The following is a 56,652-nucleotide window of genomic DNA, read 5'->3' as shown; positions in this document are numbered from 1 at the left end:
TATTTCGAGGCGCCCGGCTATGACCCGTCTATCCTGCGTAACCGGCTGATCGAACAGGGCAAGGAACTGGGCGCAGAATTCACCCAGGCGATGCGCGAAAAAGGCGTTTCAGGCGAGGTGGCGGTCGCCGAGGCCACGGCAGTCGACGATGTCGCCACCGTGGTGCTGAAGGCCGCCGCCGCGTTCAATGCCGATCTGCTCGTCATGGGCACGCACGGGCGCCGGGGCGTCCAGCGGCTGTTCCTCGGCAGCGTTGCCGAACGCTGCGTGCGTCAGGCTGCGCTACCCGTGCTGCTGGTGCCTTCGGCGGCAGGACAGGAGCACGACGCCGCATCGGCTTGACGCGTCATTTTGCCGCGAAACGGTGGATAACCACGGTGGGACAATGGATTAATTCCCTTACAAACGGTCGTACACCATGCTTACGCCCACCGCCGTAGTTCGGCCTCCAGCCGGTCGCCGCCGCCCCTCCACCAGCCTGCCGGTACCCCGCAGCATCGCGCGCTGCTCGAACTGCGCGATGCGGCCGCTCTGCATGCCGCAAGGGCTCTCCCCGGATGAACTGCCGAAGCTCGAAGCGCTCATCTGCAGCGCGCGCCCGGTCCAGCGCGGCGAGACGCTATACCGCTCCGGCGACGCGTTCGGCAATCTGTATGCGGTGCGCTCCGGCTCGCTGAAAACCACCCTGGCTTACCGCGACGGCCGCGAGCAGGTCACGGGCTTGCGCCTTGCCGGCGAGGCACTCGGCTTCGACGGCATCAGCGAAGACCGGCACGCCTGCAGCGCAACCGCGCTGGAAGACAGCACCGTCTGCATCATTCCGTACGTCAAGCTCAAGCGTCTGTGCCGCGACATCGGCTCCATGCAGGAGCGTCTGCACAAGCTGATGGGCGAGCAGATCGTCCGCGAGGCCGCGCAAATGATGGTGCTCGGCTCGCTGTCCGCCGACGAACGGGTTGCCGCGTTCCTGCTCGATGTATCGGAACGCAACGCAAAACGCGGATATTCGTCCGCGGAATTCAACCTGCGCATGACGCGCGAGGACATGGGCAGCTATCTCGGCACCACGCTGGAAACCGTGAGCCGCACCCTGTCAAGATTTCAAAAGCGCGGTCTGATCGACACGCAAGGCAAGTTCATCCGTATCGTCGATCTGGACGGACTGCGGCACGTGTAAGCCGTGAGGCGGCACACCGCGCGGCCCCGCGCGCCGCGCCTGTCCCCGGACGCTTCAGTTCCGCCACCATCCGCCTCCCCTGTGGCTCCGCCTTGGCACGTCTCCTGCGACTGCGGTACAGTCTTCAAACTGTCCCCCATCCAGGAGACCCGGCGACATGAATCGTGACCCCACCCCGCATCATCCGCTAGTCCAGCGCCTGATCGACGCGCGTCAGATCACAGACGCCCTCTTCTCCATCGTCAAACCCGAGTACCTGTACGAACGGCCGATCCGCGAGCGTCACCGGGTCGTGTTCTACATCGGCCATCTCGAGGCGTTCGACCGGAATCTGTTCGATCAGCGTCTGTGCACGTTGCCCGCTTTCAATGCTTCGCTCGACCAGTTGTTTGCCTTCGGCATCGACCCGGTCGACGGCGGCCTGCCGACCGACGTGCCCGACGACTGGCCGTCGCTGGAGGCCGTGCGCGGCTACGGCCAGCAGGCACGCGAACAGATCGACCGTGAACTGGCGGCCTTGAACATCGACGGCGACCCCGAGGCGGATGACGCCCAGGATGCCACGGCCGCGCAGTTGCTGAACGTGGCCATCGAGCACCGTCTGATGCATGCCGAGACGCTCGCCTACATGCTGCATCAGTTGCCGCTTGCGTGGAAGGTAGGCGCACCTGGCCGTGAAGACGGCCAGGCGGCGACGAGTTCCGAGCGTCGCACCTTCGGGCCGGAGGAAGCGGCCATGGTCCAGGTGCCGGCTGGTTCGACGCTGCTAGGCATGCCGCGCGACAGCGGCCGCTTCGGCTGGGACAACGAGTTCGGCGAACTGCGCGTCGACGTGCCCACCTTCGAGATTGACCGCTACATGGTGACGAACGGCGCCTTCCGCGAGTTCCTGCTTGCCGGTGGATACCACCAGCGGGCCTGGTGGAAAGACAAGGACTGGGTCTGGAAGGAAAGCGAGGGCATCAGCCACCCCGCCGGCTGGTCGCAACGCGACGGTGACGGCGAGTGGATGCTGCGCACCATGTTCGAAGAGATCCCCTTGCCGCTCGACTGGCCGGTCTACGTCAGCCACGCGGAAGCCAGTGCGTACGCCCGCTGGGCCGGCAAAGCATTGCCAACCGAAGCGCAGTGGCAGCGCGCCGCGCACGGCGCCCCGCACGCAGCGTCAGGCAACTTCGATTTTCGTAGCTGGGATCCGCAGGCCGTGGATGCGCATCCCGACAACATCAGCGCATTCGGCGTGGAAGGTCAGTTCGGCAACGGCTGGGAATGGACCTCGACGTTGTTCGATGCGTTGCCGGGGTTTGAACCGTTTCCGTTCTACCTGGGATACTCAGCGAATTTCTTCGATGGGCAGCATTACGTGTTGAAGGGTGGTTCACCACGCACCGCGCAATGCATGTTGAGACCCGCGTTTCGCAACTGGTTTCAAGCGCATTATCAGTATGTGTATGCGGGGTTTCGGTGTGTGCGCGCGTGACAAACAAAGCGTAAGTTGATCGTCAAAACAGCCTTATGCTTTATTGCAAATACTGGCCGACTTATGCTTTATTTTCCCCACCCAAAGCGAATATGGAGGCGAGCAGAAAACGTGCGGGGTGTCTCGGGACGAGTATGAGCTGCCCCCAACTAAAGCTTACCTCGTATTACCAGTTTCAGTATGCGACTGCTTTCCGTGCCGGGCCAGAACCCTGCCCCTGTCTCCGAGCGAGCAACGCACTCTGTAAGCCGGCCGCCCGTCGCCTCAACTTCTCTCTTGATCTCATGCAGCCTTTGCACGAGCCGTTGCCTACGCGCGCGACGCCTCTTGGCCCTTTCAATTTCGTCCTTTCTTCTTATGGTGGCTACTAGTTCCGGGAGTATTACTTCCATCCTCCTTGGAGCGACGCGCACCGATTGCGCGAGTTCATGTAACGACATTCCAGGCATCTCACCAGCCGCCTGTTGAAACGCTAGAGCGAGCTCAGCATCGCGGATCGTCCTGCGGCGCGCCCGGGGGATAGCATCGGACGGCTGGTAAGCCCGCTCGATTTTCCCGTCAAGCAGACGTACGAGATTCGCGCCAGTTGTCAAGCATATCGTCATCAGCAAATCGATGGGGACCCTTGATCGGCCGCCAAGCGTATACAAGTGACCCACATCCATTCTAAAAAATCGGGATGCCTCCATTACGCTGCCGAACTCATCAACGAGGTGGCACAAGACCGCCTCAGCAGCGACGCCACGATCAAACTCCTTGCCATCCGATATCGCCGCAATCAGATCGGCCATCTGCGAGGCGATTATAAGTTTGTTCCCGGTTGCCCGTCTTGCAGGGTGTTCGGAACAGCCATACGACACCGATCCACAGCATGGACATACACCAAATAGATTCGGTGCCTTTGCGGACCCGTACTGCATCGGGATGAGACACGAGCAAGACATTAAGTCGATCTCATGGAATGGACATGCGTCCACTATGGAAATGTCCCACAGCACCCGGCCCCACGCATCTGGAAATGGAGATTCCTCAACACACACAGGGCAATAACGCCCGGCGCCATCTATCCCTCCGATCATTAAAGCGAAGTTATTTCGAAATGGTAGTAGTGCGCATTTATGAAGACCGTCGCAGCCCGTCGCTAAAGTGAGCGATTCTGCCTCTTTGCCCGGACTGTTATATCGATTGCGCAATCCGCGACGACTCGGATAAATTTCGGAAAGGTACGATTTTAATTTCACATAAGGTACGCAGTGCTGGAACGCGAGGCGACGCATGAAGCTTCCGACGCTTTCGCAGTCCCACAAACCGAGACCAATAGGCTTCAACGGATAAAGGATGGTTCCCGTCGTTTGCACATCTACCTGATTTACCACGGTACGTACCTTTATCAACTACTGCAACTAACCATTACGTATCGAAGACTCGACAATTCAAGAAATCTAGCCTACGCGCGCTAGAAGCAGATCGGCGAGCACGCTGTTTGGAGTTGGTGATCGAAAAACCTCGGGCAATGTGAACGACTAACCTGTCATCTCCTCGTTGGTGCAATCGCTGCACTTCGGCATCGCCCTACTCGCGCTGTACTAATGCAGCGGCTGACGAGACTAGTCGTTCTGCGCATCCTGCTCACGCCTGAAAGGCTCTTCAAAGCGTGAGCCTCGACTTACACAAATGCCCGATTCGAGCCACACATTGCGTAGCGTAACGGATTTACCTGCGTTCTTCAGATTCTGGGCAACGGATTCAATCGATGCTTGTGCCTCAAGTATGCGCGCGGCCGTATTAATGCTTCTTGCCGAGCGCCAACGCGCTGTGAGCATCGCCGCCTCCTCCGGCAGACGTTTCGAAATGGTTGAACGGTCGCAACCTATATAAGCCGCAACAGCCGCCACGGAGGGATCTTGCAGGACAGCAAGCGCAGCATCTATCTTTTCGCTCAACTCATCAAGAGAAGTGATCCGAGTTCGGCGCGCGTGAGGCTTATAGCGAAAGTCCGCCCCTTCGGAGCATTGCGCCGGGCCTCGCAACACATCAACGACATTTATACCGCATGCCGCGCAGAGCGCGAGCAGAGGGGCGTACTTGATAAGCCTGACTCCGTGAATCCAATCGTATAGCCTGGCTTTGTTGAACCCGCATACTGCAGCTGCGCGAAATGGGAAGCCATCGCCTATCTGGGTCGCGAGCCCGCGGATACGCTCAGGCGCCAACGGTGCGTCAAAATTCTCGCCATCCGAGACCGCAGCAATGAGCATCGCTGACTGACGCGCCACCCACTGCTCTGCGAGCGACGCGCCTACGTGGGAAACCGCCCGGCAAGCGTAGGCGATCGAGCCACACTCGGTACAGACCCCTGGCATGTGAACTCTATGCCACCTCGGACGGCGTTGGGGTGTCTCCCGTCCGCATTCAGAATCGACCAGTCGCACCGCGTGAACCGGACAGCAACTGACTGCCTTCAGATCCCAAAGAAGCGGACGGTGCAGTTGGGCAAACTCTGCGGCTCCGTAGCACAGCGGACAGTGGCGAAGACGGAGAGAGGACATGCCCGCCAAATCTATGACGCCATCAAGAGAAGCTAGCGAAAGCCGACCGACCGCCTGAATTCCGGTCGCTCCGACGAGGGCGTCCCGGAGTGCCAGCGTGCGTTGCTTCGCAAAGACATCCACAGCGCGGTCTTTCATCCACGTCGAGAAATGACGCCAGATTTTGAAATCGTTTGCGGAATACCGCGCCAGTCCCATGTTGACCAGATCATCGACGCTAACGCAATGCGCCAAAGCCAACCTGCAAAGGTAACTCACCAGACCTTCGCAATCTCCCGTCCCTATCCCCATTGGCAGAAGCCCATAAAACAACGGAACAGGTTCTCGCGCCAGCGGTAGACCGGAACGCAAGTCTTCGGACATGGCGGACTGCATCGTATCTGCGTTCACTTCACCTTCCCGCCACGAGCTTTTCCATCTCCGCAACGCGATCCAGATCAATGGTTGACTCATCGAAATTTTCTCTTATCAACATGGCTTCACCGGCCTCGACTGCTTTCCGGATCTTTTCGATAGAGTGCTTCTTCTTGAGCGCAACGGGTATGAAGCCTTCCTTCCACCTTCCCGAGTTCTCTATCTGGCAAATCAGACATCGCGTCAAAAATTCCTTCAGCAATCCGACGATACCTAACGTCGCCGTCAACAAGTCGCTTGCTACCAGTTCAAATCGCGGCACCAGCTCCAGTGGCCAGCGTTCCATCAGTTTTCTTATAATATTTTTGTACTCATCCACATCGCTTTTGTTCCGAACTTTATCCGGTCGATCATTCCTGTACCGGCCGAGATAAACCATTTCGCCTCGCCGCACCACCTGGTCATAGTTTGTCACCATGCCGAACAGATCATAAGGCCCGATCAACAGAATCTGGGTTGAAACGGCGTCCGACAGGTCTTTCACCGAGTCCAAGGCTTTATCGTGATCACCATATCGCAGGATATGGAGAATTTCGTCAACGACGAGTAGCCGTGTGTCACGGTTTTTCAGCATCTGGCATACCGCATTTTGCAAAGCCGGGAGATCAGCCCGACTACTCGAGCCGATCAGACGATTGTCCCGCACGCCCCATGAGCGCTTCGCGTCAATCATCGGTTCCTGACCTGCCTCCAGGATTTTTCTGAAAAAACCACCCCAGGATACTTTTGCGGCTCCAAAAGCGGGCGCTCTCACATAAATATATGGCCGATGACCGGCTTCAGTCGAGTTCATCCGGGAACCAACTGTCTCGGCCAGCGCTGTCTTGCCCCCTCCGGTTGGCCCGAAAAGTGTAATTATTCCTGTATCGGTGCACGGCCCCAACAGATCCGTTAGCTTAGCTTCCGCACCGTCACGAAGAAGATGCTTTACTCTCAGCGAATAAAAGTAGCGAACTTTCTGCGCATCGGGAAGCGCGAGGACCTGCTCACGAGTCAGCCTGCTATACATCAGCCTCTCTTCGTACGTAATCCTGTGTATTGTCTTAGAGAAGTCCAGCTTCATCTGGCTCGCTCCATGCGGAAGAGGTCGGATCAGACAGCGCGGCAAGTTCGGCAGCCGCTTCTCCACCAGCTCGCGCGATCGCCGCATCGGGCGCCATGTCCACCTCCGAGGAATCGGGCCCAGAGGCTGAACTGCAAGCTGGTTCCTGACGAGGTACCATGCCAAGATCAATGGCTCTTGCAGTTCCCATTCCAAGCGCCTTATAAAGCTCCAATTCGCTCTTCTGTTTCTTTGCAGTGGTCTCGTCAAAACTTATAGGCGTTCTTACCTGCCCAAGACGCACGGCCCGCGATGTCGTATGGCGGTCACGTTCTGCAGCAAGGCGGTTGAAATTTCGCTCCATCCGCTTGGCGTACTCCACTTCGTAGCGCGTTCGACCCCAGTAGGGCTCGAGGTCACGCGCGAGGGCCGTCACCCAGCAATGACCAACATAGACATAGATGACGTTCGCCAGCCACGGCTCGTATCGGACCGGACACGGCTTCCCGCCGACCTTTGCAAATTCCGCATGCCAATAAAACATGCCGCTCTCCCACACACCCCGTTGCGCGTGAACCTTGTGTTCGCTGCGTGGTGGCGAAGGCGCCGTGAGCAGAAGCAGATTCTCGTCAAATTCGACCCGTATATGGTCCCGCCGGCCTGTCTGTTCGAGCCTGGCCTGCTCGTAGTCACACTGCGTCATACCCAGCCCCGGATGAACGTGCCGACGGTATCTGAAGTCGAAAAGAAAGGATTCCATCGCGCGGTAAAGCTGAGGGAACGTCCAGACAGCGCGGCGCGTAGGATCGACTGACTTGGTTACGGTGCGAGCCTCCTTCAACTGGATCGAACAGCCTTCCAGACCGGATAGCAGTTCTTCCTCGGTCAGACCGAATAGCCGCTCAACGTCTTTGCCGCCACGCGGTCGACCGCCTGCCCGATATCGCACATCAATGTTATGGATCTTGCAGAACTGTTCAACCGCGTGCGAGCGCATGTCGGCGCCACCGTCAAAGACCACAATCCGCGGCAGGCGCCTCCACCGACGCACATAGTCCCGGAGTGTCATGAGCACCGACAGCGCGGATGGTGGACGATATGAGAGATAAAATGCGCGTGCACAGGTTACGTTACCGTCCACTGCCGCAGAGAGCCAGAGCTTTCCCCAGTCCTGTCCCTCAGGACCCTTCGTGAAGAGATTAGGCTCGGTGTGGTCGATGTAGCAGACTTCGTGGGGCGCTACGCCATCCACCGGCTCGCGCGCGTCCAGGATCAGAGGAATCTGCCCGTCCCGGTAGGCAACACGTTTGCCGAACCGGGCATTCGGGTCCTCGTATGCCTTGACCCGTTGGCACAATGTTGGATAAGACATGGGCACGACACCCTGTTTAATGCATTCCTCGCAGTAGGTGTCGTAAGTCTTCTTTGCATTGCCGGCCGATGCCGCGTTATGAACGGTCTCAATCGTCGTCTTCGCAAGCAACTCGACCAGTGGTGGAAGCCGGGGTAACCGGTTACCTTTTTCTGCGTGATGCGGTGCGAGCTCGAGCAGGACATCCTGTACGAAGGTGCAGTCGCGTATTGCCTGCCTGGACCTGCCCAGAGTCGCATCGGAATACTGGTCTGCCCCGTCGTCCAAGATTACTGCCTTATATTTCTTTATTCCATCCTTGAGCTCCGTCCTGCTTAAGGAAGCGATGGCGCGCCGTTTCTCGCTGTTAAGCAAAGCAACGCGCTCTTCATCGGTTGCGCGCTCGGCCAGCAATTGCCTTGCTGTCTCGGTGGGGAGGCTCATTCTCCCTCCCGCGCCTGAAGTAAGAAGCACCTCCGCGTCCGGTCCTGTCGAACCCAAGATAACAGTCCACGCCTCTCCTCCATATTGCAGTCGGGTGCCGATTGGGCACGCTGCAAGGCCGGGAAGGGGCAACGGCTCGCACATGAAGTCGCCCCGGCGAATGAGCCGATCGGCCTCGGCAAGGTCAGCATCGCGGTGCATCAGCAGATCGGCGGGATTACCAATACTGTCGGTATTCAGATCAACGAACAGCACACCCTGGACGATCGCCGACAGCAGAACATCCGCTTGGAATCCCTCACGCTTCATCATGTCATCGTAACTGACCGGACCGTTCTGTACGCATTGCCTTAGCCGCTCTGCCGTATCCGAGGAGAGAACCGGTGTCCTTGGATCGTAAAAATCCCGCAGATATCGAATATTCTCGAGAAACCGTCGTGGAATCTCTCGGTTCGTCCGCAGTTGATGCGCAATTCCAAGCGACCCGCAATATTGCTCGCATGCGCGGTCATGCCAGCGATCGCATTCATCACGCCAGAAGCGGCCCACCTTTTTCCATCGATCGTCTTCTTTCTTTTGCATCTGGAATAGGACCGTCTCCTCTTTCCAGTCCTCGAAGCGGGGCGCACCGTCCCCAAGTATCAGAAAATCGAACCAGTGCTGCGACTTGTTTGCGACGCTCCCATCTTCCCGTTGAGTAATTGCAGTGAATGAATGCACATTTGCATAGTATTCCTGAATTTTTTCGTCAAATTCATACCACATGGCCGCACTGGCGTGTAGCGTCCGGCTCTGTACGGTGACGCCCTGCTGCATTTTTGCGGAACGAATCGTCACGACCGTTCGTGTACCCTGATGATTGAACGGATTGAAGTCTGACTGATTGCGCCGGATCTTCTCCACCAGTTCGCGCGTGGTAGCCGGCATCGGATGGCTTGCGAGATACTCAGCTAGTTCCAGTTGACCGAACATTCTGGCACCTGTAATCCATGCATCATGATTGCAACACACTTCTGATTGACGGCGGCGGGATACGGTGGATCCTGACCAACGCTTTTGCGTTCGCCATCAGTTACACACCTGACACGTCCTGAAATAGCAGCTCATGCGCCATATTCCAACGATCGGAAGCCGGAGCACCCCAATCGCGCGCCCACTGTCAGGGACAAGCATAGCTTGCCTGCCCGGGAATCGAGGCATGACCTGCGGTGTGGGCACGTGGTGGGCGGCTGTTTCCAGGCCGTGCACGGCTGGCTGGATAACACGGGCACGTAAGAGCTTTTTCGGCACAAAATCGGGTTTTTATGGGAAAGCCGAAATGTCGATATATGTCCTACAACGGTTTTCAGAGCAGTCTGACGGAATACTGTTTGTATCGGAAACATCGTCTGTGGTATTTTGTTTCAATTGCTGATACGCGCAACCGCCATGTTCGATTGCGAATATCCGTCTTTCCCCATACCGGTTGCCGTTGTTATTTAGTTAACGGCACAAATAAATACACCGCAAAAAAATGGACGTTGGCGCGTCATGCCGGGACGGTGAGCGCAATAATGCCACTCTGTTTCGCGTGATAATTAAAGTTATCATTTCTCCAGCGCTCTATCCCGGACATTTATCCCAATCAGTACGTCCTGTATGTATTGGAATAACCGCGAATCACATTAAAATCCGTTTTCGGGCCATAATCAGTTTTATGAGCCGCGCTCCGTCCAATTCCCCCGAAGCCGTTCGTGCGACCGTAATCGCTTTGCTGGCCGAAGCTGGTCAACCCGCGCCTGCGTCAACGGAAGAGTTCCGCCGTCACGTCTCGGTCCGACGAGTCAGGGCGAGGCTCGGGGGCGGTGACACCACAGCGTTAGGGCGGACGATAAACGAGATTGAAGTTGAACTCGTCGCAGCGGGCCGGGCGCACCTGCGCGTGCCGGACATTCCGCCACACGTCTCTGACCTGATGCGAGGGTTATGGACTGCGGCACTGGATGCGCAGACCCACGAGATACTTAAAATCCAGCAGGCGGCGGCCGAATCCGTGGAGAACGCCGAGACCGAGCGCGACAATGCCCGCGCGAGGGTGGATCTGCTGAAGGTGGAACTGGATGATCTGCGTCAGGATCTTTCCACCCGTGACGAAACGGTTGGCGAACTGCGTGCCCGACTCGCGGAAACCGAGACGCAGCTGGAAGCAGCAAATCGCAATGCACGGACTATGGCGGATCGGCTCGATGAGATGAAGTCCCAGCGCGATGAGGCACACCGCGCTTACCAGGAGCGCGTTGATGCACTCCGACTGCAATTTGACGGCCTCGGCAGGCAACTCAGGCTTGAGACCGACACGCTGCGGCAGGGGATGGTGTCTGAAAAGGCAGCCCTCGAAGGAGGGTTGACGAGAGCATCGCAAGTGATTGAAAGCCAGAAGCAAATCATTGAGGAACTCCAGGCCGACCGGCAAAAACTCAGGAGCGAACTCGCGGGCCAGCGCGATGCGGATTCCCCGGTCCGGTAGTCAGGCCGCCCGTTCACTGTTTGAAAGGTTGCATCATGATGCCTTCCGCGTGGATCGACGCGATGGTCGCACCGCCGCGGCGACTGCCAGACCGAATCGACGACGCGATCGAGTATGTGTCCGCGGCGCTGGGTGTCCCTGTCTATGAACGATGGACACCGGCAACGCTGGCACGTCGTTATCCGTCGATGACCGCCGCGAAGAGTGCCCAGCCGGCAGTGTTCAATCTGCTGCTCGATTCGCTCGAAGCCGTGCAGTTCTGGCACGCTGGCACCATCGTGGTGATGACAAGCGAGCAGGCGCCCACCTCGGGACAGGTGCTGGAACAGCTGTTACGCACCCTCACCGTCCGGTTTCGCCTGACGCACCCGGATGCAACGAAACGTTCAGCAGACAATCACCCGATCCCGAAGGGCGACGGCCATGCAGTTGCTATAACCGGTTCCTCCCATGATGAAAGGTGGTTGGCGAGAACGGGCAGGTTCTTCAACGCGGACCCCAGCACAAATACCCTGAGCTCGACGAACGACGCGACGGCACTCCGTGCATTCCTCGTTGACCGTACCGGCCGGTCTTTGCATACCCGGCGCGCGTACGTGACAGAGCTGAAACGGCTGATCGCGTGGTGCCAGTGTGCCGATCTCGGACCGTTATCAGGTCTCACCCGCGAACACTTGATCGCATTCCGTGATACGCTGCCTCATATTTCAGCTCACGCTACCGCCCACCCGCTTGGAGCAGCAAGCTGCGCGCGCGCCATGGCGGTCGTTAAAAGTCTTTACCAGTACTGGGCGAAAACGGGCTATATAACGGTGAACCCCGCACTGGAACTCGGGAGTACCAAGGGCGAACGACCCACGTTCGAGCCGAAGCGCTTTCTGCCAGACAGTGCCACTGAAGCGTGCGATGCATGGATTAGCGCGTGGCTTAGCGCCCCGCCGGCCAACGCAAAACGGAACCGCCAGGCAACCATCCTTGGCCTCTACCGTTATACAGGTGTCAGACTGGCCGAGCTTGCGTGGGAAGACGGCTATCCACTGCTTCATACAGACCGGACAGGATGGACACTCGAGGTGAAGGGGAAAGGTCAACGCGTGAGACGCATTCCCCTTCCTGCTCAATGTGTCAGCTGCATCATGCGTTACCGCGAGTCGCGGGGACTACCGCCCGCTCCGTCTCCGATCGAAGACATGCCTCTCATCCACACCACACGAGGACACGGGCTGGGACGAAGCGGACTATATCGCGAGGTGAAGCTGGCTTTCGAGGAGATCGCAGGCCAGCTTCCAGCCAACGACATCGCCGGACGGTTCGCCCTCATGGCCGCGTCAACCCACTGGCTGCGACACTCGTACGTGCATCACCTTGTTGTGAGCCATCAGGTGCCACTGCCCGTGGCGCAAGCGCTCGCCGGTCACTCATCCGTGCAAACCACGGCAGCATATGCCCTTACCGATCAGTCGCAGCTGCGTAAATTTGTGTCGGAAAGCTTCGGCGACGTGCCAGCGTCGTGATCCTCCCGTGGCGCGACCAGCAAGTGGGGCACTTTCACTGTGCAAGTATTCTTCGCGACACCTCTACTCGGCCCGCACGCTGTGCGCCCCACCTCATGTGACAGTCGGCCATCCAGAATCGATGCAGCGTGCACCGACTGCCGCGGAGTTATCCGCAATTGAACGAGGCGCTGGCGCGTGTTTCCTACGTAAGCGCGCAGCAAACCCGCCTTGACGGATTGCGCTAATTGACTATCACAGGCGGACGCCAGCGATGCGGCAGCAATGCCGAGATGTCGCTGGCCTTGTGGGTCGGCAGCCGCGTGAGGATGTCCTTCAGATAGGCGTGCGGGTCGTGGCCGTTGAGTTGGGCCGAGCGTATCAGGCTCATGATGGCGGCAGCACGTTGGCCTGCTCGTAGCGAGCCGGCGAACAACCAGTTGGCCCTTCCGATAGCCCATGGGCGGATCTGGTTTTCGACCCAATTGTTGTCTAGGCGTCGAGAAGGCGATAAAGATCGTTCAGAGTCCTGACTACTTCGATGCGCAGGCACGTCGACTTCTGTTACCCCTTCTCACGGAGGACGACAAATGGCAGCTTTTGGGAATCGACTTCGGTGTGGCAGCGTGAGCGCACGACTGTGAATTTCTGATGTGCTTCGCCTTTCAAGCAGCGAATGCCGAACTGTCAGCCGCTAGTCCCTACGTTGAAATTGGCTTCTCCTTGCCTGAGAGTTCCGCTGCCGAGTCAGAGTTCATTCCGACAATCGAAACGGTGTTCGGCACGGATTGCCCGCGTTCAATGAGGGTCACGCGCTCACAGGAACCATAAGTGCTTCCGCGCCGAGATAGACGCCCAACGTCAAAGCGTCGTAGCGATTGAAAAATGTCTCGAAGAAAAACCGGTGCGAATCTCCATTGTCATCCGTCAAGATGAGCTCTCGTTCGCCAAGCAGGCCGCCCTTCTGTCGTCCGCAATAGCTGCTCACTGCGTTGAACAGCTCCACTTCAGTGATTCTGGAAAATCTTGCGTGAAAAGCGTGCGACTGAATCAGATGGCGGCATGGACTTGCTGGATCAAAATTGATCGGGCGACGATCCACATGCGGGTGGCAGGTCATGAGGCCCACTACGGGAGTTTCCTGTCCGACGCTCTCGACGAAGCGATAGAGGGTCGTTGAAAGCGTATTCCCATACGTATTTTTGAGATCGATTATTGATTGAAGACACGCCGGCGAGGAGCGGGCTTCGTTCACAAACCGGTCCCGAAGGAAAAGTAGCCGACCGGCCGCGAAATTAGCCTCGGTTTCAATCTGTTCGGCGCAGTCTCTCGAGACCGTGTTCTCGTTATCGCCATGCATCATGTCCTGATGCCAGGGAATGAGACTGTGGCCAATTTCGTGAGCTTCATTCCATCGGTGCTTGAGCAGTGGTACCGCACTGTCTAGCATGATCCGCTTACGATCAGGCAGGTAAAGTGCTTTCAGAGAAAATTTCTTCACTGCATCGAGAATCAGCGCGGGCCGGCGGTATACCTGCACGGCCGCGACGCGGATTCGGCTGATGGCTTCCCGAGCCAGACCAGGATCGTCCGAGGTGTAGAAAGCCAGATCTAACTTGAGGAGCTCACGAACATCTTCAAGCCGCAACGGAGGCTCAGGGTTGCCGAGGCCCCGGAGCACCCGTTCAACTCGACTGTCGATGTCATTTGAAGTCCTGGCAGAAAGAATCAGATTCCTGGCCATAGTTGCCTCATGCAGTTATGTTTACTTCTGCTCGCTGAGTACCGCGACGAACGCCTCCAGGGCGGAGCGCTCGGTTTCATTCAGGTCAGTGACCTTCTCGGATCGAGCCGCGAACCGTATTGCTTCATTGGCAAGATGGCTATCGCGCTGTTGCGATAGACCGGCCAACTGCATCAACTTCGAACTGGGAATCGCGAAATAGCTTGCCAACTGGAAGACAGTGCGCGGCTCCGGTCTGTAGTGTGAATCTTCCTCAATTTCTACGAGTTCGGTGACGTCGATGTCGGCAGCTTCCGCGAGTTTCTCGAGCGTCTGCTGTCGTCCCCTTCTCATGAGTCTGACAAATCTGCCAAAAGCTATCCTGGGATCGGCGGATTCCTCCATCGCATACTCCGGACGCTGTGTGGATGGGTCTGCGGCAAACAGGCCAGCACCGATCTCGACGTCTGTTCCATTCTCGTGCTCAAGCCTCGCCATTTTCAGGCACCACTCTTTCGTTACTTCAAATTTCATGACTAGACTCCTTTGGCGATGAACGCCTCCGCCTGTTCAGGCGTCATCTCAAAATAGCGGAGGTTCTCCTTGGCGGAATCAATTCCCAGGTCCGACATACCGCATACGTTTGCGTACCAAGCGTTGGCCTGCGGCAGCGAGTGAAGTCCAATTCGTCCGCCAAATCCTTCACTACGGCTAAGCTCGATAGCCGCGCGGACTAGTAGCGTTCCCACGCCTTTCAGACGTGGATGTTCAGCGGAGAGGCCAGGGCGATTCCATGGCGCCGTTTCGAGGTACTGGATATAAACGAGCGGCTTGCCCTTCTGATGCGGCAACCGGCAGGATTCCAGGGTTTCGACAATCATCAGGCCCTGGGTCATCCCCTGGCACACGATGCTGAAAGATGGAGCCGCAAGCAGGCCTTTGAAGGCCTCAGCTTTTCTGCGCCAGTCCCAATGCCGGTTCTGTGGCCAGAATCGCCTGTCGACACCCTTCTCCTTTAGCTGCTGAAGCGCTCTCGCGAGCGCGGGCATCCAGGCATCTTCCCAGTCGCTAACGTTGGAATCGGAAATGCCCTCGATCAGGCTTGCCTCAACGGCCGCGTCCGAAGCGACATCAACTAGGTATACCGGGAATTGGCTCATAGCATCACAACTTCTGCCTTTTCCTTGGTTTTCTCATCCTCGAAAAAAAACTTGTCGCCTCGCTCAGCCCGTACTTCGACAGCCTGATAAAGCCGCAGCGCCTGCCGAAGGACCGCCGTTTTGCTCAGATCCTTCTTTTCGCAAAGCTCCTCGAGCGCACTCATCTCAGCATCGGTGAGATTTAGGGTCATAGTCTTTTTTGATGTGGCCATGTCTTTCTCCTTACTGTTTCCACAATTTTAGGTCCAAAAAATAGCCATGTCAAAGCTATTGACTAGCTAAAATTTAGCTATATAATCAGTATCAAGCTACCGGGTGGCCGGTTGCTCGAATCAGGGAGAACAGAATGAACATAACGATTGAAGATCTGCAGGATGCGCTGGCGGCAGGCCGCACGATCCGCGACCATGGCCCTTATCATGTGCGGATCGGGATGCAAGGATTCGACTTCAAGAAGGTCGTTCTTGCTGAGCCGGTCGTGACCGGCAACGCAATCCTCGAAGCGGCCGAGGCATTTCCCGTCGAGCAGCACCTCCTCTTCAGGATTACGCGAAGTGGCGTGACGGAAGAGATCCGCCCTGATTCGGCGTTGGATTTGCGCCTGGACGCTGTGGACAGGTTTGTCGTGTTTCGGAGTGATCGCACCTTCCGGTTCCTGCTGGATGAGCGTGCATTCGACTGGGGCGCATCGCAGATTTCAGGCGCCACCCTCAAGCACCTCGCAGGCGTTGACATGTCAGATCACGATGCGTGGCAACTGGGTACGGACGGGACTGAAGCGTTGATTGAGGACGACTGTTTTGCCGACCTTGCAGCACCCGGTGTTGAGCGCTTCATCACCCGACACACCGGGCTGACCATCGTCGTGAATGGCAAGCGCAAGGAGGTATTCCGACGTCGCCTGTCGTACTGGGAGGTCGTGAGGCTCGCGTTTCCCGACGCGGTGAAGAGCGAGAACATCATCTATACGATCAACTATGCTCGCGGTCCGCACGCGAATCCCGAGGGCTCGATGGTCGATGGGCAGCACGTGAAGATCAAAGAAAATATGGTGTTCTATGTCACTCCGACTGATCGCTCTTAATCAGGACCTGCGTCGCCTGCGCGACGAAGGATATGAACTGGAAATCAGATCAGGCTACCTGCTTGTTCATTCCATACCGTACGTAAATTCGAGGCGTGAAGTGTGCCTTGGGGTTCTCGTGTCGGAAATGAATATGGCGTCTCCTGACGTTCTCGATCGCCCCAACACGCATCAAATCTATTTCGTTGGGGAGCATCCGTGCAACCCTGACGGATCTGAACTTGTCCAGATCAAGAACGGAACGAAAACCTACCAGTTGGCCGACAACCTTGTCGCGAACCACTACTTCTCGAACAAGCCGAAATCCGGCGCGTACGAGAATTACTACGAGAAGGTAACGACCTACGCCAACGTCATTTCAAACCAGGCGAGAGCCCTTGACCCGACTGTGGACGCGCGGACATGGAAAACGGTCGACTCCGCTGAGGATGAGTCCGTTTTTCTTTACGAAGACACCGCATCGAGTCGTGCCGGCATCCAAGCGATCGCCGCACGCCTGAAGCACCAGCGCATCGCGATAGTCGGGCTCGGTGGGACCGGTGCGTATGTACTTGACCTGGTGGCGAAAACGCACGCCAAGGAAATCCACCTTTACGATGGAGATCCGTATCGGCAACACAATGCGTTCAGATCGCCTGGCGCTGCATCGCGCGAAATGCTCAATCGCCGGCTCAGTAAGGTTGCGTACTGGGTTGAAGTGTATTCGGCCATGCGAAAAGGTGTCGTGCCTCACGAGGTCATGATCAGCGAGACCAACGTCGCGGAGCTGTCGGGCTATGACTTCGTCTTCATCTGCGTAGACAAAGGTGAGGTTCGGCAACTTATCGTTCGGGAACTCGAACGGCAAACTGTGCGGTTTATTGATGTCGGAATGGGGATTAACCTCACAGAAGACGGAAGCCAGCTCTGGGGTACCTGCCGCATCACCACCAGCACGCCCGCGACCCGTGCGCTTGCGTCCGCCCGAATCCCCAAGGTGGACCGCGATGACGAAATATATGGCTCGAACATACAGATCACCGACCTGAACTGTCTGAACGCAACCCTGGCCGTCATGAAATGGAAGCGTCTTAGCCAGTTCTACGTTGATGACCGCAACGAGTACGACTCAACCTACAACGTTAATCTGAACCAGTTGACAAACGAGGAGCCCGAATCGTGAAGGTTAGCGGGTTCAAACCAATGTTTGTCGAGTACATCCCCGATCGGCTCGACGAGGGTGTTCTCTATCTGTCGATGGAGTTCGCCACTGCCTCTCATGCGTGCGCCTGCGGATGTGGCCGTGAGGTAGTCACACCGCTGTCGCCGGTTGGATGGCAAATGCGCTACGACGGAGAGAACGTCAGCCTTGAGCCATCCATCGGCAACTGGAGCTATCCCTGTAGATCCCATTACTGGATCAAGGGCGGGCATGTCCGCTGGGATAGCGAGATGCCGCAATGGGCCATAGATGAAGGCCGGGAGCGCGACCGGCAAGCAACAAGAAGATATTACGCGGAACGATCGAATCCGGCAGCGCCCGCAGCACAGGTCGAGCAGGCTCCGCAGTTGCATGACGTAACCCAGGAAGCAGACGTCCCCGTCTCGCGTACCTGGTGGGAAAGATTGATTTCTGTTTTCCGGTAAGGGGGACAACAACATGATCGAGCGGCACAGGCGCTAAGCCTCAAGTTCGCGCGGGGCGGTACTACGAACTGCCCTGTCATCTCGAAGACCTTGGCCATTGAATCGCTGGTTTCCAGTCGGGGATTACTGACCAAACCAGCGGACGTTGCGCATCATGTGCGATGGCGATCGCAGCTTGTGATGCATGATCCGGTAGCGGCGGCTGTCGCAGCGATCGGACGCTTGGCTCAAATTGTCGTCGTGTAGACCAGCTCTGCCCAGATTCTCAAGACCGTATTGGTCCCAGTTCAACGAGGAAATAAACATGAAGCTTGCCGAGTACATCGAACATCTCCAAAGCCTACAGAAGCAGTATGCGGGACTAGACATCGAAGTCGCCCAGCGACATCCGACAGTGAGTACGAATGCCGGACTCTATGTCGTACCAGCGAAAGCTCCTCGTGTTTGGCCCGTGAGAACGGAGGACTCTCATTCTCAACTAGTGCCGTTAGGCGCACAACCGCTCGACCCGGCCGCAAAACCGAAAGGCCCCGGTCCACACGGCGTCATCCTTGTGTTCGACGTTCAATGAGTGACGGCTGGTCCCGTATAGGCTCACACGTATCCGATGAGCAGCGGTTGCCAGCATCCAGCAATACATTTGGAGTTCCATAGTGGCGTTGCATACCGTACGTGTTCGGCTACCCGGCGTATCGGTAACGACGGACATGGAGAAGCGTTGATGACCCAAGTGCTACTGCCAATTGACCGACCAGATGCGTGGCCGGCTCGGCTGATATCCCTTCTGGACAGTCTCCACGAATTACTTCTGGACTCGCAGATCGCCCCAACGAAAGTGAATCCGCCAGACCATGACCGAGCGATTCTCGCCGTCGGTGATGCCCTTCGTCCGTATTCGATCACCGGCTGGCACTGCACCCGCCTCACAGATATAGAGATCGCGCAGATCGTCGGATCTGGGATGCAACTGCCCGACGATACGATGCTGCGCCGTCGCATCAATGCGCTGGTCAAATCGGGCCGACTTCCGGGCGACATTGGTGACCGCCTCGCAAGGACCAATCAGGCTGATGAGAGCAATCGCGCAGGACGGCTGTGGTTCTGCTTTTCCCGCCGCATCGCGCTGGCGAACATGGCATTGGACGCTTTTTCCGTCATTCGGGCGGTGAAGCGCTCTATAACTCCCATGAGGACGACCCAGTGACGTCTCAGATCCTCTGCGCGATCGGAACACCGTGTGTGATCGAGGCCGACGTACCTGTTACCTCACTCGCCCCCGGTACCGGCCTTGCCACGAAGCTCGTACGCACGTATTTGATTAGTCGCGGCTACGGGACGCATGAACCGGTGAAACATGTAGACAGAAGCGTGCAGCCCATTGTAGCTGACTGCATCAGGCAGGTGATCCGTTATCCCGAAACTGACTTCATGGAACTCACCGGATGCGCAACCTGGCGACGTCCGCCTTTAGATGGACAATAAACGCTGTTTCGGAGTGAATTCCGCCTCTGTCCGTGCGGACAGCACGGTATGAATAGGTAATTGCCAAAGTTCAGTCCAACCCCTCCGCCGCGCTCGCCGCTTCGAGGTCCGGCCTGAGAATGTTCCAGTGCAAAGTTAGATCGCCGCGTTCGGCGTTGAATTCACCCAGCCCCATGCTGTCGACAGCGAGGTTGATCAGGTGGATCGCAGCGGCGTTGGCACATAAAAGCGTCGACGCCATGTCGGACGTATCGGGCCCGAAGAAGTACGCGTCTGGCTCGCCGTCGATACCTTCCCTCATGTGGCGAACAAATGCACCCAGCGTCGCGTGTGCCCCGTTCCCGGATGTGAACCTGTACGAAAGTTCGTAGAGCAGCGTGAGATCTGACTCATGAGCAAGCGTCGCAAGCTTCAGTGATCGCGGCCTGTCATACTGCGCTTCAATCTCAGCTTTCCTTCTCCTGAAAATTTCCAGCCGTTCGTCCCCAGCGTCATTTCCGTTGAGTTCGAGAACCCGGTTACATACACCGAGATCGTGCGCTGCATCGTCCTCGCGGAGGCGTTCGAGCGTGCCCTCCACCTTTGCCAATCCGGCCGTTACGATGACGGATTCTGTGCACAAGCGTGCCAGCGCACGAGCCTCTGGCAGCGCTCCGCGACTAGCCATCAGGATGCCCCCCTGGAACGCTCCCAACGCCCGTACGAACCCGGCAATGGCCCACTTTACTTCCTCGCGGAGCTCGTTCAGATCAAAAGCCTTCCGCATTCGCATTCCCATCTCGTTCGCGCGCCCCGCGAACTCGAAGGGCCCGGCGAACAGTTCACGCGCAGCCGTCTGCCAGCCCTCAAGATCGTCAGACAGGAACCCGACTTCATCAAAACTCGCCATGGTGGCTTTCTCCAGTCACCGCACACAATGCCGGGGCCAGCTAGAACTACGCAGCAGCCTGATCCCGCTCGATGGATGTACTGCTTCGCTGAGGCTTGCGCAAGACTAGAGGCACGTGATGGCCTGTAGGGTGGACGGCTTTTCCGGCCAGTCCAGCCGCCGCCAAGCCGAACTGGCTCGTATGGGAGAGTATCGCGGTTTTTCGCGTACGCGAAAAATGCCCCGGGCTTGTCGCGATTTTTGTAGCAACGTTGTAGCTACACGCCACCTTTTGAGATACAATCAACCTACGCGAGATTCCACCAAAGGCCCGCGCGGGATCTCGCTGTTTATCGTCATTTTCAATTTCATAGCAGTATGAAGTAACTATTTCCGGTAACGGTGAAGCGGCTTGGCCTTTGAACTTGCACGGTTCTGGAGTGGAGATATGCAATGGTCGGAACCACTGTTGATAACAAGACAGCCGATGTGCGTACCCGAATCGAACCGGAATTGAAGGAAGCAGCCGTGAAGGTACTCGCACAGAACGGGCTAACGCTGTCTGACGCGATGCGCCTGTTCCTTCGCCAGGTCGTGCTTTACAAGGGATTGCCGTTTGAGGTTCGGCAACCAAATGAGGCAACAGTAAGAGCGCTCAGGGAATCCCGGGCGATGCGGGAAAAGGCGCGCTTCGGCTCTGTAGCGGAGCTAATCGATGAGCTTGAAAAAGAAGGGCGCAAGTAGCAAACGTACGACGCTGCCCCTGCGCAGCGACATGAGTAAGGATTTCAGGAAGGACTGGAATCGGCTGTCGGAGTCGGGGCGTTATGACCTTATCCGGCTCAAGCGGGCCATGATGCTGCTGGGCATGAATGAGGGGCCGCTGCCGGCCGAGTACCAGGACCACGCGTTGACTGGCGACTGGAAGGATCACAGGGAGTGCCATGTTGGCGGCGACTTTCTTTTGATCTACCGGATCACAAAGGACGCGGTGATTTTTGTACGGGCGGGGACTCACCCGGAGCTATTCGGCTGAGTGAAGCGGGCAAGACAAAAGGCCGTCGCGGCATCGCGGCGGCTTTTTTTCGCGTACGCAAATAGCTGGCCAAGGCGGCAGAAAGCGTTCGCCAGCTAACGAAGTGTGCCCTGGCATCCTCTTTGCCAGGCATCGATCTGCGCCATCCAGTACGGTATTGCTGAAGACCCACACGGGCATCCGCAGTGGTGTGACCCGCGAAGACAGGCGGTTCCGACTCGTAGCCGCGGATATCCAGATAGTCAGGAACGGCCGGCACATTTAGGAACACGCCCAGATCATCACGAATACAAATCCGGCTCGACTCCGCACGCGTCGTGCAGTACCTGAGTCTATGACTACTCCGGCGCGTTCGCAGCCGCTGCACTTGCCCAAGGTCGCAGCGCTCCGGATCTGAGCGCGACGCCCGCGTACGGAGAACTGGCATCAAGGTCGAAGCGGAAGGAGTTCTTCTTGTCGGTCAACCCAGGAATGGCGCCATGCCAGAACAACGTTGTCTTCTGGCCTGCCAGTGTCGGAAGGTAGTCGGGCAGCACTTTCTTTTTGCTCGATACCAGTAGCAGGGGAAGTTTCTTGGCTTCATGGAGAAATCGTTTTCTGCTTTCTATAAGGAAGCTATAGTCCGCCTCTCTGACAGTTGACGCGCCGAAAATGATACGCTCGCGCGGATTCAGCGAACTGATTTCATCGGAAGCACTGCCAAGAAACGTAAAGGCAGTCTCGTACGTCAGGCGGCGGCTGCCGATTAGACAGCGTCAAGCAGCACGGCCGGTCAGCGACAACTATTTTGGCCGGTCAACGGGTGTAGTTGTCGCTGGCTAATTCATAGTTGTCGCGCCTCCATCGTAATTGTCGCCGGCGCGCTCTGTTTGTCGCTGGCCTTTCGACGGCGATAGCTTTCCACATACAGTTCAAAGATCGTCGAGTGATGGACAAGCCCGTCGATGGCTGCGACCGTCATGCCGGGGTCGGGGAACACGTCATTCCAGCCAGAGAACGGCTGATTGGCCGTTATTAAAAGACTTTTTCGCTCATACCTCTCGGCGATCAGCTCGAACAGTACGCTGGTTTCGGCCTGGTCCTTGCGCGCATACGACAGGTCATCCAAGATGATGAGATCGAAGCGATCGAGCTTCGCGAGCGCGGATGGCAGCTGCAGGCGCTGGCGTGCAGCCTGCAGCTTCTGGACGAGTTCGCTGGTGCGCGTGAACAGCACCCGGTAGCCAGCGTCGATCAGCGCGTGCCCGATGGCCGATCCCAGATGACTCTTACCGGCACGAAGCGGCCCGAACAGGAGAATCGTGGCGCCTTTCTCCAGCCAGGATTCCCCGGTTGCCAGCGCAGTGACATGCGCCTTCGAGACCATCGGCACCATGCCGAAATCGAAGGTAGCAAGTGTCTTGGTCGGGTCCAGATGCGACTCGGTTCGGTGGCGCTCGATGCGTCGTTTGGCGCGTTCGGCCAGTTCGTGCTCGAGCAATGCGCCGAGCAGCCGTGAAGCCTGCCAGCCTTCCTTGTCAGAGCGTTCCGCGAACTCGGGCCACAACCTGCCGATGGTGGGCAGGCGCAGCTCGTTGAGCATCAGGGCCAGACGACCGTTCTCATAGGCGGGTGCGTTCATGCGGCCGCCTTGTCGAGGAGTTCGTCATAGACTGCGATGAGAGGCATCTCGACCACCACCTCGGGACACAGCGCCTCGCGCGGAGCGAATTCGTCGCGCAACTGTTTCAGGTCGGGCAGTTCGCCGACTACGAGTAACGCGCAGTTCGCCGACTACGAGTAACGCATCAAGCCGCTGCGCCAGCAACGCTTCAACGCCGTGGTGTCCTGCAAGTTCGAGCAACCCCACCATGGTCTTGCATGCCTGACGTTGCATCGGTTGCGCCTCCAGCCGCTCCCAGGTCCGGCGGTGGGCATCGCGCGGAAACAGCGCGTCGCGAAACGCAAGTCCCCTGAACGCCTGAGGCTTGCGCTTGAGAGAATCGATGAAGTGACGGTAATCCAGCGCGTGGCGGTTGTCGGCGGCACGGGAGCCTCGCGGCGTACTGTGCGCCAGCGCGCCCGACAGATACCGGATTCGACCAGAAGCAGCTAATGGCCCATCGTTTTCACGGTGAAAAGGTTCAGCATACTAGCTGCTTCGCCCACTCGAAATCTTCATCTTCCCCGATAGACTTGAGCGTCCAGACAACATCGCGCTGCGGGCAGTGATCAACCAGTTTTTGCAGCACGTCGAGGCGGATGTTTCGCAGCATGCCCACGAGATTGACGTTATCCTCGTGCAGCCTTTCGTCATGCACAGAACCGGCCAGATATTCCAGGATGGCACGTTCTGTGGCCGCCACCGGCATCCTTGCACTACGCGCGGGCAACGCCGAAATCGCGAACGTCGTCGGCAAGGCATCGTCAAACAGGCGGTCGTGCTCGTACGTGAGCAACAGCAACTCTTTCGCCCACGAAGGAAATTCGAAGGGCACGGCGCCCCACAGATTGATCCGGGGGCGTGCGTACAGGTAATAGCGTATGCCTCGCATGTCCAATGCGGCCTTGCCGCTCACATGAAGCCCGGGAACGCGTCGGGCAAAAAAGGCAACGGTGCCGTCGAGAGCCGGCAAATCACCTCGGAGTAGGTAAGCGTCGTCAGAAAGTCGCCGCAGCCAACCGCCTGTTACGAGATCTGACGCTTCGACCGACGTCACGCCGTATTCGGCGAGGAAGCCTAGATCGAGCGGCTCTCCGCGTGGCGCGAAATCCATCAGAAGCTGGACCAACCGGGTGATGTCCTCCATGTCCGATTCGACTACGTCGCGTCTACAACCGGGTCATTGCAATCCTGTGCATCCAGGTTGAGTGCAAGCTGCAATGGGGCGTCGTTGGGAAGGCGATGCCGCAGCCGGGAGCAGGGATGCAGATCACCCTCTTCCGTTCTGTACCAGTAGTCGTACGCCGGCGCAATGATTTGCTGCTGGGTCAACAAGCCTGTCACGCGTTGCATTCGCGCAGATGGCCGATCCTCGGCGGGTGCATCCATGACGTACACAGAGAAGCTCCCTGACGTCAGTTCACTCGCGATATCGAGAAGCGCCGCCGGGTCGACGACCAGCAACCCGTCGGGCAGTGCTCCGGTCCGGTCAGACTGGGGCGCGGGGAAAACCCAGAAACAGATCGTGTCGTCCGTCCATCCCACACACCTCCACGGTTGGAACGGCTTTGCGATGGCGCGCCGGAACGCACTCGACTCGGCCCAGTTTGCATCTGTGAACAACATATCTCTCCCTTACGGTGACACGGAAACGCAAAACACACGACAAGACAACAATTAATGTTGCCAACCAATATAAAGCGATGTTATCAGATCAGTACATTGAAGAGACCATCTCATGTTGAATGACAACATGAAATGGTGACTTTTGACTGCCGTGAACGAGCAGAAGACCGCAAAGCATTTGGGGCGCGCGCTAGCAGCGGCCCGAGCCGATGCACAGCTAACGCAGGAGCAGGTGGCCGAACATCTTGGCGTTTTTGTCGAGACCGTAAGCCGCTTTGAGCGCGGCGCGCATTGGCCGACCATCCCGCGTCTGCTGGAGCTAGCGGATCTCTATAAAATTCCGGTCGTGACATTGCTCAGGCGCGCGTCCGACCGGCCAACAGATGTCAGCCTGGAGATCGCCGAGCAACTCGAGCGGCTCAGTAGTGACGATCGCGCATGGGTGGGCACGCTAGTCAAGGATCTGTGCAACCGGTTGCCAGCCGCATATGAACACAAAGCGAGCGGCCAAGGCCGTGCGCGTCAGTAACGCGACTTTAGCGGTTCACTCCGCAGCGCGCGACCGAGGGAGTTTTTCAGCGTCCCGACAGGATCCGCGCAACCTGCATACTCCGCGCCTTCCAGACACGAAGCTCGCTGAGGTATGTCGTTCGAAAGCAGGCCAATCTATACCGCCGGCGCTGCAGCGGTACTTTCCCGCACAATGAGTTCCGCTTCGAACTCGTCTTGCCTGACGGGCTGATTACCCACGTTGTTGACCTGCGCCAACAGGTTTTCAGCACTTAGGTGTCCGATCTTAACGGCATCGGAATGGATGGTGGTGAGCGATGGAGAACCGAGTCTGGCTAGATCCCAGTCGCCAAAACCCGTTACCGACACCTGACCCGGAACGGAAACGCCGAGCGCTCTGCACTCGGCAAGCGCCCAGGCCGCTACGAAATCGTTGTTGCAGATAAGCGCAGTCGGAGGATTTGCCCTGGAAAGAAATTGACGCGCTGCGGAGCGAACGGACTCGGGGTCATACGGCGTAGCGATCACAGCTTCAGGCCGCAAGGCTATTCCATGACGCCCCAACTCCTCGCGTATGCCCGAGAGTCTCGCGGCCGACAACTGATGGACATCGGACGGACCTGTGAGCACGCCAATACGGACATGCCCAAGGTTGACGAGATGCTCGGTGACGCGCCCCATGGCACGTTGGTTGTCATAGCCGACGGTCGGATGAACGCGCTCCGGGTCAGTCGCCCACATCAATACATAAGGAAGTTCCTGCCTGCGTATCAGGGTTAGCACGTCGGGATGATGGCTGGAACCGACTAGCGCGAGGCCATCGACTCCGCGTTCGATAAGCGTCCGAACGATACGCAACTCCAGATCTCGATCATCACGATGGCAGGTTAGCAGCCCCGTGTAATCCAACTGAAGAAATTCGCTTTCCAGGGTATCAACGGCTCGCGCGTACAACTCGTTCATCAATGTCGGCGCAACGATACCGATGGTTCGCGAGCGACCCGACCGGAGTACGCGGGCTGGCGCGTACGGGACGTAATCAAGCGACGCAATTGCCTCTCTGACCTTTTTCAGCGTCTTCGGGTGCAGGCGCTCCGGCGCTGCAAGCGCGCGCGAAACGGTGGACGACGACACCCCGGCAAGCGCGGCGACTTGTTTCAGATTCACCATGTACACCCCGATACCGGCATGTTCATACCCATAAGATCGTGCGGCGTTGAGTGTATCAAAACAGCAATCTCTTCATGCCCGTCTCCAATGGAGGCGCCTAAAGCATCGCAGCATCCCGGCCCGTTGAATTCCCGGCAACTCGCCCCACGAAACCACAAATGATAACGATTGCAAAACATCATAATATTGATTTAAATAGAAAAAATATGATATAAGTCTGAACGTTGCAATCGTTGTCATCAAATTCATCAAGGCTAGGGAAAGGATGGGAGCGCGCAGCTGCGGACAACTTCCCATGCAGACGGCCCCAGTAGGAGAGATAGTCCATGAAGGCATCAAAACAACTCCTGATCATGCTGTGCGTGTCCATACCGTCGTTCATGATCAACCTTGACGGAAACATCATCGCCGTATCGTTGAGTTCGATTGCCCGTTCGTTACATGCCGATTTCGCCGCAGTCGAATGGGTTATCAGCGCTTATACCTTGACCTTTGCGGCCATGCTCATGCCGGCCGGAACGCTTGCCGACCGCTTTGGTCGCAAACGCATGCTGATCGTCGGCCTGGTCCTGTTTACGGGCGCCTCGGCGATGTGCGGCGCGGCACACTCTGATACGGCGCTCAACTGGGCACGAGCACTACAGGGAGTCGGTGCGGCCTTGCAGCTGAGTGCGGCGATGGCAACCCTCTCCCACTCATTTCGTGGACTCGCACGGGCCCGTGCGTTTTCGTTCTGGGGCTCGGTCATCGGCGTTGCGATCATGCTCGGGCCAGTCGCCGGCGGCCTGATCACCCAATATCTCGGCTGGCGCTGGATTTTCTTCGTCAATTTACCGGTGGGCGTGTCAATGATCGCGTTGACGCTGTACGCGGTCGAGGATTCGAAAGATCCGCAAGCGAAGCGACTCGACATTGCTGGTGTGACGACCTTCGGCGGCTCTCTGATATTGCTGACGCTTGCCCTTATCTCGGGTAACCGTGCCGGATGGTCCAATCATCTGATTCTGGCGGAGTTCATCGGGGCAGCGGTCCTCTTTGCCGGGTTCCTGACTGCCGAGACACGACAAGTCCGGCCAATGGTCGATCTGCGCTTTTTTTACCAGCCAACGTATGTCGGCGCCAATATCGCCGGACTAGCCTACGGGATGGCTTTTCTGACCATGCTGACCTATTTGCCGATGTACTTCCAGAATGGCATGGGCCGCACGCCGCTCGACGCAGGGCTTCTCATGTTGCCAATGGCCTTGCCGCTATTCGTGATCCCACGCGTCGTCGCCTGGTGGCTGGCGCCGCGTTGTTCCGGTCGCCTGCTTCTCAGCACAGGCTTGGCACTGGTCGGGCTGGGATTGATATGGACGTCCACCGAAATGCGCAGTTTCGCCTATACACCCATCCTCGTCAGCATGCTCGTCGCCTCTTGCGGTGCCGGAATTCTCAATGGGGAAACCGCCCGGGTCGGCATGACTGTCATTCCCTCAGACCGTGCGGGGATGGCCTCCGGGGTTTCGGGTACCGTCAAGTTCAGCGGAATCGTGATCGGCTTTGCGACGCTGGGGGCGATCCTGGTTTCCCGCGTCCAGGCGTCGCTCGCAGACGCTTTGCCTGGGTACCCGGCGGCGGCGCGCAAAGAGCTCACGCGAATGATCACGGGTGGTAATTTGCATGCCGCGCAGGTGCTGACTGGCCAGCGCGGTGGTTCGTCATTTGCGCAGTGGAGCTTTGGAAGTGGGTATGAGGCCGTGTTCTTTACGGCCGGCGCCATTGCACTGATAGCCGCCGCCCTGAGCTGGATGCTGGTCGACGCAGGTGAGACGGCACCGCTGGGAGCGGAAAGCATCCGGGATCACATCGCCGTGATGGAAGACTGAACCCATGAGATCGGCCACTCTCAACGGACCGTTCAAGCCGCGTCACGAATGACCTCCCTGATCCATGTTGTGAAGGCATCCATCGTGGCCTCGGTCCGCGTTGGCAGATGGCGGTGTCTTGGATAGAGAATCGATACTTCGGGCGCTGGGGTCTCCCATGAGGTCAGGATCCGCTCCAGCCTGCCCTCGCGTAGTGCGGGCGCAGCGAGGAACGAGAGGCTCTGGACGATACCCATGCCCGCGATCGCCAGTTGCAGCCGGGCATCGGAATCCCCAATCGAGGCGATACTGCGAGGGAACAGTTCCTGCCGTTCCCCGTTCTTGTCGAACTCCCACTCGAGCCGCGCTCCTTGCTGCGGCAGCAGAAAGTCGATCAGATGGTGTTCGGCGAGGTCTTCCGGACACTGCGGCCGCCCCCTTTTCCGTAGATACGCGGGCGAGGCGACCGTGACGCGTCGTGGACGCCCCAGGGGCCGCAGCACCAGATCCTGATCCTCAAGTCCTCCAATCCGTACCGCGAAATCGATCCCGTCGCGTACAAAATCGCTGCGATGGTCATTCATCACCAGTTCGACGTGGATCTGCGGATGCTGCTCAAACCAATCAGGCAAGCGCGGTATGAGAATCGAACGGGCAATCGAGATGTTCGCACTGATTCGGACCCGCCCCGCGAGCGCCTCTTGAGAACCGGTCAGTGAAGCTTCGATTTCGTCCAGTTCGCCGAGCACCCGGCGACAGACCTCGTAATAGCGCGTACCAGCCTCGGTGGCGGCAACCGCACGCGTCGTGCGGGCCAAAAGCCGCACGCCCAGGATTTTCTCAAGGCGGGCCACCCGTTCCGTTGCATTTGAAGAAGACATGTCCATTGAACGGGCTGCCTTACCGAAAGAGCCCGTTTCCACAATGCGCACGAAAAGACGCATGGCAGCCAACTGATCAACGCGCATCCAATTACTCGCTTAAGCCGAAAAGAGTCTTCGCATCTTACGCTCTAGGCGACTGACCGTCGATTCCCTATTGTGTGAAGTGTTCTCAACATAAAGCGGGCTCACTGTCATGAACTACTGCACCTTCGGCCGCTCCGGCCTGCGCATTTCCCGTCTCACACTCGGCGCCATGACGTTCGGCGCAGGTGAAGGCATCTGGGCAACGATCGCCGGCCTCAATCGTGAGCAGGCAGCACGTCTTGTGGGTCTTGCCCTGGATAATGGGGTGAATCTGATCGATACTGCCGATGCCTATTCGCAGGGTCAGTCCGAGGTGGTGGTCGGCCAGGTGTTGGCCGATCTGGGCCTCGACGAAACGCGCATGCTCGTCGCCACCAAGGTCCGCCTGCGTACAGGCCCCGGCCCCAACCAGGTGGGCCTTGGGCGCTCGCATATCATCCGCACGGTCGAAACGAGCCTGAAGCGGATCGGCCGCGATCACATCGATCTGTTGCAACTGCACGATCGCGACGCACTTACACCGCTCGACGAAACCTTGCGCGCGCTCGACGATCTGGTTACACAGGGCAAGGTCCGGCACATCGGAGTATGCAATTTCAGTGCTTCCGAACTCGAGCGGGCACACGCGATCACGTCGCAGGCGCATTGGGCGCAGGTTGCCAGTAATCAGGTGCACTACTCGCTGGCCGCACGCGACATCGAGCACGAAGTCGCGCCCGTCGCACGGCAACACGACATGGCGCTGATGGTCTGGAGTCCTCTGTCAGGCGGTTATCTGAGCGGCAAATACACCGCGCAGAACGGCGAATCTGCAAAGGGTCGGCGCACCAATCTCAACTTTCCGCCAATCGTTCCGCAAAAGGTCGATCCCATCGTCGAGGAATTACGCGTGGTCGCAAATGCACTGAACACAACGCCAGCGCAGGTCGCGCTCGCCTGGTTGCTCGGGCGCGACGAAGTGGCAACCGTGATCGTCGGGGCAAGTTCCGACGAGCAACTTGGCGCCAATCTGCAAGCAGCAGAACTCGTGCTCCCGCCAGAACTCCGTGACCGGCTCGATCGCATCTCGCAACCGGACGTACCGTATCCGCACTGGATGCAGCGCTTTCATGACAAGGACCGTGTCTAATCCCACAGCAAATAGGTGAGAAAGACGAAAGGACGACCCCATGACTGAAGGCAATATGACTATTCCCCGCGCCCTCGCATTGCTGGCGATTGCAGGGAGCGCGCTTGCAGCGTTCCCCGCATTTAGCCAGGGCAGTATGCAGCCGACCGCTCAGCCGGCCACAAACGACGTCAAAACGATGCAATTCGATCTCCAACACCGTTCGCGGGAGATTCACTGGCCCGAAGGTTTCAACCCGGAAACAGCCGACCTCTTTTCCCACAATGAGACCGTCATCCATGCGTCGTGCGAACGCGTATGGGACAACATAATCGATGCCACCAAATGGCCTCAGTGGTATCCAAATTCGAAAGATGTCCACATCATCGGTGACAGCCCCGTCCTCACTCGCGACTCCGTGTTTCATTGGACAACATTCGGCCTGCAACTGGAAAGCAGGATTCACGAATTCGTTCCGTACACGCGTATCGGCTGGTACGGCTATGCACCAGGTACTCAGCCCAGCTTCTACCACACGTGGTATCTCACGCCTGAGGGGAGCTCCTGTCGTGTAGCGATGGACGAAGTAGGTAACGGTGCCGCCCCAGCCCATCTACGCGAGACCGATGAGAGCCTCATGCACCGCGGCCATGATCTCTGGCTTGCTACGCTGAAGTGGGTTTCTGAAGAACACTAGCCATCGTGACGGCATCATTGCCAGCACTGACTACGAGCACAAGCAAATCGTAGAGAAAAACAACCGCCCCAGCAATCTGTAACGTTCGCCAATACAAGGGCGAATGTGATCGTGGGTTTCAGACGATCCCACCTTCGCTTGGGAGTTCTGATGGTGAAAGCTGGAAAGCTTGGTTTGATTATGCTCGGAGTGGCGGGAGTCGCCCTTGCATGCGCAATCCGTTACGCATGGCAACCCTCGATTGAGCCGCTGTTGGCCCCTGCACCGACTGGCGCCGACACGGCGCTGGTCGCCCACGGGGAGCAAGTCGCAGAAGTGGGTGACTGCATGTACTGCCATACCGCCAACCGCGAAAAACCTTTCGCAGGCGGCATGCCACTCGATACACCGTTCGGTGTGATCTACAGCACGAATATCACGCCCGATCCGGATACCGGCATTGGCCGCTGGCCGCTCGATGCGTTCACGCGCGCGCTGCGCGAAGGCGTTTCACGCGACGGCCATCTGCTGTACCCAGCCTTTCCGTATCCGCATTTCACGAAGATGAGCGACAGCGACATCGCTGCACTCTATGCCTATCTGATGTCAGTCGCACCGGTCAGCGCACCGGCGCACCCGAACGATCTGCGCTTTCCGCTCAACTTCCGGCCACTCGTGGCTGGGTGGAATCTGCTGTACCTCAAAACGGGCGAACTTCAGCCGCCGGACAGGTCGGAATCGCCGGCATGGCTGCGGGGCCGCTATCTCGTAGAAGGGGCTGCCCACTGCGCATCGTGCCACACGCCGATGAACGCGTTGGGTGCGGAAAAAAACGGCGAAGCATTCGCGGGCAACCTGATTGACAGCTGGAACGCGCCGCCGCTCAACGCACTGACACGTGCGCCAAAACCGTGGACCCACACACAGCTCGTCGACTACCTGCGTACCGGGCTCGCCTCCGAGCACGGCGCCGCAGCTGGTCCAATGCTGCCCGTCACGCAACACCTGGGCAACGCGCCGGAGTCCGATGTAGAGGCCATCGCCACTTACCTGATGTCGTTGCAACCGCCGCCCGCACCGGCGCAACCTGCATCCTCCCGCGAGAAAGCCTCCGGGACCGACGATGCAAGTGCACAGTCCATCCGTGGCGGGACCTTGTTCGCATCGTCGTGTGCCGGCTGTCATGCGAGCGAAGCGCCGATGCGCGAAATCGGTGGCAGCCCTGCGCTCGGGCTCAGCTCCGTCCTCACCTCCGACAGCCCACGCGATGCGATCCATCTCGTCTTGCAGGGCAATCCGTGGAACGGCTCTGCGACGGCGCATTACATGCCCCCGTTTGCCGACGTTCTCGACGACGACCAGGTCGACGACCTTCTCGCCTACCTGCGTACCCAGTATGCGCAGCGCCCCGTCTGGAAAGACGTATCCCGGACGACCGCCGCAATCCGCAAGGAGATTCCACAACCATGACCAAGCTCTCAGTCAACGGTGTCGAATACAACCTCGACGTCGACCCGTCCATGCCGCTTCTCTACGCGCTGCGAAATCATCTGAAGCTCAATGGAGCGAAATACGGCTGCGGGCTCGGACAGTGCGGCGCCTGCACAGTCGTCGTCAGTAAACGCGCAGTGTTTTCGTGCCTGATGCCTATCTCAGCCGTCAAGGACCGACCGGTGCTGACGATCGAAGGACTCGGTACCGTCGAGCGGCCGTCGCCGCTTCAGCAAGCCTTCATCGACAAGCAAGCGGCGCAGTGCGGCTACTGCATCGCCGGCATGGTCATGCGCGCACAGGCGCTACTCGAACAGAAGCCCGGCGCCACGGAAGTCGAGATTCGCGAACACATGCAGCCCAACCTGTGCCGTTGCGGTACCCACATGCGTATCATCGGCGCTATCGTGGAAGCCTCGCAGACAATGCGTGAACAACACCGCGCGCAGGGAGCCGATGCATGAACGTGCGTCCCCCCTCCAATCCGGACGCCCCCACGAACCCAGGCCGCCGACGCCTTCTCGTCGCCGGCTCCCTGACGGTGAGCTTCGCGCTGTTTCCTGCTGTGGACGTCATGGCCCAGCGGGCCACGGAAGACGCCGCACCCAATGCTACCAGCGCAGCATTGACCAGCTTGCCTGGCAACCTGGCCGGGACGCCCTCGCTCGATGCATGGATACGCATCGACGAACATGGTCATATCACCGTATACACTGGCAAGGCTGAACTAGGCACGGGAATCAGCACCGGTTTCATCCAGATCGCCGCCGAGGAGCTTCAGGTTCGTCCCGGTGACATTCACCTGATCACCGCCGACACGGGCTCGACGCCGAACGAGGGCTACACCGCAGGCAGCCACTCCACCGCGGACAGCGGTACAGCCATCATGCATGCGAGCTCGCAAGTGCGTGTCCTGTTGCTGGAATCCGCCGCCGGCAAGTTGGGCGTGTCCGCCGATACGCTGCAGATCCGCGATGGGACGATCGTCGCGCCGGATAACCGCAGACTCACGTTCGGCGAGGCAGTCAGCGGTCTCAACCTGCACCGTAACGCCGTCGCGCAGTCGCAGTTGATCGCGCCGGCTCGACATCACGTCATCGGGCAGCCGATACAGCGCATCGACATTCCCGGCAAAGTCACCGGTGGAGCGAGCTACGTGCAGGACATGCGCCTGCCCGGCATGCTCCACGCAAGGGGGGTGCGCCCTCCCTCGTATGGCGCCAGGTTGATTTCCATCGACAACGCGGTGGAAACGATGCCGGGTGTCGTCAAGGTTGTCCGCGACGGCAGCTATCTTGCCGTGGTCGCCGAGGACGAATGGCAGGCGATCCAGGCAATGCGTGCGCTCGAGCGGACCGCCCGCTGGGACACCTCCGCGAAGCTGCCGACGCCAGCGACAATCTACGAGACGCTGCTCACGCTCCCGCGGCGGGAAATTCAGGTGGCCGAGCAACATGGTCCGGCGCAACCTGCCGTGCGAACGCTGCACGGCAGGTTCACGAAGCCGTATCTGTCCCACGGATCGATTGGGCCGTCGTGTGCTGTCGCGCATCTTGATCAGGGCAAGATGACCGTGTGGACGCACGCACAAGGCGTATTCCCGCTGCGCGGCGGGCTCGCGGAGATGCTCGGCATGAAACCGGAAAACATCCGCTGCATCCACGTTCCCGGCGCCGGTTGCTACGGCCACAATCCCGCCGACGATGCCGCCGCCGATGCCGCACTCATCGCACGGGCCGTTCCCGGCCGACCGATACGTGTCCAATGGATGCGCGAGCAGGAACATACATGGGATCTGTTCGGGCCAGCAATGGTGACGGACGTGCGCGCATCGCTCGACGCGACCGGCCACGTGATCGACTGGCAATATGAAATCTGGAGCAACACGCACAACTTCCGTATCGACAACGCGGGGCGATTGCTCGGCGCGCAATATCTCGCGCAGCCCTTTACGCCTGCCCCGCCCCAACCCATCCCGATGCCGGAAGGCGGCGGCGACCGCAACAGCATACCGCTCTACAACTTCCCGAATTTCAACATCCAGCACCACTTTCTGCCGGACATGCCACTGCGAGTCTCAGCCCAGCGCGGACTCGGCGCCTTCCAGAACATATTTACGATCGAGAGCTTCATGGATGAGCTGGCCAGCGCGGCGCGGGTCGATCCTGTTGAATTCCGGCTGCGACATCTCGACAACGCTCGTGGTCGTGACGTGATCGAGCTGGCAGCGCGGCAGTTTGGCTGGAACCCGAAGCACGCGCGACGCCCGGGCCACGGCGTGGGGTTCGCGTTCGCACAGTACAAGAACCTGATGAGCTATCTGGCGATCGCCGTCGAACTTCGCGTCGTGCCGGAAACCGGAGCCGTGCAGATCGAACGAGCCGTCGCGGCGCTCGACTGTGGCCAGATCGTCAATCCGGACGGCGTGCGTAACCAGGTCGAAGGTGGCATTCTGCAGTCGGCCAGCTGGGCACTGTATGAGCAGGTGCAATACGACAGCGAACGTATCCGAAGCTTCGACTGGAGCGGCTATCCGATCATGCGGTTTTCCGAAGTGCCGCTGCACGTCGAGGTGCATCTCATCGACCGGCCCGGTGCACCGTTCCTGGGTACCGGGGAGGCGTCGCAAGGACCGACGTCTGCGGCTGTCGCCAATGCAATTGCTGATGCAACTGGCAAGCGGATCCATGATATGCCCCTGGCAGCCGGCGGCCGACTACGAGAATTCACCATCTGACCGCCTGATCCTGATCAACCGTCGCGCTGCAAAAAACGCGAGATGGTTTCCCACCCCGCGTACGGCCGTTACGCCAGATCGAACTGCAAGGTGCCCAGCTTCTCTATCGTACTTTCGATCTGGTCGCCCGCCTTAAGCCAGACCTGCTGATCCTTCGGCTTGCCGAGGATAACGCCAGGGGGCGTACCCGTGAAAATAATGTCACCCGGCTCGAGCGCGAATAGCTTCGACGTATAGGCGATCATTGCCTGTGTATTGAAGATGAAACGACTCGTGTTGCTCGATTGCCGGACCTGGCCGTTGATCCGGGTTTGAAGCGAAAGGTTGTTCGGGTCGCCGACGAGATCGGCTGACACAAAATATGGCCCGATCGGCGCGAAGCCATCTAGCGTCTTGCCGACCATCCACTGGCCCCCCGTATCCATCTGCAGATCGCGCGCCGAGAAGTCATGGCCCACCGCATAGCCGGCCACGTAGTCAAGCGCGTCTGCTTCGGTCACGTTTCGTGCGGTCTTACCCATCACGATGAGCAGTTCCGTTTCATAGTCGAACTGGTAGGACACTTCGCGCGGCGGCAACTTGATCGTCGACCGGTGAGCTGCGAGCGTGTTGTTGTACTTGTTGAACAGAATGGGTACTTTGGGTAAAGCTTCGTGCGTCTCCTCCGCGTGCTCGCGATAATTCAATCCGACGCAGACGATCTTGCCGGGCGAAGTAAACAGTCTGCCGTATCGTATAGACGATTCTTCACGGTAAGCGGACGCAGCGGCCGGATTGCGAGCCGCTGCGGCGATCAGCGATGTCAATTCTGCGCCATTACCGTTACGTAGCAACGCTTCGAGCGTCACAGGGACGTTCGCGTTAAGCAATGCGTTGGCCTTAGCCACATCGAGGATGCCGTTTGGAGTTTTGACGCCGAGCGTTTCGGAACCATCGGGCTGATAAATGGACAGCAGCGTCACGCCGCGCGGCAATGCCGATGAGCGCGAAGCGCCAGCCAATGCAGCAGTATTTCCCTGCGCCAACACAGACTTTGTTGTCAGGGCCGAGGCGGCGAGAGAAAGCGCGCCTACAGTTTTGATCATTGTTCGTCGATTCAGCATGTCAATCTCCTTGGTTAAGGTCAGTCTGGTGCCATGTACGATATTGAGTTCCGCTTTCACAGCGACGACTGCACGAGTGCGCCATTAGCTGGCAAGCGCATTTCATCGCGCCCATTATGTTAAATCCGACCTCCGATCGGCCCGGACTTTCTCAGCCATCGCCAGTCAACACAGATCAGTAACAACGCCGAGAGAGCGGTTGCCGTAGCTGCCGCAAACGCACAGGGTATGCCGTAGGATCGTGCGACCGCACCGGCACCGGGACCCGCAATCGCGAGCCCCAGATCGAAGCACGCCAGATAGGCACCTATCGCGAGACCCCGGTTTTCGCTGGGCACGCGCCTCATTGCCTCAACGCCGAGAGAGGGAAAGACAAGCGAGTAACCCAGCCCGGTGATAGTGGCTCCAGCCAGCGCGATCAAGGGGTCACTTGCCCAGCCGATCAGTCCAAGCCCGATGGTCTCTGCAAAGAGTGAAGCAAGACCCGTTTGATACCCACCCAGCCGGTCAGGAAGGCCACCCAGGACGAGACGCATCACAATATAGGCAGCGCCAAAGGCCGCAAGCGCGAAACCCGCATGAGGCCACGCCGCCATGCTGTAGCGTAGCGGTAAAAACGCGCTTATCGTGCCTACGCCGGAGGACGCCAGCGCCATGCCGAGTCCGGGTACCCATATCATGCGCAACACGCGTAAGAAGGAAGTACGCTGGGCGATGCGTTCGACGGCGAAGGCTTGCCATGTGCTTGCAGCCGCTGCGCCAAGAAGTGGGGCAAGGACCGCGCAAGCCGCGACAGCACTGAAGCCAGCGGCACGATAGATTGCCAACCCCAGCGGCGCGCCGACAGCCAGTGCTGCGTACATCGCGATGCCTGACCACGCCATCGCCCGACCTGCATATTCCGAACCGACACGACCGATACTCCACGCAGCCAACGCGGTAATGAAAAGGCTTTCTGCCAAACCGAGAAGCAAACGCCCAAGGCAAAGTAGCGCGAGACTCTCCACCGGGTGCTGAACCAGGACAGCGGCGAGCAGATAAAACAAACCCGCTAAGGACGCGAAAAGGAGCCCCACCAGCGAGGTCAGCTTCGGGCCACGGGTATCCGACAGCCGACCGGCATACTGGCGCGTCAGAAGCGTAGCGAGTGACTGCAGACCAATTACGCCGCCGACAACAAGCGTGCCGAAACCTAGTCTTTCATGCACATAGAGCGACAGCACGGGTAACGGAAGACCAACCGCGAGAAAGCCCAGAAACGCTACCGCAGAAAACGGTACCAGTTGCCGGACCACGTGCGCTTCCTTGAGCATAGACAGAATCCTGAACAGCAACAGTGGTAACGGATCGCATGGACGCAAGAAAAATCATGGGTCTACCATGACCACTCTATTGCGACATTCGCTGTATCAGACGTTCGAGTGCCCGATCGATCGTGATAGAACCCTTCCGTATCGCAGACTTGTCGCCGTCGAACTCGATCCATCCTTCGTTGAAGCCATCGAGCATGCGTATACGTGGTTCGGGATTGGACGCGCCCTGCGAGCGGAACAGGTCGGCCCACGTCTGCCTTGGTACCACCTCCGCGCGCACCGGCCGTGCGAGCAACTTGCCGAGCGCAATCGCGATTTCGGTCGGCGTCACCCGTTGCGGTCCTTCAAGCTGCACAACACGCTGTATCGCGTCGTCCTGTTGGAGCAGTTCCGCCGCGACCTGTCCGATGTCCTCAGTGGAAACCATCGGTACCGGCTTGTCGAGCGGCTGCAGAAAGCTGGCAATCGTTCCGGTTGTCATGGCCGTCTGAATGTCGCGCGCCGCATTCTCCATGAACCATGCGGCACGCAAAAACGTGACGGATACCGGGAGCGCGATGAGGCTCCGTTCCATGATCCCAAGCTTGCTCAGCAAGTTTGACTGTGTCGCCCGCGCACCGATGGTTGACAGACAGACCACTCTCTGAGGGAGTGTCTCCTCGAGCGCACGGCGAATGGACGTCACCATCCTGACCGTCTCGGGAAATCCGTCTGCCTGATCGAAATTCGACGGCAGCATGACAAAGACCCCTCTTGAGCCGTGGAACGCGGTGACCAGTGACTTCTGATCGTCCATGTCGGCGACACACACCTCACATCCACGCTCCGCCCAGGCGGATCCCTTTTCCTGACTGCGCACGATCGCGCGAACTGGCTGGCCTGTGGCAAGAAGCGATCGGGCCACTGCTCCGCCGACCTTACCGGTTATTCCGAGAACCGAAAACATGTGTCACCCTACGAAGGATTGTCGAAAAGTGCTGCCATCGTGACTACAATGTCAGCCAGGAAAGTGGAACCAGACAGGCAAGCTTGGCTACCCCCAATTACGTGCGTCGATTACGACGGTCGCGCCAGGCCCGCATAAAATGCGTCGGCATCGCGCGCGAGCATGGCCTTGATCTCGGCGCTACGCGCGTCGGCACACACTTCGCGCTGGTTACTGGCAACGCCCGCAATCGCGCTACGTGCGATATCATCCGCGCTTGTTTTAGAAACGCCCAAGGACGCCGCCATATCCGTATCGATAAAGCTCGCATAGACACCCACGACCAGCGTGCCCTGTGCCGCCAGCTCCAGGCGCAGCCCGTCTGTCAGCGCGCGTTCAGCTGCCTTCGATGCACAGTAGGAACCGTTCATCGGATGCGTAAACCAGCTGACGACCGAAAGCATATTGACCAGCGCCCCGCCACCGTTATTACCGAGCACCGGCGAAAACGCACGGCACATGTTCAGTGTTCCGAAGTAATTTGTCATCATTTCTTCTCGCGCAGCCTCGATTGACGGCGCGGCGATGAACGGGCTCATCCGCATAACACCCGCATTGTTAATCAGCAGCGTTACATCGCTACATTGCCGGGCCGCTGCGGTGACAGTGTTGGGATCTGTGATGTCAAGTGCAACTGGAACCACACCGGGATCAGTGATTTTCGAGGGATCTCTCGCGCCGGCATAGACCTTTGCCGCTCCAGCCTGAAGGAGTACTTGCGTGAAGGCACGCCCCAGCCCACGATTGGCACCGCTCACTAGCGCGGTTACCCCTTTGATCTGCATAGCCGGCTCCTGCTGTAGTTCGACGCCGCCGAGTATAGGGTTCCTCATCTGATTCAAAAAGCGCATCCGTGTCAAAATCACCGTGACACAAATTCATTGATCACTATGGCCTTCGATACACGTCTGTTGAATGGTATTGGCGTTCTCGCCGCAGTCGTCGAGAGCGGCAGCTTCGTGCACGCCGCAGAAGCACTCGGTGTAACCGCCTCTGCGGTCAGCCGCGCGGTGGCCCGGATGGAACAGCGCATTGGAATACGGCTATTCGACCGCACGTCCCGCGCGGTCAAGCTCACCGACGAGGGACAGCGCTTCTACGAGCGCGTCGCGCCGCTGCTAGCCGAAATGGAGGACGCAGCGACCGAGACGGCAGGCTCATCCGTCAACGTTCGGGGACGACTGCGCGTCAATGTAGACCCCTGGTTTGCCCGCTTCATACTGGCGCCCAAACTCGAGAAGTTTCTGTCAGCGCAACCATCGCTCCACGTCGAGCTGGCGATTCGTGACAGGCTCGGGGATCTGGTCGCGGAGGGTTTCGACGCGGCGGTACGCTTTGGCGTACCTGAAGCGTCATCGCTCGTGGCACGCCCGCTTCTGAGTACCCGCATCCTGACCTGCAGTTCGGCCGCCTATCTCGCGCGGCACGGTCGACCCGCGCATCCGCTCGAGCTCGCCGACGGTCGATACGAATGCCTGTTATTCCGGGATTCGTCGACCGGTCGGCCATTTCCGTGGGAGTTCCATCGCAATGGCGAAGTGCTAACTGTGCCCGTATCGGGACGGTTGATCGTCAATGATCTCGCGACAAAGCTGAGCGCTTGCGCCGCTGGTCTGGGTATCACACAGACGATGGAACTCGGGGCGCACCAATGGCTCGGCGACGGCAGCCTGGTCGAACTGTTTCCGGAATGGGCTCAGGAACAGTTACCGCTCTATGTCTATTACCCGTCGCGCCGACTGGTGTCGGCCAAGATGCGGGCATTCATCGACCTGCTGACAGCGGACATTGGCTAGCGTCAGGCATCTTGCAAGCCGGACGACGCGCTTCCGCTTGTTCAGATCCGCCGTGCGGCCCGCCGTATGGCGAGTAGCCACTCGCAGACGTTAGCTGCAATACGTGCCGGTAGCACCGGCTTACGCATCCTGGCGATTCGTTCAATGACAATCCGGCATCTATTAGATGACTTCGATGTTATTCAAGTTTGATCTATTTTTGTCCAGAATCTATTCCGAACGATCCGTTCCTTTCTTAACCCGCGTAAAGGAAATTTGCCATGAACTTCCGCCAAATCACCCTGGTCGTCGCGGCTGTGCTCGTCTTTCCGATCGCCAGCCATGCCCAGGAAACCTCCTCCACCGTAACCCGTGCCCAAGTGCGCGCCGAACTCGTTCAGCTCGAAAAGGCCGGCTACATGCCGAGCCGCGCCAATGATCCTCACTATCCGGACGACATTCAGGCCGCCGAGGCCAAGATCAGCGCACAGCGCAACACCTCTGCTAACGTCGAAAGCAGTTTCGGTGGTGTGCAGAACGGCTCCGAGGCATCGGGCAGTCCCACCGCCGTGATCGGCCTGGGTTCACTTTATACACGTCCCTGAGCGACCTGCCGTCCGGCCTGAAAGTACCCGCACTTTCCCAGGCCTCGAAGGCCTGGATGCGTAGGGCCTGCTTTCCTTTGCGTCGGTGTGCTAACGGCAATGCAAGAAGGTCTCGCACCTGTTTAAGCGGGAAGGTGCGCCGGCAGATGCGTACTCAATGTTTGACGACGTTGAAGACGCGTGTGCGGCGCATCGGCCACGACGTGACGCCTTCAAGTCGATTGCTGACGATTCGCAGGTCCGGCGTGTCGTACAAAACGATCATCGGTACATCGGCGATCATCATTTTATGCAACTGCTCAAACGTCTGTCCGCGCTCAGACGCATCAGTCACGCCGCGCAGGCTCTGCAGAAGCTTGAGTGCTTCTGGATTGTTCCACTGTGCCATCGGCGACTTGGCTTTGTCCCCCAATATATCGCTGAACATCATCGCCGGGTCGGTTCTTGCCGAGTAAGCGAACGACATGATCTGAAAATGTCCGGCACGAAAATCGGCAACCTGCTTGCCCCAGTCGACCACGTCGAGTTCTGTCGAGATGCCTGCTTTTCTCAGCAGTGACTGAACGTAAACCGCCAGTGAAAACATAAACGGAAAGCGATGATTCGTCTCGATCTTCAACGTCTGTCCGTGATAGCCCGCCTCTGCAAGCAAACGCTTCGCTTCCCCAATATTTTGCGAGAACCCGACCCGGTCGCCGGGCCCGAACACACCACTCGTCTCCGGTACCAGTGATGGACTGTAGTGCGCACGACCATCGGTAACGGCATTCACAATGGCGGGAAGATCCAGTGCAAGCGCGATTGCACGACGAACCCGCGCGTCTGCAAGCGTTGGGTCCTGGCTTTGCATCAGTAACTCGACGGGATCGGCACTGGGGCCCACGATGACACGCCATCTGGGGTCGCTCCCGACGAGCCCGTCTCCGCTCACCGACATCATGTCGACTTGCCCGGCGACGACCGCAACCTTTTGTGCCGCCTCGTCCGGGATGACGACAAATCGAGCGTCGTCGTACGCGACCTTCGCGCCCGCAAGACCACTCGGCGGTTCGCCTCTCGGGCGATATTGCGCAAATCGCTTCAGCAGAATGTACTGTCCGCGTCTCCAGTCCGCAAATATGTACGGACCTGTTGCGACGGGGCGAAGCCAATGCCCGGAGCTGTCGACGCTTGATGGGCTAAGGATTGCCAACTGACAGTGCGTGTCGACCATGTCTTTGAGGAACAGTTCGTTCGCTCTGTCCAGTTCGAACACCACGGTATAGGCATCGGGCGTCCGCACGCCGACGACCTTGGCACCTCGATGCCCGTCGTAGTTGCCACGGCACATGAATCCATTTTCTGGCCTCATCAGGAAGTCGAAGCTCCACTTGACCGCGCTTGACGTGAATGGCGAGCCGTCGTGAAACACCACGCCATGCCGGAGATGAAATGTGTAGGTCCGAGCATCTGAAGAGATGTCCCAACTGTCCGCGAGCATCGGGCCAATGCTGAGATCGGCACGTAGCGCTACCAGCGACTCGACAACGTTGGCCAGAACATTGTCGGTCATGGTATTGCGTGCGATATTGCCTGGCATCGAGGTAGGTGTGTCGGTGCCCTCCGCGACGCGGATTTCAGGTGTCCCGATCGCGGTCGACGAAAGCGTGCGCTGCGTTTCCGCTTTCGCGAAGACGGGAAGCACAATAGCGACGACGGCAGCCCCAATCCGGCAAAGAGTGGTCAGTCTGGACATTAAGATCAGGCAATTGAGGCAGGATGAGGTCCCCGCTTGCTGGCGAGTACACGCGCGAAGAATGCCTGGACTGCCGGAATCACCTCTGCGGATCGATGCGTGGCGTTCTCGACTTCTTCCAGCGCAACGTTGATCCCATGCAACTCAAAGCTGTTCTTGAGCGACTTCAGTCTCTCGGGACGCGTACGGCCCGCGTCGTTCGCGCCGGGCATATAGTGCGCGCCGTCCGGTTGATGGGTAATCTCCCAGGTCTCGATATCGGCTTTTCCGACCACCATGTGAATCGGGACTTTTCTCAACGCCTCCACATCGATCTTTTTCCCGAAATGGGACTCGACGTCTCGCGTGCCAGTCCACCAGTCACGGGTCGGATCAAGCAGCGTGACCGAGCCAGGCGCGCCGATCGATGCGGCCCATAGCCTCCCAGGATGCAGCAGGCAAAACCGGTTGGCAAACTGGCCACCGCCCGAAAATCCAAAGAGCCCAAATGTCTCCCATCTGCGTTGATACTTCTTCTCGATCTCGGCGATCATGTCCAGCAGCAACTGGTCGTAGCGGATCGTTCCTTCGCGTAGCTGCTTATACCCGTCACGATTGTCGTCGCCGCAAACGTTGGCGGGAAACAGAGGACTCAGAACGACACAGTTGTGCGACTCCGCGAACTCGGAAAAACGATCTCTGAAGCCCTCCATTCTGCGGTTCGACCCATGAACGACGACGATGAGGTCAATAACAGACTCAGGATCGAGAATGCTCTTCGGCACGTAAAGGGTATAAGCGAAGCGCGGATCCTTCGTATGCGAATAGACGGTGGTGTTCCCGAAGTTGTACATGCGATCCGAGCGCGATGCCGATGCAGACGTTTTTGTTGTGTCAGAGGTATCCATGACGTTTCCCTTTTGCTGATGCGGAGAGTATCGTATTGGTCAATTCAAAAAAAAAGCTAAATTTGCTTTATTTGAATTAAACAATTTCTTTCCAATCAGGTGTTGCTGAAAACGCAGAGTCCGTTGATCGAAGGGAGATACCCATGAGCACATTGAGGTTCCTCAGAACCTTCGTTGCGATTGCCGAACATGGAAGCTTCGCTGCCGCGGCTGAACGTGTCGCGCTGACGCACGCCGCTGTCGGCCAGCAGATGCGTGCACTGGAGAGCGAACTCGGCCGGCCTTTGTTCAGTCGGGAGAAGCGCTCAATCACACTGCGCCCAGAGGCTTACCAGTTGCTTCCGCAAGTCAGGCAGTTGCTGGCCGACTATGAAGGGATCGTTGCAGGCGACAAAACTGAAAACAATGTTGCCGGGCACGTTTCGATAGGCGCGATCGTCTCCGGGATGGGGTTGCTTTCGAAATGCCTGGTCGAGGTTGCGCAGGTTCATCCCGCACTCGAGGTTACTTTGGCGACCGGACGATCGAGCGATCTGATCGTTCGGGTAGGGTCGGGCGAGCTGGACGCCGCGGTTGTTATTGAAGACAGTCGCCGGCCCTTTCGCGGTATCGGATGGACTCACTTGTATGATGAGCCACTCGTCCTGCTTGCAAATCGTGGACAGATCCGTCGCAAGGACGACTTTGATAGCCTGTTGGAAACATCCCCGTTCATTCGCTATGACAGGGCTACGGCAACCGGCGCGCAGATAGAGCGACTATTGCGTCGGGTGGGCACAAGACCACGGCAGATTCTGGAGCTAGACTCGATTCTGGGGATCAGCGAACTGGTCAGGCAGGGAGTGGGTGTTGCCATCGTACCGATGCTCGCACATTCCGGTTGGCACAAAGACCCTGCGCTACGCGTGTTCCCTGTGCCCGACGGCACCTATTCCCGTCGGGTTGGCATGCTCGAGCCGAGTCGAAAAGGGCATATCACCGGAATCATTCGGCAGCATCTGGTTGGCATCATGGGTAACCCATGCTAAGCGTATGAGGAATTCAAACCGGATTCGGAGCGAGCGTCACAGGCTTTGCGTCGATCCTGATGCGGAACAACGTATAAGGCTTCTTGCGCAAATCGTGACCATGATGAAATGAAGCCTGCCGAGGCAACTGGTTCGCCGTGAAGTACAGATAGCCGTCGTTCCCGATCGACAAAGTATCCGGCCACAGAATGCGCGGATCGTGTGCAATGGTTTGCCACTCACCGTCTGGACGCCGCCGGCGAATGCTGTCGTGTTCATAATCGCCGGCATAGATAGCGCCGCTCGCATCTGCTTCAAGACCATCGGATGCGCCCTTCTCGCCCAGATCCCGCACAGCTGCCGCTACCGCCGCGGGGCTGGCATTGCGATCGCGCAGCAGCGCAGTCGGCACCGAATACAGATGGCGGCTGGACAACGGTGAGTAGTACAGCGTCGCTCCGTCGGCTGACAACGCAATGCCATCTGCCGCACCATGTAGCGGCCGGCGTTTTCCGTCAGGACCGTCGGTTGCCATCTCTTCGCCCTCCACCACTGGAACGAACGCCGGATCGGCGCTGGTCGAAGGGTCCCCTGATAGTTTGCGCCACGCCTCGCCGCTTGCCAGATCCACAACAATGATTCCACCTGGCCCATGCGGCGACGAGTCGGTAACATAGGCAATGCCTTGCGCACCGAACCGGAAATCGAAACGCACGTCGTTCAGGTACGTTGTCGGCAACAACGCGTTCGGCGGAAGGAGAATCGTCCTGACCACCTTGTTGGTAGCAAGGTCAACGGCGACCAGTTTGGCGCCGCCCTGGATCGGTGCCGCCAATTTCGGCGACGCCGTGTCCAGAATCCACAGCCGGTTCTGCGAGTCAGCAACGACGCTTTGAACGCTAATCAGGCTATCGGCAGGATGCGCGGGATCCGCGCGATTCGTCTGTGCTTCCGGATAAGGCACGATCCGCTTACCGACGATCTCGCCGACGGTAAACGGCACGTCGTCTCCCCAACGTGGAAAGTTGACGAACAGGCGACCGTCTGGCGCTTTCGTTACACCGGTGGGCATGGCACCGTAGAACTCGAATACCGGTTCGATATGGCCGATCGTCTGTTCAGTGGCAAGTTTGGGCATCGCGTCCGCAGTTGCCGTGAGCGTTGCTGTCAATCCGAGCGTCACCGCTGCCACGGCTTTGCTTATGCTTCTCATGTTTTTCCTGATTGGATTGCACGATTGAGCGCCTCCGGCATTCCCGTAACCAGCACGGCATTTTCCGCGGGGTGGCGCTGGACTGGAAATATCATCGCCGACTCACCGCACTGCCTCGCTCGATTTCCAGCGCTTCGAGCACCTCCGCTGCGGCATTGCTGGCAGTGTGCGCCGCCGGAAACCCGGCATATACAGACGCCTGAATCATCACTTCCTCGATTTCGCCCATGCTCAAACCGTTAGTCAACGCGATGCGAACATGATTCTTCAGTTCGTCGCGTTGGCGTAGCGCAATCAGAATACCGAGCGTAACGAGAGAGCGTGCACGACGATCAAGGCCCTCACGCGCCCATACGCTTCCGAACACAAAATCTATTGACAGGGCCGCCATCGATGCACCGAATTTCCCATCAGTCATCGAGTCCGCCATGTTCCGCGCTCGCTCAGCACCACGTAGTTGCTCGAATACGGCAAGACCCCGTTCCATGGCGTCCTTCATTGCGGCTCCAATACGATTGCACCCAGAACGGCCTTTGTCTCAAGAAACGCCTCGAGCCCGAATGTCCCGTATTCCCGACCGATGCCGGATTGCTTGTAACCGCCGAAAGGTGCGAGCGGTTCATGTGGCGCGCCGTTTATGCTCACGCGGCCGGCTTCGAGCCTGGACGCCACAGCACGGGCCCGTTCGATGTCCGCTGAAATCACGTACGCGTGCAACCCGTAGACAGTGTCGTTCGCGATCTCGATCGCTTCTTCCTCACTGCGATAGGTGAGAATGCACAGCACTGGCCCGAAAATTTCTTCACGCGCAATGCTCATGCCGTTCGTCACGTTCGCGAACACCGTGGGTTTTACATAGTAGCCGGCCAGCCCGTCCGGATGACCTTCTCCGCCAATTACGAGCGTCGCGCCTTCTTCGACACCGCGCCGGATATATCCCTGCACCCGTTCATATTGTCGCTGGCTGACCATGGGTCCGATTGCCGAATCGGCATCGTTCAAGTGACCGACCTTTACCGCTGACACGGCTTCCTTCACCAGCCGGATGACATCCTGAAGACGATCCTCAGGTACAAGAATGCGTGTACCCGCAATACACGCCTGGCCGCTATTCTGGAATCCGGAAGTGACGGCGACGGGTACCGCTGTCTCGAGATTGGCGTCGTCAAGAATCAGTGTCGGCGACTTACCGCCAAGTTCAAGCGTCACCCGCTTCATCGTGTCGGCGCCGGCGCGCAAGATCGATTTGCCGACCGCAGTCGACCCCGTAAAGGAGATCTTCGCGATGTTCGGGTTCACACTCAGTTCCGAACCCACAATGTCGCCCCGTCCCGTCACAATGTTGAACACGCCGGCTGGCAGACCCGCCTCGTGCAGGGCTTCGGTGACAATCTGCGTCTGGAGCGCGCTCATTTCGCTTGGTTTGATGACCACCGTGCAGCCCGCGGCAATCGCCGTTGCCAGCTTGTTGCAGATAAAGCCGGCGTTCGCGTTCCAAGGCGTAATTAGCGCAGCGACGCCTACCGGTTCCATCACCACTTCCGCCGACCCAATCCTCCGCGTGAACGAATACTCCTCCAGCGTCTGCGCAGCGTGCAGAAAGGACTCGGCGGCGTAACGTGCTCCCCACTTTGCACGCGTCGAGGGCGCGCCATATTCCTCGATTGTCGCAGCGGCGAGGCGATCGACATTCGCGAGCATGGCCTCATACAGACGCTTGAGCCACGCAATACGCTGCTCTCTGGTCGTACGCGCGAACGCCGGAAATGCACGGCGCGCGGCGGCTATCGCATCTTTCGTGTCTTGCACGTCGGCAAGACGCACCCGGCCGATTACGTCACCTGTCGAAGGGTTGTGGAGGTCGAACCACTCCTGACCATTTGGCTGCACAAACTGGCCGTCGATATAGATGTGTTCAATGCTGTACATGAATGCCTCGATCAAATGGTCACGTGTCCCAGCGTAGTCGATTGCATCCGGGCCGATAAGAGGGATAAACTTACACGACTTGATCCGTAAATCGGGACAATGCTCAAATCAGGCTTGATCGAACTGGAAGTCGTGCTCGCCGTCGCGCGGCTCGGTGGCTTTCGTGCGGCGGCACGTGAACTAGGCATGTCGTCGACAGCGTTGAGCCGTGCGATCGTGCAACTCGAAAATCGGCTGGGTGTGCGGATATTCAACCGGACGACCCGCAGCGTCGCGCTCACGGAACCTGGCAAGCAGTTCATCGCAACCGTCGGTCCCGCCCTGTCCGAAATCCAGCAGGCGATGGCCGCCGTCAACAATCATCGTGCAATGCCGACAGGCACCTTGCGACTGAACTGCGCGGTTGGGGCTGCGCGCGCTATCCTCGTTCCAGTCGTGCTGGAATATCTGCGCCGGTTCCCCGAGATGAGCGTCGACATCGCCACGGAAGCGCACTTCGTCGATATCGTAGGTAGAGGCTTTGATGCTGGCATCCGTGCCGCAGATGATGTGCCACGCGACATGATCGCTGTGCCGTTTGGCGGTGCATTGAAATTTTCCGTCGTCGGCTCGCCATCATATTTTGCGCAATGCAAGAAGCCGCGCACGCCAAAGGATCTGATGTCGCATCAATGCATACGAGCGCGCTGGCCAAGCGGCAAGCTGTCCCGTTGGGAGTTCGAGCGACGGGGCGAGAAACTCTCGCTCGACGTACCAGGAAATCTGACGCTAGACGAGCCCACGCTGATGCGTGATGCTGCGATTGCAGGTGCGGGCGTCGCGTATCTGTGGGAAGCCCCCGTAGCGGATGAACTCGCGACGGGGCGGCTCGTAGCTGTGCTAAAGGACTGGACCGTCAGTTCAGCCAGCTTGTGTCTGTACTATCCGGATCGGCGTAATGTATCAGCGGCATTGCGAGCATTTATCGAACTGCTACGAGAGCCAATAAACCATGAAAGCCGAGGTGATGCGATTGTCCTGAGGTGCTGAAGTCAAGACACAGTTCGCCATTCACCGCGCCCTGCACGTCATTCCACGCCGCGAATGATCCGGAAATCGCGCACGACGGCGTCGCCCAAGGCTTCAAGCGCCTTCCGGTACGCGTCGCTTTCGTATGCGGCAACGGCCTGCTCATAGGACGGAAACTCAATCACAACGGTTCGCTCCTTCAAACCGTGCTCACGGACTTCGTCAGCCACTCCACGTGCGATCACTCTGCCGCCGGCAGCCTCCACAGCGGGTACCGCCAATTGGGCGTACGTCGCCAGCCTGGCCTGGTCCTTCGTTTCACGATAGGCCGACACCCAATATCCCTTGCTCATTTAAATCTCCTTCTTCCAAGAGGAAAGCCGCTTTTATGCAGTACCTTTTCTTCGCTTCGGCGAGATCGCACTTACGTGTCCCTGCAACGCCGCCGGCAGTGTCGTAACGCTCACGTCGTCTGATGCCGTCTGTTGGTATTCCAGAGCAGCGCTGATCAGATCCGCAGCGTCGCTAACCTTCAGACCCGACAAGCGGACGCGCGGCTTTTCCGGCGCGTCAAGCGCAGCGGCACAGGGCTTCCGACAACTGCCGAGGCAATGGACCATCATTACGGTTACGCCCTGGCCGGTCAACCTTTCTTTGACTTCGTTATACAGGGACAATCCCACCGCACCGCTGTGCGGCTGGTCCCTAGGGCAGGTTCGGCAGATTGCGACGGTATTCGACCGCGCCCTCTCGCTCATATCCTGACTAACGACCTGAGATTGTTCCTGGCTCTCGCGTGTGGCTAACATGACGCCGTCTCCTGGCTCTATCTTTTCGAGGAAGGAACTGTCCCGAGTTTTATGAACCGTCTTTAAACAACCTGGGACAGCAAATCCTATGAACAAATTCTACGAGCGTGTCAGATCGCATGCTTATCAGAGCGTCGTATCGCGTATCCTAGAATCCAACTCTGTCATTGATATTTATATGGACTCCTATATTTATCATCAATCTCTGCTATGTCACTGCTTCCCCGGTCCTGGAACTTTCCGCAAACTGCACGCCAGACGTCCGACCGCTCGAAGGACCGAACTACGGATTCAATTTCGCGCAGCTTGAAATCTCGATGCAGTAGTGCAAATTTTATCGAATGGGTCGTCATGCCACGAGGTGTTCTGCATCCTCTTCGACGCTATGGACACCCATCCTTAAGATCTGCGCGACAACTTGATACTCATCAGGCGTTAGCGTCTGCGGATGATATTGTAGAAGTGCCCGGAGAGCATGTAACAATCGACTCAGGGAAATGATCGGCCACGCACTCATGAGGTAAGCAAGTGGTAGTACGCTTTTTCTCTCGCACCATCTATCAAAGAGAGGGAGGCAGAGTCTTTCGAGCTCATCGATTTGCGCATCGACAACGAGTTCGTCAACGATTTTTGACATGTCGACCAGATGTTTGCAGCGGCAGCAGCCGCCAAGCCAATTGGATAGCCAGAATCGAGACCCCGGCAGCGCAGATCCCTGTCCAGCCCCATTGACCCCAGACCCACCCGAATACCACGCCACCTCCACCACCGGCAAAATGGCACGTCATGTAGGCTGTCCGAATACGGACATGGATGATCGACATAGCCTTCCGGGCACGACTTCTACTTTCGGCAGATGCCAGCGAGCTCCACGCCAAGGTCCACGAAAAGCAATCAAACGTCATCACAGAGAGGTAAGCTCGGTTGAACCAGAAATGCCAAACGTTCCAATGGCCGGCGACATCGTTGAATCGGTTACATTGCATACACTTCCCCGATTCCCATGTCTTTCAATGACGGCGCTTAGCAAAGTGGAGCCTGCGCCGATGGAGTTTGAACAGCCATGCGGAATTTCGCGTAAGTCAGACACCGTCCGACCTGCCCCAGGCAAGCTAGAGGACGAACCTCAAAATTCCGAGGGCTTACCGACACGCGTCCCACATGGCTGCTCCACGTTGCGAAAGCAGCGTGCTGGTTCAAGGCGTACCGGTCCCCTGCTCCCCAGACTCCGAGTTCGCGCTGGTTACACCACCATAGGAAGTCTGCGGATTTCCACCCGCTGCGTTGCTCGCGCGGACCTTGGCCTCGGCGGCCTGAATGTCTGCCGGGTAGTAAGGGCTGGGCTTGCCCGGATGATAACCAGCTTTTTCGAGGGCCACCAGTTCAGCACGTACTTGCTCACGCGTGACGGGAGTGCTATTTTCCTGAGCGCTCGCAAGAATGGGCAGAACCACCGCGAAACCAATAACCAGATTGCGAATGTTGACGATCATTTTCATGCTCCTGTGTATCAACGAAAACTTGAATGAGCGAAAAAAAGCTGCATCGCAGAAGTTATTAACTGCATTTCCTCGACGAGCATTTCCTTAATCAGTTCAACGTAGCGTCATTCCGTAAATATCCAGTTACATCGGGCTTCGCCCTCTGGCTATTTGCACTCGCTGAACTTGATGATATTTTCGGCAGTCGTAGCCAAGACGTCTACGTACGGCAGGTCATGTCTGTCATAACGTCGTAGCATCGCATCACCGCGCAAATCATCTACAACCGGCATGCTGGCGATCGGTGATCAGGCGGGCGAATGACGTACCGCTCCGTCAGCTTGTCGATCAGTTCCCTCAGCGCATTAGGACCAACATCGTGTCATGTCTACAATGCCGACATGGCATGGATAGTCTTCTCAAGAAACCGTCGTCTGATTTTTGCGCCGCGCGAACCGTAGGTGTCGGCGAATCGTATCGCTACGTCCGGGAGAGCCACCGCAGTTGCGCCCGGCGAATCAGGAACTCGTCGATCGATATGGCGCAGTCCACGATCGCGTATTCGTGGCCATCGTGATCGACAACCACCCGGCTCAACTTGTACAGACGGTCTGCATCGTAGTCCCACGCCTCGCGTTCGTCGGAACCGTCACCACCACGCAGGATTGCGTACGTAGTACCACCCTCGTTCAGCCTGTCGATGTTTAGCCGTCGCTCATTGCGAGCGATCTTCACTAGTTTGCGCCACGGCGGCGGACTCCACACCTCGATTCGATCGGTGCCGTCCGGCAATTTTTCCCGTTGCATCGCCCACAACTTCAATACGACCACATCCTCGCCGTACGCGTCCCATGACCACGCGCGATTCGTCAGTTTCAAATTGAGTGTGTACAGCAGAAACTCATTGATCGTCTGTTGATTGTTCCTGGCCATGCGGTTATGCCGTTCCAATGCCGTCGTGGCACGGCGGCGGTCTACGCCGAACAGTGCCCGCACGCTATCAACTAGATTACGGGTTGAGCCAGCGGAGTGTTCTCCGACGACAGGAGCTCCCGATTCTCCTCAGCCAGCGCCAGCGGCACCTGGTCTCGCGCGAACTCGACGAAGGTTCTGATCTTGGCGTCGAGGTAGCGTCTCGACGCATATATCGCATAGATGTTGCACTCTCGCAGGCGGTGCTCAGGCAAGACGCGAACAAGGCTCCCATCGCGTAAGCCCGGCAGCGCGACAGAAATCGGCAAAGGTCCGATTCCCATCCCCTCACGTATCGTCTCGACCAGCGCTTCGGCGACATTGACGGTGAGCGGTGCAGGCCGCATGTGACAAAAAACCGGCTCGCTTACATCCTCAAATTGCCATTCTCCGGGAGGCACATCCGGCAACATCAATTGCAGGCATGTGTGTTGGCTCAGGTCCGCAAGACGAGCCGGAGTGCCGCGCCTCGACAGGTATTGTGGAGAGGCGCACAGAATCGTTTGCACGCTTCCAATGCGTTGGGACACCAAGTTCGAATCCACAAGATCTCGCGTCATCACCACGGACACGTCAATACCTTCGTTAACGATATTGGGCACGTTCTGCGAGAGTACCAGCTCGATCAGTACCTCCGGAAACCGTTTGCTATAGCGTGCGATGAGCCGCGCCAGATGGTGTTGACCGACACTGGCTGTCGCGTGGACCTTTAACTTGCCGGAGGGGCGGGTGCCCGCGCCTGCCGCCTCGGTCTCTGCGAGCTCAACATGGGCCAGAATGTGCTCGCAGCGTTGTAGATAGCGTTCGCCAGCACCGGTAAGCGTGACTCGCCGCGTTGTTCTTTGCAGCAGTCGTGTGTGCAGATGCGATTCAAGGTCCGTGATTGCACGTGAAACGTGTGCTGTCGACACAGACGCAAGATTCGCGGCCTTCGTGAAGCTGCCGGTTTCCGTAACTCGCACGAACATCCGCATGTTTTCTAAAGTATCCATCGGAATCCTGACTACAAGTAAAAGGTTTTCGGCAGATCAGCATCGCGTCGATAGGCGTTGAGTCGTAAGGAGCCGTCGGGCGCTCCAAGCCTGTTGCGCCTTACTGACACAGAAGCTGGATTAGCACGCGTTTCGAATAAGCTCGCGCAATACGACATCTAAAGGTACACGCCCAATTCGCGTTTCGGTCCGACGGCCCTCGAACTTCAGCCAGCCTTCGTTGAAGCCATCGAGCATTTGCATGCGCGGCCCAGGATTCTTCATGCCTTGCGTGCGGAACACTGCCTCCCATGCGTCCCGGGGAACCAGCTTCGGCCGGACTTCGCGTCCGAGCAGTCGATCAAAGGTCCGGGCGATGTCATTCGGGCTAATACGCCTATCACCTTCAAGTTCTATGATCCGAATACCGTCCCACTCTTCTGTGAGCGTCTCTGAAACCACGCGTCCGATGTCGGCCGTTGCCACCATGGGAATGGTCTGGCCAAGCGGCTGAAAAAAGGTGGGAATCTCCCCGCTTTCACACGCAGGCTCAACATCACATAAGGCGTTCTCCATGAACCACGCAGCACGCACGAACGCGACTGGCATCTGGAGATTGCCAAGCGCTTCTTCCAGATAGCGAACCTGCGTGAGCAGGCTAGGTTGAGACACCTGAGCCCCAATGGTCGACAGGCAGACGACCTTGCGAGGTTGCGCGGTGACAATCGCGTCGTGCAAAGACGAGGCGATTTCGCGCGCTTCCGAAAAATCCGAAGAAGGATCGAAATTCAGGGGCAACATCACAAAAACGCCTTCCGCTCCCTGGAACGCCAGCGCCAACGCTTGCGTATCGCGCAAATTGGCAACCGAAACCTCGTATCCCTGCTCCCGCAACGTCGGCGTATGGTCCGGATTTCGAACAACGGCGCGAACGTCGTATCCGTTTGCCAGAAGCAGTCGGGCAGCAACGCCTCCTACCTGGCCGGTGACTCCAATCACGGAAAACATAGTGCCCCCCTTTCGCTAGAACTGAATCAAATACAGTGTTCCAGCATTCTCATTCTTCTTTCATCGGATTAGGACCGCCGTCACGTCATACCTTCCATAACGGTATGGCATAGCTAAGCCTCGAGCAGGGCTTTTTGAGACGCGAGTTCGATCTTTCGCATACTCCTGTCGGCTTTCCACCAACATGAAGCGCATTCCTTTTCCGCCCTCGGCAACATGGCCGAAAGCACGGCTTCACATCGGACTGCTTCAGATTCAGGGATTCAGGTAACGCGTATTTTGGGCGTGCAGATAGCTCTCATTCCCGCGTGGGTATTCGCTGCAGGCGCGCTGAAAAAAAGCCGGTCGTCAGCGCATGCTCACGACCGGCTTTTTTCTGTCACGCGCTGCTCTTTCGTTGCGAGCGCCGCATCCGGGGCATCATCAGAACTTATGGCGTAGTCCGACGCTAACCACTTCCTGTGTGTTGGTGCCACCGTAGCCATACGAGCCCACGGACGCCTGCGCAGCCACCACGGCGGTGCCGCTTGCGCTAAGTGTTTCTCCGCTGGCGTGTTGCCATGCGCCTATCAAATATAGGTCAGTGCGCGTGGACAAGTTGTAGTCAGCGCCAATGTTGACTTGATGGTAGGTCGCGCCCGTGTCGCCGCTCGACTTCGTATAGCTGTAAGCCACACCCAACAGGATTGCCTTGGTGGCTTGATAGTTGAGGAAGCCCTGCCCTGTGTTGAATTTCTCAGTCGACGAGAATGCCGATTGTCCATCCGACTTGTACTGTGCGTTGCTATAAGCCGCACCGAACGTGAACGGGCCCGCCACATACTGCGCCGCGACCCGGGCAATGTTGATGGACTTCGCGCTCTGCAAGCCCAGATTGATCAGCGAGCCGTCGAAGGTGCCGTCAGATGACCCGCCCCAGCCGGAGCCACTTGTTGTCGAGGGTCGCACGAGGCCACCCACAGACGGATTGTCTGCCACAAAGTAACCCGCCGCCACTGAGATCGGGCCGTTGTTATACGCCGCAGCGGCCGACCAGGTCTGGCCCGAGCCCGTCTGTCCCGCGACGCCACCGAACGCATACATGCCCTCGACCTGCAGTCCAGAGTACACCGGCGACAGGTATTTGATCGCGTTGTTGGTACGGGAACTGTTATCGTAGTTGTCGACGTCACCTGCGGTTGCAAACCCGCTGCCGAAATAGTTATCCTCAGTAATGCCCTGCACAAGGTCAACGAGTGGGTCATATTGGCGGCCCAACGTGAACGTGCCAAATTGGCCTGAGGTCAAACCCACAAATGCCTGGCGACCAAATTCCCGGCCACCCTGCGCAAGTTGCCCCGTGCTCGGGTTAAACCCGTTTTCCAACTGGAAGATCGCCTTCAGACCACCGCCCAGGTCTTCCTGACCCTTCAAACCCCAGCGGCTGCCGGAGAGATCCCCGTTACTCGCGTTGCCGACGGACCACTGATTTTGGCCGGCTGCGTTCGCGTTATGAATGAAGGTAATCGACGTATCGATGGTGCCGTATAGCGTGACGCTGCTTTGTGCATGTGCTGCGCCTGCAGCAGTCAACAGTGTCAGCGAGAGTGTCGAAAGCGCTGTTCGTTTCATCTGTTTCTCCGGGTGGATGAATGATCTGGTTATCGCGTGATGGACGATAACGTGACGCCCCCTTGCGGAGTACCGAAAAAAATTGCCCGTCGCAAAAAGTTAACAGAAGCATGAGCCGAAGTGGACAATGATGTGCTCGACCAGAGCCAACGGACAATCAGAATTTTATGTGAGCGGAATTGGCCTGACACGGCTTTGCCGAGCAGCACACTTTCATCTACTTTTTCTGCGAACGCTGTGGTCTAACGAAACTGACTCACACCTCGACCCGCTTATAGCAGGAACGTCTGAGGCGGTCTGTATACGCGCAAAAACAAGGAACAGGACACCCATTTCAGTCGAACTGTCTTATTTTGTGTGGCGCACCCGTATCCAAAACCATGCTGGTTTCTCCAGAGAATAGCGTGTGCGTTACGCCCCCTTAACGTTGTCGACCGACCTAACCGTCGGTAAAGTCGGTGGCGCACTTGTTAGTTATACCCACCATTTGTCCCGATCCACGAGCGGCAAAACGTATCGTACAGTCCAACATATGCCATTTCGTCATAACAGGGATGCCGCTCTGGCCATTCTAATTTGACGAAATAAACGGTAAACCAAGTGCGATCCGCTTTCCGACATCAATCATAAGCCGGCTAGAGAGCTATCTCGCTCCGCGTCCGTTGCCTGCTCGGTTGTGCCGCCAGGCGCGTGCTCGGCAATCCGGTTCAGTGGCCGGATTTCTCCAGGCCTCCTTGGTGTTTTCACGCGCTCCTGTGATTCCACTGGCACTCTCTTATCAGATAGTCTATTTTTTCCGGACCCACGCGTGAACTCCAGGTGTACGACCAATACCTGGCTCTTCTAAGGCGTGCTAGCCTGTAAAAACTAAAGGCCGTCCAGCGACTGCGACTGGATAGCCACTTTATGGAGAGAGGCAAATGATGAATCCGCAGCTTTTTACCAATGTGAAGATTTTCGACGGCACGGGTGCACCAACGTTCGTGGGCGAAGCGCTTGTCGATGGCAATCTGATCCGCGCCGTGGCTCG

General features: G+C 58.1%; 52 protein-coding genes and 2 pseudogenes (1 of these 54 only partly in view). 22 read left to right on the top strand and 32 right to left on the bottom strand.

The window, feature by feature from the left end:
- From P3T24_RS19720 to P3T24_RS19710, 3 genes are all read left to right on the top strand, one after another.
- On the top strand, positions 1-342 hold the 3' portion of the coding sequence (locus P3T24_RS19720) for a universal stress protein (protein WP_074267631.1). The gene continues 132 nt to the left of window position 1, outside the view; only the last 342 of its 474 coding nucleotides appear in the window; its start codon lies off the left edge, out of view; it ends in the stop codon at positions 340-342.
- A 76-nt stretch (positions 343-418) separates the two neighbouring features.
- On the top strand, positions 419-1,177 hold the full coding sequence (gene fnr / locus P3T24_RS19715) for a fumarate/nitrate reduction transcriptional regulator Fnr (RefSeq protein ID WP_429437007.1): 759 nt from the start codon (positions 419-421) through the stop codon (positions 1,175-1,177).
- A gap of 157 nt (positions 1,178-1,334) precedes the next feature.
- On the top strand, positions 1,335-2,657 hold the full coding sequence (locus tag P3T24_RS19710; RefSeq protein ID WP_429437004.1) for an SUMF1/EgtB/PvdO family nonheme iron enzyme: 1,323 nt from the start codon (positions 1,335-1,337) through the stop codon (positions 2,655-2,657).
- 149 nt (positions 2,658-2,806) lie between these two features.
- Here P3T24_RS19710 and P3T24_RS19705 read toward each other — a convergent pair whose 3' ends face one another.
- The 5 genes and pseudogenes from P3T24_RS19705 to P3T24_RS19685 form a co-directional block, all read right to left on the bottom strand.
- Positions 2,807-3,448, bottom strand: a complete 642-nt coding sequence (locus P3T24_RS19705) for a hypothetical protein (protein WP_253190076.1) — start codon at positions 3,446-3,448, stop codon at positions 2,807-2,809.
- Positions 3,449-3,613: 165 nt separating this feature from the next.
- Positions 3,614-4,015: pseudogene (locus tag P3T24_RS19700) on the bottom strand (TniQ family protein); the annotation flags it as partial.
- A 249-nt stretch (positions 4,016-4,264) separates the two neighbouring features.
- The gene (locus P3T24_RS19695; protein WP_429437000.1) at positions 4,265-5,569 is read right to left on the bottom strand and encodes a TniQ family protein; all 1,305 of its coding nucleotides are present in this window, start codon (positions 5,567-5,569) and stop codon (positions 4,265-4,267) included.
- A 28-nt stretch (positions 5,570-5,597) separates the two neighbouring features.
- Positions 5,598-6,683: an ATP-binding protein gene (locus P3T24_RS19690; RefSeq protein WP_074267626.1), complete on the bottom strand. Its 1,086-nt coding sequence runs from the start codon at positions 6,681-6,683 to the stop codon at positions 5,598-5,600.
- On the bottom strand, positions 6,664-9,429 hold the full coding sequence (locus tag P3T24_RS19685) for an integrase catalytic domain-containing protein (RefSeq protein WP_074267625.1): 2,766 nt from the start codon (positions 9,427-9,429) through the stop codon (positions 6,664-6,666). Before P3T24_RS19685 ends, P3T24_RS19690 begins: the two co-directional genes overlap by 20 nt.
- A gap of 541 nt (positions 9,430-9,970) precedes the next feature.
- Here P3T24_RS19685 and P3T24_RS19680 point away from each other — a divergent pair.
- Both P3T24_RS19680 and P3T24_RS19675 read left to right on the top strand, forming a co-directional pair.
- Positions 9,971-10,963, top strand: a complete 993-nt coding sequence (locus P3T24_RS19680) for a DNA-binding protein (protein WP_429436997.1) — start codon at positions 9,971-9,973, stop codon at positions 10,961-10,963.
- 188 nt (positions 10,964-11,151) lie between these two features.
- Positions 11,152-12,477, top strand: a complete 1,326-nt coding sequence (locus P3T24_RS19675) for a tyrosine-type recombinase/integrase (protein WP_429436995.1) — start codon at positions 11,152-11,154, stop codon at positions 12,475-12,477.
- Between the two features lie 223 nt (positions 12,478-12,700).
- Here the strand turns inward: P3T24_RS19675 and P3T24_RS19670 are convergent.
- From P3T24_RS19670 to P3T24_RS19650, 5 genes and pseudogenes are all read right to left on the bottom strand, one after another.
- Positions 12,701-12,952, bottom strand: a pseudogene (locus P3T24_RS19670) (transposase domain-containing protein); the annotation flags it as partial.
- 312 nt (positions 12,953-13,264) lie between these two features.
- Positions 13,265-14,200 (bottom strand): ImmA/IrrE family metallo-endopeptidase, encoded by a 936-nt coding sequence (locus P3T24_RS19665; protein ID WP_074267622.1) that lies wholly within the window; start codon positions 14,198-14,200, stop codon positions 13,265-13,267.
- 21 nt (positions 14,201-14,221) lie between these two features.
- Positions 14,222-14,713: a helix-turn-helix domain-containing protein gene (locus tag P3T24_RS19660; protein ID WP_074267621.1), complete on the bottom strand. Its 492-nt coding sequence runs from the start codon at positions 14,711-14,713 to the stop codon at positions 14,222-14,224.
- Positions 14,714-14,715: 2 nt separating this feature from the next.
- Positions 14,716-15,339 (bottom strand): GNAT family N-acetyltransferase, encoded by a 624-nt coding sequence (locus P3T24_RS19655; protein ID WP_074296331.1) that lies wholly within the window; start codon positions 15,337-15,339, stop codon positions 14,716-14,718.
- Positions 15,336-15,551: a ribbon-helix-helix protein, CopG family gene (locus P3T24_RS19650; protein WP_074267619.1), complete on the bottom strand. Its 216-nt coding sequence runs from the start codon at positions 15,549-15,551 to the stop codon at positions 15,336-15,338. The genes P3T24_RS19655 and P3T24_RS19650 overlap by 4 nt, the downstream gene beginning before the upstream one ends.
- A gap of 134 nt (positions 15,552-15,685) precedes the next feature.
- Here P3T24_RS19650 and P3T24_RS19645 point away from each other — a divergent pair, with 134 nt between their 5' ends.
- The 4 genes from P3T24_RS19645 to P3T24_RS19630 all read left to right on the top strand — a co-directional run bounded on the left by P3T24_RS19645 (position 15,686) and on the right by P3T24_RS19630 (position 19,253).
- The gene (locus P3T24_RS19645) at positions 15,686-16,423 is read left to right on the top strand and encodes a multiubiquitin domain-containing protein (RefSeq protein WP_074267618.1); all 738 of its coding nucleotides are present in this window, start codon (positions 15,686-15,688) and stop codon (positions 16,421-16,423) included.
- Positions 16,398-17,585: a ThiF family adenylyltransferase gene (locus P3T24_RS19640; RefSeq protein WP_074267617.1), complete on the top strand. Its 1,188-nt coding sequence runs from the start codon at positions 16,398-16,400 to the stop codon at positions 17,583-17,585. Before P3T24_RS19645 ends, P3T24_RS19640 begins: the two co-directional genes overlap by 26 nt.
- Entirely contained in the window at positions 17,582-18,049 is a 468-nt protein-coding gene (locus P3T24_RS19635) for a DUF6527 family protein (protein ID WP_074267616.1), read from the top strand. The genes P3T24_RS19640 and P3T24_RS19635 overlap by 4 nt, the downstream gene beginning before the upstream one ends.
- 721 nt (positions 18,050-18,770) lie before the next feature.
- On the top strand, positions 18,771-19,253 hold the full coding sequence (locus P3T24_RS19630; protein WP_429436992.1) for a hypothetical protein: 483 nt from the start codon (positions 18,771-18,773) through the stop codon (positions 19,251-19,253).
- Positions 19,254-19,601: 348 nt separating this feature from the next.
- Here the strand turns inward: P3T24_RS19630 and P3T24_RS19625 are convergent, their stop codons facing one another.
- Positions 19,602-20,420 carry a DUF5677 domain-containing protein gene (locus P3T24_RS19625; RefSeq protein ID WP_074267613.1) on the bottom strand — a complete coding sequence of 273 codons (819 nt, stop codon included), beginning with the start codon at positions 20,418-20,420 and terminating at the stop codon, positions 19,602-19,604.
- Positions 20,421-20,852: 432 nt separating this feature from the next.
- Here P3T24_RS19625 and P3T24_RS19620 point away from each other — a divergent pair, with 432 nt between their 5' ends.
- Positions 20,853-21,143: a type II toxin-antitoxin system RelB/DinJ family antitoxin gene (locus tag P3T24_RS19620; protein WP_074267612.1), complete on the top strand. Its 291-nt coding sequence runs from the start codon at positions 20,853-20,855 to the stop codon at positions 21,141-21,143.
- The gene (locus P3T24_RS19615; protein WP_074267611.1) at positions 21,115-21,435 is read left to right on the top strand and encodes a type II toxin-antitoxin system YafQ family toxin; all 321 of its coding nucleotides are present in this window, start codon (positions 21,115-21,117) and stop codon (positions 21,433-21,435) included. The genes P3T24_RS19620 and P3T24_RS19615 overlap by 29 nt, the downstream gene beginning before the upstream one ends.
- Positions 21,436-22,258: 823 nt before the next feature.
- On the opposite strand, the gene istB is transcribed toward P3T24_RS19615, so the two are convergent.
- The 3 genes from istB to P3T24_RS19600 all read right to left on the bottom strand — a co-directional run bounded on the left by istB (position 22,259) and on the right by P3T24_RS19600 (position 24,703).
- Positions 22,259-23,056, bottom strand: a complete 798-nt coding sequence (istB, locus tag P3T24_RS19610) for an IS21-like element helper ATPase IstB (protein WP_074267609.1) — start codon at positions 23,054-23,056, stop codon at positions 22,259-22,261.
- A gap of 502 nt (positions 23,057-23,558) precedes the next feature.
- Positions 23,559-24,224, bottom strand: a complete 666-nt coding sequence (locus P3T24_RS19605; protein WP_074296335.1) for an AbiEi antitoxin N-terminal domain-containing protein — start codon at positions 24,222-24,224, stop codon at positions 23,559-23,561.
- An 11-nt stretch (positions 24,225-24,235) separates the two neighbouring features.
- Positions 24,236-24,703, bottom strand: coding sequence for a hypothetical protein (locus P3T24_RS19600; protein ID WP_074267608.1), 468 nt, complete (start codon positions 24,701-24,703; stop codon positions 24,236-24,238).
- A gap of 151 nt (positions 24,704-24,854) precedes the next feature.
- On the opposite strand from P3T24_RS19600, the gene P3T24_RS19595 reads away from it, so the two are divergent.
- Entirely contained in the window at positions 24,855-25,232 is a 378-nt protein-coding gene (locus P3T24_RS19595) for a helix-turn-helix domain-containing protein (protein ID WP_167379440.1), read from the top strand.
- A gap of 137 nt (positions 25,233-25,369) precedes the next feature.
- On the opposite strand, the gene P3T24_RS19590 is transcribed toward P3T24_RS19595, so the two are convergent.
- A complete protein-coding gene (locus P3T24_RS19590; RefSeq protein ID WP_074267606.1) occupies positions 25,370-26,383 on the bottom strand; it encodes a LacI family DNA-binding transcriptional regulator in 1,014 nt (337 codons plus the stop codon).
- A gap of 326 nt (positions 26,384-26,709) precedes the next feature.
- On the opposite strand from P3T24_RS19590, the gene P3T24_RS19585 reads away from it, so the two are divergent.
- Positions 26,710-28,251, top strand: coding sequence for an MFS transporter (locus tag P3T24_RS19585; RefSeq protein ID WP_429436990.1), 1,542 nt, complete (start codon positions 26,710-26,712; stop codon positions 28,249-28,251).
- 32 nt (positions 28,252-28,283) lie between these two features.
- Here P3T24_RS19585 and P3T24_RS19580 read toward each other — a convergent pair whose 3' ends face one another.
- The gene (locus P3T24_RS19580) at positions 28,284-29,198 is read right to left on the bottom strand and encodes a LysR family transcriptional regulator (protein ID WP_074267604.1); all 915 of its coding nucleotides are present in this window, start codon (positions 29,196-29,198) and stop codon (positions 28,284-28,286) included.
- Between the two features lie 109 nt (positions 29,199-29,307).
- On the opposite strand from P3T24_RS19580, the gene P3T24_RS19575 reads away from it, so the two are divergent.
- From P3T24_RS19575 to P3T24_RS19555, 5 genes are all read left to right on the top strand, one after another.
- Entirely contained in the window at positions 29,308-30,327 is a 1,020-nt protein-coding gene (locus P3T24_RS19575; RefSeq protein WP_429288111.1) for an aldo/keto reductase, read from the top strand.
- A 40-nt stretch (positions 30,328-30,367) separates the two neighbouring features.
- Positions 30,368-31,003, top strand: coding sequence for an SRPBCC family protein (locus P3T24_RS19570; RefSeq protein WP_074267602.1), 636 nt, complete (start codon positions 30,368-30,370; stop codon positions 31,001-31,003).
- Between the two features lie 153 nt (positions 31,004-31,156).
- Entirely contained in the window at positions 31,157-32,452 is a 1,296-nt protein-coding gene (locus tag P3T24_RS19565) for a c-type cytochrome (RefSeq protein WP_429437546.1), read from the top strand.
- On the top strand, positions 32,449-32,937 hold the full coding sequence (locus P3T24_RS19560; RefSeq protein ID WP_074267600.1) for a (2Fe-2S)-binding protein: 489 nt from the start codon (positions 32,449-32,451) through the stop codon (positions 32,935-32,937). The genes P3T24_RS19565 and P3T24_RS19560 overlap by 4 nt, the downstream gene beginning before the upstream one ends.
- Positions 32,934-35,210 (top strand): molybdopterin cofactor-binding domain-containing protein, encoded by a 2,277-nt coding sequence (locus P3T24_RS19555; protein WP_429436988.1) that lies wholly within the window; start codon positions 32,934-32,936, stop codon positions 35,208-35,210. The genes P3T24_RS19560 and P3T24_RS19555 overlap by 4 nt, the downstream gene beginning before the upstream one ends.
- A gap of 68 nt (positions 35,211-35,278) precedes the next feature.
- Here the strand turns inward: P3T24_RS19555 and P3T24_RS19550 are convergent, their stop codons facing one another.
- The 4 genes from P3T24_RS19550 to P3T24_RS19535 form a co-directional block, all read right to left on the bottom strand.
- On the bottom strand, positions 35,279-36,295 hold the full coding sequence (locus P3T24_RS19550; protein WP_254368981.1) for a fumarylacetoacetate hydrolase family protein: 1,017 nt from the start codon (positions 36,293-36,295) through the stop codon (positions 35,279-35,281).
- 137 nt (positions 36,296-36,432) lie between these two features.
- Positions 36,433-37,626 carry an MFS transporter gene (locus P3T24_RS19545; RefSeq protein WP_429436985.1) on the bottom strand — a complete coding sequence of 398 codons (1,194 nt, stop codon included), beginning with the start codon at positions 37,624-37,626 and terminating at the stop codon, positions 36,433-36,435.
- Between the two features lie 76 nt (positions 37,627-37,702).
- On the bottom strand, positions 37,703-38,572 hold the full coding sequence (locus P3T24_RS19540; RefSeq protein WP_074267596.1) for an NmrA family NAD(P)-binding protein: 870 nt from the start codon (positions 38,570-38,572) through the stop codon (positions 37,703-37,705).
- 110 nt (positions 38,573-38,682) lie between these two features.
- Positions 38,683-39,396, bottom strand: coding sequence for an SDR family oxidoreductase (locus P3T24_RS19535; RefSeq protein ID WP_429409141.1), 714 nt, complete (start codon positions 39,394-39,396; stop codon positions 38,683-38,685).
- A 105-nt stretch (positions 39,397-39,501) separates the two neighbouring features.
- On the opposite strand from P3T24_RS19535, the gene P3T24_RS19530 reads away from it, so the two are divergent.
- Both P3T24_RS19530 and P3T24_RS19525 read left to right on the top strand, forming a co-directional pair.
- On the top strand, positions 39,502-40,407 hold the full coding sequence (locus tag P3T24_RS19530; protein WP_074267594.1) for a LysR family transcriptional regulator: 906 nt from the start codon (positions 39,502-39,504) through the stop codon (positions 40,405-40,407).
- A 260-nt stretch (positions 40,408-40,667) separates the two neighbouring features.
- Positions 40,668-40,991 (top strand): DUF4148 domain-containing protein, encoded by a 324-nt coding sequence (locus tag P3T24_RS19525; RefSeq protein WP_074267593.1) that lies wholly within the window; start codon positions 40,668-40,670, stop codon positions 40,989-40,991.
- Positions 40,992-41,145: 154 nt separating this feature from the next.
- On the opposite strand, the gene P3T24_RS19520 is transcribed toward P3T24_RS19525, so the two are convergent.
- On the bottom strand, positions 41,146-42,726 hold the full coding sequence (locus P3T24_RS19520) for an ABC transporter substrate-binding protein (protein WP_074296343.1): 1,581 nt from the start codon (positions 42,724-42,726) through the stop codon (positions 41,146-41,148).
- A 5-nt stretch (positions 42,727-42,731) separates the two neighbouring features.
- Positions 42,732-43,613 (bottom strand): alpha/beta hydrolase, encoded by an 882-nt coding sequence (locus P3T24_RS19515; RefSeq protein WP_429436983.1) that lies wholly within the window; start codon positions 43,611-43,613, stop codon positions 42,732-42,734.
- 143 nt (positions 43,614-43,756) lie between these two features.
- On the opposite strand from P3T24_RS19515, the gene P3T24_RS19510 reads away from it, so the two are divergent.
- Positions 43,757-44,641: a LysR substrate-binding domain-containing protein gene (locus P3T24_RS19510; RefSeq protein WP_429436980.1), complete on the top strand. Its 885-nt coding sequence runs from the start codon at positions 43,757-43,759 to the stop codon at positions 44,639-44,641.
- A gap of 13 nt (positions 44,642-44,654) precedes the next feature.
- Here P3T24_RS19510 and P3T24_RS19505 read toward each other — a convergent pair whose 3' ends face one another.
- The 3 genes from P3T24_RS19505 to P3T24_RS19495 form a co-directional block, all read right to left on the bottom strand.
- The gene (locus tag P3T24_RS19505) at positions 44,655-45,833 is read right to left on the bottom strand and encodes an L-dopachrome tautomerase-related protein (protein WP_429436978.1); all 1,179 of its coding nucleotides are present in this window, start codon (positions 45,831-45,833) and stop codon (positions 44,655-44,657) included.
- A 91-nt stretch (positions 45,834-45,924) separates the two neighbouring features.
- Positions 45,925-46,332 carry a carboxymuconolactone decarboxylase family protein gene (locus tag P3T24_RS19500; protein ID WP_429436975.1) on the bottom strand — a complete coding sequence of 136 codons (408 nt, stop codon included), beginning with the start codon at positions 46,330-46,332 and terminating at the stop codon, positions 45,925-45,927.
- Positions 46,329-47,762, bottom strand: coding sequence for an aldehyde dehydrogenase family protein (locus P3T24_RS19495; protein WP_074267587.1), 1,434 nt, complete (start codon positions 47,760-47,762; stop codon positions 46,329-46,331). Before P3T24_RS19495 ends, P3T24_RS19500 begins: the two co-directional genes overlap by 4 nt.
- A 99-nt stretch (positions 47,763-47,861) precedes the next feature.
- Between P3T24_RS19495 and P3T24_RS19490 the strand changes: the two genes are divergently transcribed.
- Positions 47,862-48,791, top strand: coding sequence for a LysR family transcriptional regulator (locus tag P3T24_RS19490; RefSeq protein ID WP_074296349.1), 930 nt, complete (start codon positions 47,862-47,864; stop codon positions 48,789-48,791).
- Positions 48,792-48,829: 38 nt separating this feature from the next.
- Here P3T24_RS19490 and P3T24_RS19485 read toward each other — a convergent pair whose 3' ends face one another.
- From P3T24_RS19485 to P3T24_RS19455, 7 genes are all read right to left on the bottom strand, one after another.
- Positions 48,830-49,123, bottom strand: a complete 294-nt coding sequence (locus P3T24_RS19485; RefSeq protein ID WP_074267585.1) for a DUF1330 domain-containing protein — start codon at positions 49,121-49,123, stop codon at positions 48,830-48,832.
- 33 nt (positions 49,124-49,156) lie between these two features.
- Positions 49,157-49,528: a DUF1636 family protein gene (locus tag P3T24_RS19480; RefSeq protein WP_429437543.1), complete on the bottom strand. Its 372-nt coding sequence runs from the start codon at positions 49,526-49,528 to the stop codon at positions 49,157-49,159.
- Positions 49,529-50,775: 1,247 nt separating this feature from the next.
- Positions 50,776-51,072: a DUF4148 domain-containing protein gene (locus tag P3T24_RS19475; RefSeq protein ID WP_429306793.1), complete on the bottom strand. Its 297-nt coding sequence runs from the start codon at positions 51,070-51,072 to the stop codon at positions 50,776-50,778.
- A 468-nt stretch (positions 51,073-51,540) separates the two neighbouring features.
- Positions 51,541-51,993, bottom strand: a complete 453-nt coding sequence (locus tag P3T24_RS19470) for a hypothetical protein (RefSeq protein ID WP_074267582.1) — start codon at positions 51,991-51,993, stop codon at positions 51,541-51,543.
- Between the two features lie 71 nt (positions 51,994-52,064).
- Positions 52,065-53,024: a LysR substrate-binding domain-containing protein gene (locus P3T24_RS19465; protein WP_429436973.1), complete on the bottom strand. Its 960-nt coding sequence runs from the start codon at positions 53,022-53,024 to the stop codon at positions 52,065-52,067.
- Between the two features lie 120 nt (positions 53,025-53,144).
- A complete protein-coding gene (locus P3T24_RS19460; RefSeq protein ID WP_074267580.1) occupies positions 53,145-54,011 on the bottom strand; it encodes an NmrA family NAD(P)-binding protein in 867 nt (288 codons plus the stop codon).
- A gap of 423 nt (positions 54,012-54,434) precedes the next feature.
- Positions 54,435-55,622: a porin gene (locus P3T24_RS19455; protein ID WP_429436970.1), complete on the bottom strand. Its 1,188-nt coding sequence runs from the start codon at positions 55,620-55,622 to the stop codon at positions 54,435-54,437.
- Positions 55,623-56,652: the final 1,030 nt, after the last annotated feature.

Origin of the sequence: Paraburkholderia sp. GAS33 (assembly GCF_050436645.1) — a bacterium.
Classification (GTDB): Bacteria; Pseudomonadota; Gammaproteobacteria; order Burkholderiales; family Burkholderiaceae; genus Paraburkholderia; species Paraburkholderia phenazinium_B.
The sequence above is the reverse complement of the archived record's forward strand: the minus strand, read 5'-3'. Positions and strand labels throughout refer to the sequence as shown.

What these genes read in the sequence shown, in the direction of transcription:
- fnr (WP_429437007.1), top strand. Translation starts at nt 419, where the DNA reads ATGCTTACGCCCACCGCCGTAGTTCGGCCTCCAGCCGGTCGCCGCCGC.
- P3T24_RS19710 (WP_429437004.1), top strand. Translation starts at nt 1,335, where the DNA reads ATGAATCGTGACCCCACCCCGCATCATCCGCTAGTCCAGCGCCTGATC.
- P3T24_RS19705 (WP_253190076.1), bottom strand. Translation starts at nt 3,448, where the DNA reads ATGGCCGATCTGATTGCGGCGATATCGGATGGCAAGGAGTTTGATCGT.
- P3T24_RS19695 (WP_429437000.1), bottom strand. Translation starts at nt 5,569, where the DNA reads ATGTCCGAAGACTTGCGTTCCGGTCTACCGCTGGCGCGAGAACCTGTT.
- P3T24_RS19690 (WP_074267626.1), bottom strand. Translation starts at nt 6,683, where the DNA reads ATGAAGCTGGACTTCTCTAAGACAATACACAGGATTACGTACGAAGAG.
- P3T24_RS19685 (WP_074267625.1), bottom strand. Translation starts at nt 9,429, where the DNA reads ATGTTCGGTCAACTGGAACTAGCTGAGTATCTCGCAAGCCATCCGATG.
- P3T24_RS19680 (WP_429436997.1), top strand. Translation starts at nt 9,971, where the DNA reads ATGGACGTTGGCGCGTCATGCCGGGACGGTGAGCGCAATAATGCCACT.
- P3T24_RS19675 (WP_429436995.1), top strand. Translation starts at nt 11,152, where the DNA reads ATGACCGCCGCGAAGAGTGCCCAGCCGGCAGTGTTCAATCTGCTGCTC.
- P3T24_RS19665 (WP_074267622.1), bottom strand. Translation starts at nt 14,200, where the DNA reads ATGGCCAGGAATCTGATTCTTTCTGCCAGGACTTCAAATGACATCGAC.
- P3T24_RS19660 (WP_074267621.1), bottom strand. Translation starts at nt 14,713, where the DNA reads ATGAAATTTGAAGTAACGAAAGAGTGGTGCCTGAAAATGGCGAGGCTT.
- P3T24_RS19655 (WP_074296331.1), bottom strand. Translation starts at nt 15,339, where the DNA reads ATGAGCCAATTCCCGGTATACCTAGTTGATGTCGCTTCGGACGCGGCC.
- P3T24_RS19650 (WP_074267619.1), bottom strand. Translation starts at nt 15,551, where the DNA reads ATGGCCACATCAAAAAAGACTATGACCCTAAATCTCACCGATGCTGAG.
- P3T24_RS19645 (WP_074267618.1), top strand. Translation starts at nt 15,686, where the DNA reads ATGAACATAACGATTGAAGATCTGCAGGATGCGCTGGCGGCAGGCCGC.
- P3T24_RS19640 (WP_074267617.1), top strand. Translation starts at nt 16,398, where the DNA reads ATGTCACTCCGACTGATCGCTCTTAATCAGGACCTGCGTCGCCTGCGC.
- P3T24_RS19630 (WP_429436992.1), top strand. Translation starts at nt 18,771, where the DNA reads ATGACCCAAGTGCTACTGCCAATTGACCGACCAGATGCGTGGCCGGCT.
- P3T24_RS19625 (WP_074267613.1), bottom strand. Translation starts at nt 20,420, where the DNA reads ATGGCGAGTTTTGATGAAGTCGGGTTCCTGTCTGACGATCTTGAGGGC.
- P3T24_RS19620 (WP_074267612.1), top strand. Translation starts at nt 20,853, where the DNA reads ATGGTCGGAACCACTGTTGATAACAAGACAGCCGATGTGCGTACCCGA.
- P3T24_RS19615 (WP_074267611.1), top strand. Translation starts at nt 21,115, where the DNA reads ATGAGCTTGAAAAAGAAGGGCGCAAGTAGCAAACGTACGACGCTGCCC.
- istB (WP_074267609.1), bottom strand. Translation starts at nt 23,056, where the DNA reads ATGAACGCACCCGCCTATGAGAACGGTCGTCTGGCCCTGATGCTCAAC.
- P3T24_RS19605 (WP_074296335.1), bottom strand. Translation starts at nt 24,224, where the DNA reads ATGGAGGACATCACCCGGTTGGTCCAGCTTCTGATGGATTTCGCGCCA.
- P3T24_RS19600 (WP_074267608.1), bottom strand. Translation starts at nt 24,703, where the DNA reads ATGTTGTTCACAGATGCAAACTGGGCCGAGTCGAGTGCGTTCCGGCGC.
- P3T24_RS19590 (WP_074267606.1), bottom strand. Translation starts at nt 26,383, where the DNA reads ATGGTGAATCTGAAACAAGTCGCCGCGCTTGCCGGGGTGTCGTCGTCC.
- P3T24_RS19585 (WP_429436990.1), top strand. Translation starts at nt 26,710, where the DNA reads ATGAAGGCATCAAAACAACTCCTGATCATGCTGTGCGTGTCCATACCG.
- P3T24_RS19580 (WP_074267604.1), bottom strand. Translation starts at nt 29,198, where the DNA reads ATGCGCGTTGATCAGTTGGCTGCCATGCGTCTTTTCGTGCGCATTGTG.
- P3T24_RS19575 (WP_429288111.1), top strand. Translation starts at nt 29,308, where the DNA reads ATGAACTACTGCACCTTCGGCCGCTCCGGCCTGCGCATTTCCCGTCTC.
- P3T24_RS19570 (WP_074267602.1), top strand. Translation starts at nt 30,368, where the DNA reads ATGACTGAAGGCAATATGACTATTCCCCGCGCCCTCGCATTGCTGGCG.
- P3T24_RS19560 (WP_074267600.1), top strand. Translation starts at nt 32,449, where the DNA reads ATGACCAAGCTCTCAGTCAACGGTGTCGAATACAACCTCGACGTCGAC.
- P3T24_RS19555 (WP_429436988.1), top strand. Translation starts at nt 32,934, where the DNA reads ATGAACGTGCGTCCCCCCTCCAATCCGGACGCCCCCACGAACCCAGGC.
- P3T24_RS19550 (WP_254368981.1), bottom strand. Translation starts at nt 36,295, where the DNA reads ATGATCAAAACTGTAGGCGCGCTTTCTCTCGCCGCCTCGGCCCTGACA.
- P3T24_RS19545 (WP_429436985.1), bottom strand. Translation starts at nt 37,626, where the DNA reads ATGCTCAAGGAAGCGCACGTGGTCCGGCAACTGGTACCGTTTTCTGCG.
- P3T24_RS19540 (WP_074267596.1), bottom strand. Translation starts at nt 38,572, where the DNA reads ATGTTTTCGGTTCTCGGAATAACCGGTAAGGTCGGCGGAGCAGTGGCC.
- P3T24_RS19535 (WP_429409141.1), bottom strand. Translation starts at nt 39,396, where the DNA reads ATGCAGATCAAAGGGGTAACCGCGCTAGTGAGCGGTGCCAATCGTGGG.
- P3T24_RS19530 (WP_074267594.1), top strand. Translation starts at nt 39,502, where the DNA reads ATGGCCTTCGATACACGTCTGTTGAATGGTATTGGCGTTCTCGCCGCA.
- P3T24_RS19525 (WP_074267593.1), top strand. Translation starts at nt 40,668, where the DNA reads ATGAACTTCCGCCAAATCACCCTGGTCGTCGCGGCTGTGCTCGTCTTT.
- P3T24_RS19520 (WP_074296343.1), bottom strand. Translation starts at nt 42,726, where the DNA reads ATGTCCAGACTGACCACTCTTTGCCGGATTGGGGCTGCCGTCGTCGCT.
- P3T24_RS19515 (WP_429436983.1), bottom strand. Translation starts at nt 43,613, where the DNA reads ATGGATACCTCTGACACAACAAAAACGTCTGCATCGGCATCGCGCTCG.
- P3T24_RS19510 (WP_429436980.1), top strand. Translation starts at nt 43,757, where the DNA reads ATGAGCACATTGAGGTTCCTCAGAACCTTCGTTGCGATTGCCGAACAT.
- P3T24_RS19505 (WP_429436978.1), bottom strand. Translation starts at nt 45,833, where the DNA reads ATGAGAAGCATAAGCAAAGCCGTGGCAGCGGTGACGCTCGGATTGACA.
- P3T24_RS19500 (WP_429436975.1), bottom strand. Translation starts at nt 46,332, where the DNA reads ATGAAGGACGCCATGGAACGGGGTCTTGCCGTATTCGAGCAACTACGT.
- P3T24_RS19495 (WP_074267587.1), bottom strand. Translation starts at nt 47,762, where the DNA reads ATGTACAGCATTGAACACATCTATATCGACGGCCAGTTTGTGCAGCCA.
- P3T24_RS19490 (WP_074296349.1), top strand. Translation starts at nt 47,862, where the DNA reads ATGCTCAAATCAGGCTTGATCGAACTGGAAGTCGTGCTCGCCGTCGCG.
- P3T24_RS19485 (WP_074267585.1), bottom strand. Translation starts at nt 49,123, where the DNA reads ATGAGCAAGGGATATTGGGTGTCGGCCTATCGTGAAACGAAGGACCAG.
- P3T24_RS19480 (WP_429437543.1), bottom strand. Translation starts at nt 49,528, where the DNA reads ATGAGCGAGAGGGCGCGGTCGAATACCGTCGCAATCTGCCGAACCTGC.
- P3T24_RS19475 (WP_429306793.1), bottom strand. Translation starts at nt 51,072, where the DNA reads ATGATCGTCAACATTCGCAATCTGGTTATTGGTTTCGCGGTGGTTCTG.
- P3T24_RS19470 (WP_074267582.1), bottom strand. Translation starts at nt 51,993, where the DNA reads ATGGCCAGGAACAATCAACAGACGATCAATGAGTTTCTGCTGTACACA.
- P3T24_RS19465 (WP_429436973.1), bottom strand. Translation starts at nt 53,024, where the DNA reads ATGGATACTTTAGAAAACATGCGGATGTTCGTGCGAGTTACGGAAACC.
- P3T24_RS19460 (WP_074267580.1), bottom strand. Translation starts at nt 54,011, where the DNA reads ATGTTTTCCGTGATTGGAGTCACCGGCCAGGTAGGAGGCGTTGCTGCC.
- P3T24_RS19455 (WP_429436970.1), bottom strand. Translation starts at nt 55,622, where the DNA reads ATGAAACGAACAGCGCTTTCGACACTCTCGCTGACACTGTTGACTGCT.